Source organism: Roseibium sp. AWQ4_290 (genome assembly GCF_056160985.1).
On record NZ_JBSWYG010000033.1, the window covers coordinates 1 to 45,317 of the forward strand.

The 45,317-nt window shown below is 58.4% G+C and carries 45 protein-coding genes, 1 tRNA gene and 5 pseudogenes; 31 read left to right on the forward strand and 20 right to left on the reverse strand.

Annotated elements, in window-relative coordinates; translation table 11 throughout:
- Positions 1–107: 107 nt before the first annotated feature.
- The 4 genes and pseudogenes from ACXAH0_RS23830 to ACXAH0_RS23845 all read right to left on the reverse strand — a co-directional run.
- Positions 108–269, reverse strand: a pseudogene (locus ACXAH0_RS23830) (zincin-like metallopeptidase domain-containing protein); the annotation flags it as partial.
- A 554-nt stretch (positions 270–823) separates the two neighbouring features.
- Entirely contained in the window at positions 824–1,756 is a 933-nt protein-coding gene (locus ACXAH0_RS23835; RefSeq protein WP_475195588.1) for a serine hydrolase domain-containing protein, read from the reverse strand.
- On the reverse strand, positions 1,753–2,385 hold the full coding sequence (locus ACXAH0_RS23840; RefSeq protein WP_475195589.1) for a DUF1700 domain-containing protein: 633 nt from the start codon (positions 2,383–2,385) through the stop codon (positions 1,753–1,755). Before ACXAH0_RS23840 ends, ACXAH0_RS23835 begins: the two co-directional genes overlap by 4 nt.
- The gene (locus ACXAH0_RS23845; RefSeq protein ID WP_475195590.1) at positions 2,382–2,726 is read right to left on the reverse strand and encodes a PadR family transcriptional regulator; all 345 of its coding nucleotides are present in this window, start codon (positions 2,724–2,726) and stop codon (positions 2,382–2,384) included. Before ACXAH0_RS23845 ends, ACXAH0_RS23840 begins: the two co-directional genes overlap by 4 nt.
- A gap of 255 nt (positions 2,727–2,981) precedes the next feature.
- Here ACXAH0_RS23845 and ACXAH0_RS23850 point away from each other — a divergent pair, with 255 nt between their 5' ends.
- The 3 genes and pseudogenes from ACXAH0_RS23850 (at position 2,982) to ACXAH0_RS23860 (ending at position 6,112) form a co-directional block, all read left to right on the forward strand.
- Positions 2,982–4,202, forward strand: coding sequence for a site-specific integrase (locus tag ACXAH0_RS23850; protein WP_475195593.1), 1,221 nt, complete (start codon positions 2,982–2,984; stop codon positions 4,200–4,202).
- Complete coding sequence (locus ACXAH0_RS23855) at positions 4,199–5,143, forward strand: tyrosine-type recombinase/integrase (protein WP_475195594.1); 945 nt, start codon at positions 4,199–4,201, stop codon at positions 5,141–5,143. Before ACXAH0_RS23850 ends, ACXAH0_RS23855 begins: the two co-directional genes overlap by 4 nt.
- Positions 5,140–6,112, forward strand: a pseudogene (locus tag ACXAH0_RS23860) (tyrosine-type recombinase/integrase). The gene ACXAH0_RS23855 and the pseudogene ACXAH0_RS23860 overlap by 4 nt, the downstream one beginning before the upstream one ends.
- Here the strand turns inward: ACXAH0_RS23860 and ACXAH0_RS23865 are convergent.
- Complete coding sequence (locus ACXAH0_RS23865) at positions 6,042–6,848, reverse strand: ArdC family protein (protein ID WP_475176375.1); 807 nt, start codon at positions 6,846–6,848, stop codon at positions 6,042–6,044. The pseudogene ACXAH0_RS23860 and the gene ACXAH0_RS23865 sit on opposite strands and share 71 nt — an antisense overlap.
- Positions 6,849–7,556: 708 nt before the next feature.
- On the opposite strand from ACXAH0_RS23865, the gene ACXAH0_RS23870 reads away from it, so the two are divergent.
- Both ACXAH0_RS23870 and ACXAH0_RS23875 read left to right on the forward strand, forming a co-directional pair.
- The gene (locus ACXAH0_RS23870) at positions 7,557–8,015 is read left to right on the forward strand and encodes a mobile mystery protein A (protein WP_475195595.1); all 459 of its coding nucleotides are present in this window, start codon (positions 7,557–7,559) and stop codon (positions 8,013–8,015) included.
- Entirely contained in the window at positions 8,012–8,599 is a 588-nt protein-coding gene (locus ACXAH0_RS23875; RefSeq protein ID WP_475195597.1) for a mobile mystery protein B, read from the forward strand. Before ACXAH0_RS23870 ends, ACXAH0_RS23875 begins: the two co-directional genes overlap by 4 nt.
- 255 nt (positions 8,600–8,854) lie before the next feature.
- On the opposite strand, the pseudogene ACXAH0_RS23880 reads toward ACXAH0_RS23875, so the two are convergent.
- Together ACXAH0_RS23880 and ACXAH0_RS23885 are read right to left on the reverse strand one after the other, a co-directional pair.
- Positions 8,855–9,274: pseudogene (locus tag ACXAH0_RS23880) on the reverse strand (IS91 family transposase); the annotation flags it as partial.
- 9 nt (positions 9,275–9,283) lie between these two features.
- Positions 9,284–9,787, reverse strand: a pseudogene (locus tag ACXAH0_RS23885) (tyrosine-type recombinase/integrase); the annotation flags it as partial.
- Positions 9,788–10,105: 318 nt separating this feature from the next.
- Between ACXAH0_RS23885 and ACXAH0_RS23890 the strand changes: the two are divergent.
- From ACXAH0_RS23890 to ACXAH0_RS23950, 13 genes are all read left to right on the forward strand, one after another.
- On the forward strand, positions 10,106–10,969 hold the full coding sequence (locus ACXAH0_RS23890) for a TauD/TfdA family dioxygenase (protein WP_475195598.1): 864 nt from the start codon (positions 10,106–10,108) through the stop codon (positions 10,967–10,969).
- 36 nt (positions 10,970–11,005) lie between these two features.
- The gene (locus ACXAH0_RS23895) at positions 11,006–13,219 is read left to right on the forward strand and encodes an FAD/NAD(P)-binding protein (protein WP_475195599.1); all 2,214 of its coding nucleotides are present in this window, start codon (positions 11,006–11,008) and stop codon (positions 13,217–13,219) included.
- Positions 13,216–13,656, forward strand: a complete 441-nt coding sequence (locus ACXAH0_RS23900) for an HIT family protein (RefSeq protein WP_475176361.1) — start codon at positions 13,216–13,218, stop codon at positions 13,654–13,656. Before ACXAH0_RS23895 ends, ACXAH0_RS23900 begins: the two co-directional genes overlap by 4 nt.
- Positions 13,657–13,664: 8 nt before the next feature.
- Entirely contained in the window at positions 13,665–14,357 is a 693-nt protein-coding gene (locus tag ACXAH0_RS23905; RefSeq protein WP_475176356.1) for a dTMP kinase, read from the forward strand.
- A complete protein-coding gene (locus ACXAH0_RS23910; protein ID WP_475195601.1) occupies positions 14,344–15,372 on the forward strand; it encodes a hypothetical protein in 1,029 nt (342 codons plus the stop codon). Before ACXAH0_RS23905 ends, ACXAH0_RS23910 begins: the two co-directional genes overlap by 14 nt.
- A complete protein-coding gene (locus ACXAH0_RS23915; RefSeq protein WP_475176347.1) occupies positions 15,369–16,196 on the forward strand; it encodes a gamma-glutamyl-gamma-aminobutyrate hydrolase family protein in 828 nt (275 codons plus the stop codon). The genes ACXAH0_RS23910 and ACXAH0_RS23915 overlap by 4 nt, the downstream gene beginning before the upstream one ends.
- A gap of 92 nt (positions 16,197–16,288) precedes the next feature.
- The gene (locus ACXAH0_RS23920; RefSeq protein WP_475195602.1) at positions 16,289–17,671 is read left to right on the forward strand and encodes a M17 family metallopeptidase; all 1,383 of its coding nucleotides are present in this window, start codon (positions 16,289–16,291) and stop codon (positions 17,669–17,671) included.
- Entirely contained in the window at positions 17,668–18,525 is an 858-nt protein-coding gene (locus ACXAH0_RS23925; RefSeq protein WP_475176339.1) for an amino acid kinase family protein, read from the forward strand. The genes ACXAH0_RS23920 and ACXAH0_RS23925 overlap by 4 nt, the downstream gene beginning before the upstream one ends.
- Complete coding sequence (locus tag ACXAH0_RS23930; RefSeq protein WP_475176337.1) at positions 18,522–19,160, forward strand: LysE family translocator; 639 nt, start codon at positions 18,522–18,524, stop codon at positions 19,158–19,160. Before ACXAH0_RS23925 ends, ACXAH0_RS23930 begins: the two co-directional genes overlap by 4 nt.
- Positions 19,161–19,175: 15 nt before the next feature.
- Positions 19,176–19,580, forward strand: coding sequence for a VOC family protein (locus ACXAH0_RS23935; protein ID WP_475176336.1), 405 nt, complete (start codon positions 19,176–19,178; stop codon positions 19,578–19,580).
- A gap of 30 nt (positions 19,581–19,610) precedes the next feature.
- Entirely contained in the window at positions 19,611–20,492 is an 882-nt protein-coding gene (gene aepX / locus ACXAH0_RS23940) for a phosphoenolpyruvate mutase (RefSeq protein ID WP_475195603.1), read from the forward strand.
- A 10-nt stretch (positions 20,493–20,502) separates the two neighbouring features.
- Complete coding sequence (gene aepY / locus ACXAH0_RS23945) at positions 20,503–21,675, forward strand: phosphonopyruvate decarboxylase (RefSeq protein WP_475195606.1); 1,173 nt, start codon at positions 20,503–20,505, stop codon at positions 21,673–21,675.
- A gap of 24 nt (positions 21,676–21,699) precedes the next feature.
- Positions 21,700–22,818 carry a 2-aminoethylphosphonate--pyruvate transaminase gene (locus tag ACXAH0_RS23950; protein ID WP_475176328.1) on the forward strand — a complete coding sequence of 373 codons (1,119 nt, stop codon included), beginning with the start codon at positions 21,700–21,702 and terminating at the stop codon, positions 22,816–22,818.
- Positions 22,819–23,109: 291 nt separating this feature from the next.
- Here ACXAH0_RS23950 and ACXAH0_RS23955 read toward each other — a convergent pair whose 3' ends face one another.
- From ACXAH0_RS23955 to ACXAH0_RS23970, 4 genes and pseudogenes are all read right to left on the reverse strand, one after another.
- Positions 23,110–23,367, reverse strand: a complete 258-nt coding sequence (locus ACXAH0_RS23955; protein WP_475176424.1) for a helix-turn-helix domain-containing protein — start codon at positions 23,365–23,367, stop codon at positions 23,110–23,112.
- Positions 23,359–23,819: pseudogene (locus ACXAH0_RS23960) on the reverse strand (DUF932 domain-containing protein); the annotation flags it as partial. The pseudogene ACXAH0_RS23960 and the gene ACXAH0_RS23955, both read right to left, overlap by 9 nt.
- Before the next feature lie 193 nt (positions 23,820–24,012).
- Entirely contained in the window at positions 24,013–25,194 is a 1,182-nt protein-coding gene (locus tag ACXAH0_RS23965; protein ID WP_475195607.1) for a Fic family protein, read from the reverse strand.
- 361 nt (positions 25,195–25,555) lie between these two features.
- Positions 25,556–25,630 (reverse strand) — tRNA-Gly (locus ACXAH0_RS23970).
- A gap of 243 nt (positions 25,631–25,873) precedes the next feature.
- Here ACXAH0_RS23970 and ACXAH0_RS23975 point away from each other — a divergent pair.
- The 5 genes from ACXAH0_RS23975 to ACXAH0_RS23995 all read left to right on the forward strand — a co-directional run bounded on the left by ACXAH0_RS23975 (position 25,874) and on the right by ACXAH0_RS23995 (position 30,003).
- Positions 25,874–26,395 (forward strand): prolyl-tRNA synthetase associated domain-containing protein, encoded by a 522-nt coding sequence (locus ACXAH0_RS23975; RefSeq protein WP_475195609.1) that lies wholly within the window; start codon positions 25,874–25,876, stop codon positions 26,393–26,395.
- A 232-nt stretch (positions 26,396–26,627) separates the two neighbouring features.
- Positions 26,628–27,638, forward strand: a complete 1,011-nt coding sequence (trxA, locus tag ACXAH0_RS23980; RefSeq protein WP_475195611.1) for a thioredoxin — start codon at positions 26,628–26,630, stop codon at positions 27,636–27,638.
- Between the two features lie 82 nt (positions 27,639–27,720).
- Positions 27,721–28,434 (forward strand): LON peptidase substrate-binding domain-containing protein, encoded by a 714-nt coding sequence (locus ACXAH0_RS23985; RefSeq protein WP_475176315.1) that lies wholly within the window; start codon positions 27,721–27,723, stop codon positions 28,432–28,434.
- A gap of 63 nt (positions 28,435–28,497) precedes the next feature.
- Positions 28,498–28,707, forward strand: coding sequence for a Trm112 family protein (locus ACXAH0_RS23990; protein WP_475176310.1), 210 nt, complete (start codon positions 28,498–28,500; stop codon positions 28,705–28,707).
- An 834-nt stretch (positions 28,708–29,541) separates the two neighbouring features.
- Complete coding sequence (locus tag ACXAH0_RS23995; RefSeq protein WP_475195612.1) at positions 29,542–30,003, forward strand: Lrp/AsnC family transcriptional regulator; 462 nt, start codon at positions 29,542–29,544, stop codon at positions 30,001–30,003.
- A 134-nt stretch (positions 30,004–30,137) separates the two neighbouring features.
- Here the strand turns inward: ACXAH0_RS23995 and ACXAH0_RS24000 are convergent, their stop codons facing one another.
- Positions 30,138–30,434 (reverse strand): YggT family protein, encoded by a 297-nt coding sequence (locus ACXAH0_RS24000; RefSeq protein ID WP_475176302.1) that lies wholly within the window; start codon positions 30,432–30,434, stop codon positions 30,138–30,140.
- Positions 30,435–30,676: 242 nt separating this feature from the next.
- Here ACXAH0_RS24000 and ACXAH0_RS24005 point away from each other — a divergent pair, with 242 nt between their 5' ends.
- Positions 30,677–31,495, forward strand: coding sequence for a MipA/OmpV family protein (locus tag ACXAH0_RS24005; protein WP_475176298.1), 819 nt, complete (start codon positions 30,677–30,679; stop codon positions 31,493–31,495).
- 136 nt (positions 31,496–31,631) lie between these two features.
- On the opposite strand, the gene ACXAH0_RS24010 is transcribed toward ACXAH0_RS24005, so the two are convergent.
- The 6 genes from ACXAH0_RS24010 to ACXAH0_RS24035 all read right to left on the reverse strand — a co-directional run bounded on the left by ACXAH0_RS24010 (position 31,632) and on the right by ACXAH0_RS24035 (position 36,831).
- On the reverse strand, positions 31,632–32,462 hold the full coding sequence (locus ACXAH0_RS24010; protein ID WP_475195613.1) for a pentapeptide repeat-containing protein: 831 nt from the start codon (positions 32,460–32,462) through the stop codon (positions 31,632–31,634).
- A gap of 465 nt (positions 32,463–32,927) precedes the next feature.
- Positions 32,928–33,941 carry a patatin-like phospholipase family protein gene (locus ACXAH0_RS24015; protein ID WP_475195615.1) on the reverse strand — a complete coding sequence of 338 codons (1,014 nt, stop codon included), beginning with the start codon at positions 33,939–33,941 and terminating at the stop codon, positions 32,928–32,930.
- Positions 33,942–33,989: 48 nt separating this feature from the next.
- Positions 33,990–34,772: a 3-hydroxybutyrate dehydrogenase gene (locus ACXAH0_RS24020; RefSeq protein ID WP_475195616.1), complete on the reverse strand. Its 783-nt coding sequence runs from the start codon at positions 34,770–34,772 to the stop codon at positions 33,990–33,992.
- 167 nt (positions 34,773–34,939) lie between these two features.
- The gene (locus tag ACXAH0_RS24025; protein ID WP_475176278.1) at positions 34,940–35,827 is read right to left on the reverse strand and encodes a 4-hydroxy-3-methylbut-2-en-1-yl diphosphate synthase; all 888 of its coding nucleotides are present in this window, start codon (positions 35,825–35,827) and stop codon (positions 34,940–34,942) included.
- 126 nt (positions 35,828–35,953) lie between these two features.
- Entirely contained in the window at positions 35,954–36,139 is a 186-nt protein-coding gene (locus ACXAH0_RS24030) for a hypothetical protein (RefSeq protein WP_475195618.1), read from the reverse strand.
- Positions 36,139–36,831, reverse strand: a complete 693-nt coding sequence (locus tag ACXAH0_RS24035; protein WP_475195619.1) for a hypothetical protein — start codon at positions 36,829–36,831, stop codon at positions 36,139–36,141. Before ACXAH0_RS24035 ends, ACXAH0_RS24030 begins: the two co-directional genes overlap by 1 nt.
- A 216-nt stretch (positions 36,832–37,047) precedes the next feature.
- Between ACXAH0_RS24035 and ispG the strand changes: the two genes are divergently transcribed.
- The 7 genes from ispG to queF all read left to right on the forward strand — a co-directional run bounded on the left by ispG (position 37,048) and on the right by queF (position 42,768).
- Positions 37,048–38,307 (forward strand): flavodoxin-dependent (E)-4-hydroxy-3-methylbut-2-enyl-diphosphate synthase, encoded by a 1,260-nt coding sequence (gene ispG / locus ACXAH0_RS24040; RefSeq protein ID WP_475176263.1) that lies wholly within the window; start codon positions 37,048–37,050, stop codon positions 38,305–38,307.
- 23 nt (positions 38,308–38,330) lie between these two features.
- Complete coding sequence (pdxY, locus tag ACXAH0_RS24045; protein ID WP_475195630.1) at positions 38,331–39,230, forward strand: pyridoxal kinase; 900 nt, start codon at positions 38,331–38,333, stop codon at positions 39,228–39,230.
- Positions 39,223–39,960, forward strand: coding sequence for a DUF429 domain-containing protein (locus ACXAH0_RS24050; RefSeq protein ID WP_475195620.1), 738 nt, complete (start codon positions 39,223–39,225; stop codon positions 39,958–39,960). Before pdxY ends, ACXAH0_RS24050 begins: the two co-directional genes overlap by 8 nt.
- A gap of 217 nt (positions 39,961–40,177) precedes the next feature.
- Complete coding sequence (queC, locus tag ACXAH0_RS24055) at positions 40,178–40,867, forward strand: 7-cyano-7-deazaguanine synthase QueC (RefSeq protein WP_475195622.1); 690 nt, start codon at positions 40,178–40,180, stop codon at positions 40,865–40,867.
- Positions 40,860–41,246 (forward strand): 6-carboxytetrahydropterin synthase QueD, encoded by a 387-nt coding sequence (queD, locus tag ACXAH0_RS24060; RefSeq protein ID WP_475195623.1) that lies wholly within the window; start codon positions 40,860–40,862, stop codon positions 41,244–41,246. Before queC ends, queD begins: the two co-directional genes overlap by 8 nt.
- Positions 41,243–41,971 (forward strand): 7-carboxy-7-deazaguanine synthase QueE, encoded by a 729-nt coding sequence (gene queE, locus ACXAH0_RS24065; protein WP_475195625.1) that lies wholly within the window; start codon positions 41,243–41,245, stop codon positions 41,969–41,971. Before queD ends, queE begins: the two co-directional genes overlap by 4 nt.
- A gap of 329 nt (positions 41,972–42,300) precedes the next feature.
- A complete protein-coding gene (queF, locus tag ACXAH0_RS24070; protein WP_475176229.1) occupies positions 42,301–42,768 on the forward strand; it encodes a preQ(1) synthase in 468 nt (155 codons plus the stop codon).
- Between the two features lie 69 nt (positions 42,769–42,837).
- Here queF and ACXAH0_RS24075 read toward each other — a convergent pair whose 3' ends face one another.
- Complete coding sequence (locus tag ACXAH0_RS24075; protein WP_475176224.1) at positions 42,838–43,821, reverse strand: hypothetical protein; 984 nt, start codon at positions 43,819–43,821, stop codon at positions 42,838–42,840.
- A 96-nt stretch (positions 43,822–43,917) separates the two neighbouring features.
- Positions 43,918–45,045: an endonuclease/exonuclease/phosphatase family protein gene (locus tag ACXAH0_RS24080; RefSeq protein ID WP_475195628.1), complete on the reverse strand. Its 1,128-nt coding sequence runs from the start codon at positions 45,043–45,045 to the stop codon at positions 43,918–43,920.
- Between the last annotated feature and the right edge of the window lie 272 nt (positions 45,046–45,317).

The following is a 45,317-nucleotide window of genomic DNA, read 5'->3' on the forward strand; positions in this document are numbered from 1 at the left end:
TATCCGGACTGCTTCTGCGCGAAACTCCGCGCCGTGACGTGATGCCATGAACATTCTCCTTTGTGGCAAAATACCAAGTCAAAGGAGCGGTACAAATCCGGGACAGGTCCAATGTAATCCGCGTGACGAACGGTCGGGACGATGCCAAACGAGGCGCAGCAGAAAGCCGAGATCTGTTCAGCGATTATCTCCTCGAAGGCGTATTTCTTGGTACCGAACGAGCCGGAAAGATCGCGATTGAGCCGGCTGTGATGCCCGCTGGCGTGGCCCTTATGCCGATATCGGCATAATGTTCATTATGCCGTAAACCGGATTATGCCGCATGGCCGAGCCCGTCGGCTTTTGTGCCTGGGTTCGGCCATGCGGCGGTTCGGCATAATCAGAGCGCTTCGAGGAACAACGTGATTTTAGTGATACTCCGTCGTTCTTGAAATCAGGGCATGGTCGGCAGGTATCCGGACTTTTGAGACCTTGGCTCCGTGTCGCCGTTGAGCCAATTTTCTCGGTTTATTGGTGTGTTTCGGAAGCGCTTGTGATCACCCTGTCAGAGACGGGCGCCCCGAACGTTGGCGATGAGCTTCTCAAACTCGCTACGGGTCGTGAAACGATGTTCCACGCAATATTCGCTTTCTCGAGCGTTTCGATCGATGCACGAAAGGATCATCTCTTCGAGAACCGATTCTGCGGTTTTCTCACCTCCGGTGATCCTTGGAAGAAAGCGTTTGATGAACTCCGTGGTGTCCGACTGTACCACAACCACCGTGTCCCACGCAGGGATCACAAACAGCGCTTGATAGCCGAGCCCCCATGCCCAAAAGGTTCCTTAAGGTAAGCCATCTTTCGGGTTGGGAAGCCACCAAAGATCAGAATGCCCCCATCTAAGATCGTTTCTACCGGTTTCTGTGTATCCGGCAGCAATGCGTTCGATCCACGATGCAGGCAGGATCTGCCCGTTCTTCAACCGGCCCCCGTTGAGGTAAATTTGCCCAAAAATCGCGAGATCGTGTGCTGACATTCGGAAGGCCGCCGCTCTGTGTAGCGACCGCGTCGGGTCGCTGACATAGGAGACATCAGCCGTTTCGAAGTCTCTCATACCGGCCGGTCCTGCAATTCCTTTCGAAAACGCGTCCGCCACAGACAAGCCGGTGTGTTTTTCAAAAATTGTTGTTAGGGCGTTGTAGTCCCAGTTGTTGTAGGCCCAGATTGTTCCTGGCTTGTTTTCGCCGTCGCCCAGACGGCTGTTTTTCTCTGCGGTCAATCCAGCTTCCGCAGCAGCCGGGTGATTTATTCCTGAAGTGCTTTTGAGGAGTTGATTGACTGTTGCCGACCTTTGTATGTCGGACAAGGGTGCCGGAGTATCGTCGATACCCAACTGCTGTAGGGTCGCATTCAGAGGCACCTGATTGACACCGTCGCCGGCGTGCTGACCGACGAGTGCACTGAGAAATGACTTTCGTACCGAGTGGACATTGTATGGGATCGAAAGATCGCCGAACGAGCCCACAACTTGACCGTTTGTGACGATCATAAGGGAGTCGGTACTCAATGTGGCAGCGTAGTCAAATACGGCGTCCAGTCCATTGGGCTCCCAGCCCAGGCTTCTGCTCTCATCGGCATCAAGCCGTGTCACCTCGATTGCTCGGGCGGGCCGCGCACGGCCTCCCAACCCGCGTTCTCCAGTCTGAATGAGATAAATCAGTACTGAACCGGCGATCAATGTCAGGGCCAGACCGAGCAACAGAAGCCGATTTTTCATTTAATTCTTTTCTTCACTGTGCCAGCCATTTGAACCTGGTCCTTCCGCTTTGGATAACCGGCGCCAAGTACTCCGGGCCGCAACAATCGATAGTGGAGCCGTGCATAGCGGGCCAGTTGGGCAAATGCTCTGCGGAGTGCGAAAACCAATAAAAAGCCGCCGCCGATGCTGGCAGCCATAAACCCAATGCTGCGCAGCAGAAGATAGATCACTGAGCCCTCAGCCGGATGGTGGCTGGATGATACAAGGTCGAGCAAAGTGCCGATGCCGATCACTCCAAAGAGCGAAAACACAAAGAATAGGATCAAGGTAACCAATCCGAATACAAGCAAGGCTGGAAGCAGGACCACGATGTCGGCCGCGGCCAGACCGAGTAAAGCGAGCGCTGCCTTCCAGAGGTTTTGAGGGGTGTGATGTTCCTCCCACCTGCGCAAACCCATCTCAGCACGAAGTTCCTGCGCCAACCGCCGAGGGTTGCCGTGAGCCGCGACAACATCTTCAATAGCTCTGCCTGCAGCAAGGGCTTCATCGAAATAGGATCGGTAGTCCTCGATGATTTCGTCAACATCGCGGTCCGGCATATCTCCCAATTCGCTGCGAACGCATTCGAGAAACTCTTCCTGGTTCATGGGTTATCTCCGAGAATCTCGTTGACGGCCGTCATGAAAGCCCACCAACCAGTTTTCTGTTTTTCAAATTCCCGCTCTCCAGCGTCTGTAAGCCGATAATATTTTCGGGATGGACCGCTGCTGGTTTCGACAAGATGCGACATCACCAGCCCATCCTTCTGCATCCGTCGCATCAGCGGGTAGATTGTGCTCTCACCCATCCCCACCGCTTCCGCAAGTGTGCTCGAAATCTCGTATGCGTAGCTCTCCTTGCGGGACAGCATTGCCAGCACGCACAGCTGTAAAACCCCTTTTTTTAGCTGGGTTTGGTCAGTGTCAGAGGGCATTGCGTTTTCAGTCATCGGATAGCATATAATACACAGTACCTTGTATTGCTAGATACTGTGGTGATCATCATCAACGGACCAAATGCGGTGCAACCTGATCTGGCAAATTGTGGTACTAATCTCGAATGCTTCGATCAGTATGGGCTCAAAGTCGGCAGCCTCATTAATTGCCGCCACCACCGGTGGTCTGGCCGAAATCTACCGCAAGGCTGGTCAAACATTCCGGATATGCCGTGAAGATTGTTGCTCCAACAACATGGAGCACAAGAAATGGAAATATCCAACGATACTACCTGCCTCGATTGCTATCTTGAATCGTTCGAGAAAAGTCTCGCGTCAAAGAACTACAAGCCAGCCACATTGAACAACTATCGTTGCCTGCTTCGGCGGTTCGGTCGCTTGCTCGACGCCGAGGGCATCACTCCGTTGGCGTTGACGCCGGACCTTGCCGTCAAGTTGGGGCAGAGATTGCCGGCCACGCCGAAGAGCCAGGTGAAGATCCCCAATCTCGCAAAGCTGTTCGTCACGCACCTGATTGACATAGGCGTCGCGACGCGACCGCCTCTGACGCCCGCGCAGGCTGAACGCGCCGAACTGTTGGGCAACTTCGAAACCTATCTGGTCCGGCAGCGAGATCTCAGCCCACGCACGATCTATCATGTGCTCCGGTTCGCGGATCGCTTCCTCGATCATCGCTTCGGCGACGATATGCTCGACCTGCCGGCGCTGAACGCCAAGGATATCGTGGCGTTCATGGAATATCTTGTGACGCGCAAGCGTCCGTTCCGCGACAAGACGCCGGCCACGCATCTGCGCAGCTTCTTCCAGTATCTGTTCGCTCAGGGCCTCACGATGACCAACCTGTCGCTCTGCGTCCCTCGGGCGCACAAACCCTGGGGCGCAAGACTGCCCCGTTATCTGTCGCCTGAGGAGGTAGAGGCCGTCGTTGCCTCGGTGCGCAGCAATCCGCGGCGCGGTGCCCGGGACTACGCCATGCTGTTGCTGATGGCCCGTCTCGGCCTGCGTGCGCCGGAGATCATCGCGATCCAGTTGGAAGACATAGACTGGCGCGCCGGCGAACTGATGGTTCGCGGAAAAGGCCAGCATCATGATCGGCTTTCTATACCGCCAGACGTCGGAGAAGCGATCAGCGAATACCTGCGCGAGGACCGCTCCTCCGCAACCACGCGCGCGCTGTTCGTGACGCATCGGGCACCCAATCGCCCGTTCAAGGACAGCCAGGTCATCAACACGATTTTGAAGGAGGCGTTCGCTGCGACAGGCGTTAAGCCGCTAACACCCTACGTCGGATCGCATGTTCTGCGCCACAGCCTGGCAACGAACATGGTTCGCGCTGGTGCCTCGCTGGAGGAGATCGGCGATCTGCTGCGACATCGGTCGCGGGCGACGACGATGATCTACGCGAAGCTCGACACGGATGGTCTGCGTTCCATTGCCCAGCCCTGGCCGGTCGCGGAGGTAGCACGATGAGCTTCCTCGATGAGATGGACCGCTACCTCACCATCAGAAGGCAACTCGGCGCCGATCTGAGTACCGAAGAACGGATACTACGCCGCTTCGTAGCATTTGCCGACCGAGATGGAGCGCAACACATCAGCACAAACCTTGTCATGAGCTGGCTCGAAAGCCTGCCTTCCGCCAGCGCCGGAACCAGGGCGACACGCTTCAGGGTCGCCCGCCAGTTTGCCGAATGGTTGCACGGCATGGACCCAAGGCACGAGGCTCCGCCACGGGGATTGGTGCCGGGCCGTGTTCAGCGTTCTCACCCCTATATCTACAGCGACGCCGAGATCGTTGCGATCATCGAGCATGCGCGATTGCTGCCTTCGGTCTATGGCACGCGCGGCCTGACCTCCTCAACGCTGTTCGGCCTGATCGCTGTAACCGGGCTCCGGATCAGTGAGGCTCTCGGGCTCAACCCCGCCGATCTCGATACCGAAGCCGGCGTGCTTCATGTCCGGCAGGGCAAGCTCGGTAAGGAGCGGTTGCTCCCGTTGGACCCAAGTGTGGTGCAACGGCTGCAAAGCTACACCAGCGAGCGCGACCGGCTGCTTGGCCGCCAGCCGGAAGCATTCTTCGTGACCTGTGAAGGGCGCCGTCTTGGCGACTGCAGTGCGCGCTACAACTTCGCGCATGTCTGCCAGCAGATCGGATTGCGAGAACCGCAGCTTTATCTCAGGCACGGCCGTGGCCCGCGCATCCACGATCTTCGCCACACCTTCGCGGTGCGCACCATGCTGAGTTGGTACCGATCGGGCAAGGACGTCGGCCGCGAAATGATCAAGCTCACGACATGGCTTGGTCATGCGAACCCCGCCCACACATACTGGTATCTGGCAGCGGTCCCGGAACTGCTGGAACTGGCCTCTGCCCGAATAACCGGTTCAGCAGTGGAGGTGGAAACTCGATGAAGACGAGCAACTTCCCTGCGCTGATCCAGCGCTTCTTCACCGATCGGCTCTGTACCCAGATGGAGGCAAGTCGTCATACCATCGCCGGTTATCGCGATACGTTCCGGCTGCTGATCCAGTACGCGAGCGCGCGCTATGGAAAGCCACCAACGAAACTGACGATCGAGGATCTCGATGCCGATCTCGTCGCCGACTTCCTGACCTATGTCGAAACGGTGCGTGGGAACACGGCTCGCACCCGCAATACAAGGCTCGCCGCCATCCGTTCATTCTTCCGCTATGTCGCATTGACCGATCCGAGCTGGCTTCTTCATGCCGAACAAGCGGTATGTGAAACGTAGCGTCACGTTCCTCGATACTGACGAGATCGCGGCTCTGCTGGCCGCGCCGGATCGAACGACGTGGGCGGGGCGGCGCGATCATGTCTTGCTGGTACTTGCACTTCAAACAGGTTTACGCGCTTCCGAGTTGGTCAACCTGCGCTGCAAGGATGTTGTGCTTGGCACCGGCGCCCACATCCGTTGCATCGGCAAAGGACGAAAAGAACGCAGCACGCCTCTTCGTCGTGATACCGCCAAACTGATCCAGACCTGGATCGGCGAACGCCGCGAGAGCGACGGACCGCTGTTCCCGTCGATCCGGGGTGAGAAGCTCAGCCGGGATGCATTGGAGCACCTGGTGCGCAAGCATTGCCTGACGGCATCGCGAGATTGCCCCAGCATTGTAGGCAAGCGCGTCACGCCGCACACGCTGCGCCACAGCACGGCGATGGAATTGCTTCATCATGGCGTCGACCAATCGGTGATCGCATTGTGGCTCGGGCATGAATCCGTGGAAACAACCCAGATCTATATCCACGCCGATATGCGACTGAAGGAAAAGGCGCTAGCTCAGGTCATCAGCCCGGAAACACACCCTGGACGGTATCGTCCCAACGATGAACTGCTCGCCTTCCTCGAGGCGCTCTGATTATGCCGAACCGCCGCATGGCCGAACCCAGGCACAAAAGCCGACGGGCTCGGTCATGCGGCATAATCCGGTTTACGGCATAATGACCGATTTCGTGCAGGGCGGTTCTGTGCCAGTTAATCGGCTCGAAGTAGGCCTGTGGCGGCGGCACGACCACAAAGTCGTGGGCCGAATCGTAGAACGCCTTGTCACCGCCGATGCGGAAATCTATGCCGGTCGCCTTGATGAGCGCCTCGACCTTCAGTTCGATCAGGCCGGGTGGAGGCGGCGGGATGGTAACGGCGATATCCTCGGGCAGCCCCTCGCACTGCGCCGTGTTGAATACGGTGAACCGCTTGAGGAACGGGATGGCCTGCGCCTCCTCTCCGGTTTCGCGGGCACGCGTCTTCTCGTCCTCGGGAACGAAGCGGTCGGCATAGACGACGGTCGTACCGCGTTCGCCCTTGCGTACGTTTCCGCCAAGGGAAAGGGTCTGCCGGAACGTGAGCCAGCCCTGACCGGGGAAGCCATGCTGCACTACGGCGCCCCAGAGAAGCAGGATGTTGATGCCGCTATAGCTTCGACCCGTGCTGGCATTCTTCGGCAAGCCGAGCGGGGCTTTCGCAGCGGACGTTCCCCAGGGCCGCACCCAGGGCACGCGGCCCTCTTCCAGCTCGGCGATGATCTTGTTGGTGATTTCGTCGTAGAGGTTCGCCCTCGCCGAGCCGGCGCGTCGGGTGCGATCATATCTGGACATCGCGGTTCTCCGCGACGGGCGCCGGAGACCACTTCTCCAGCTTCCAACCCGTCACGGCAAACCCCGTCCGCACTCTCACTCTCAGGGGGCGTTGCGGGGCCTCCCCGCAAAAGGGGGTGGCCGGCAACGCAGTGCCGACCAGGGGGAAGGCCTTCCCCCGCATAGTCGTAAAGCCGTATAGGCGGAACGCAGGATTTCAGAACGCGAACACCACCTGTGCATTCGGCTTGCGCAACCGCGAAACGGGCCTGGAAACGCGCGGGCAAGGGTCGAAGCAGATCTTCTTCCTCTCCACATCACATCCAGCCAAGCCACGCGCTGCTTACGTCCCGACCCGGACCAACTGACGCTCAAAATAGCGTTCAACATCCTGGTTCACCTCAATTGCCAAGGTCGCAAAGGCCTCAGGCCTCCCCGTGACGCAGAGTGCCAGATCCCGGTAACATGGAACCATTTATCCCTGGCATGTAAGATGATGGTTTCGCATTGCTTGAGCGATATGACGATCACACTCCTCAGAAGAATGACGCTTTATGCGTTGGCGGTTTTAAGGCACCGACACGCATTCCTTCGACCCAAGTGTAACTGCTAATTATAAAGCTATGGCTTTCAAATATGGTCGCTTAATAAATTCCTGGCTTTATCAATTGAATTAATATATCAAGTCATAACTTGATAAATACTCATCTTTAATAAAGTCACAAGTTTATGAAATCCGCGATTCGGAACAGAGCCCGGGATCGGCTCGACAGCAAACTGGCGTCGATCAAACCAATCGACAGGTTCGCCAGGCCATCAAAAGGATGGGTCCGCGCCATTCGCGACGCGATCGGCATGACGGGCGCCCAGCTCGGAAAAAGGCTTGGCATGACCGCCCAGGGCATTGTCAGCCTCGAGCGCTCTGAGGCGGGTGGCACGATCCAGCTCAACACGCTACGTCGCGCTGCTGAGGCGATGGACTGCGTGCTTGTCTATGCGCTCGTGCCCAAGACAAGCCTCACCGAGATGGTCGATCACAGGGCGCGCGAAATTGCCTTGCAAGCACTCGGCCGCGTCTCGCATTCCATGGCGCTCGAGGATCAGCAGGTCGATCGCGACCTGGAGAAGCGCATCCAGACCTATATCGAGACGGCGTTGCGCGATCGCGATCTCTGGGAGACCACATGAGCGACGTCTTTGCACAGCCCGACGATGCAACGCCCCTTGATGCAGAAGAGCGAGAGGGACTGCTGCAGACGTGGATCACGACCCGTGCCGACCTCAATGAAGCTGAGCAGGCGAATATAGATGATGCGGTCGCCTGGATCGATCGCCGCCGCAGTGCGGATCTATTGACCGAAGGTTTCGTTTTCGAGCTGCACAAGAGGATGTTTGGAGATGTCTGGTCGTGGGCTGGCTCGGTCCGGAAAACCGGAAAGAATATCGGCATCGACCCGCAACAAATCCATCTGCAACTCGGCGGCTTGCTGCGCGACGTCCAGTACTGGATTGGGCACGGCTCCTTCTCGCCCGATGAAATCGCAGTTCGGCTTCATCACGGGGTCGTTGCCATCCACCCCTTTCCCAATGGAAATGGCCGTCACGCTCGACTCATGGCGGATCTTCTCATCGCCCGGCTCGGAGGCGAGCCTTTCAGTTGGGGCCGCGGAACTCTGCGTGACATCGGAACTCTTCGCGCCGAATATATCGCCGCGCTGCGCGCTGCCGACAATCACGATTTCGCTCCGCTGCTGGCGTTTGCGAGAAGCTGATGATCGCGGTTACGTCCCAGTTTGGCGATGCCAGCTTCCGACCGTTGCTGAGCTTCGTACGTGAGCATCGCGCAACGATCCTCGAGCAGTTCACGCCGACCGACTTTTGCCTGGCGTTGATCGACGGTCGAAATCAACCCGATCTTGTTACGGAGGCGCTAGCGCTCTTGGCCCCGCCTGAGCCCGATGTTCAAGACTATGCGATATCGAGCGCCTACGCTCGTCTGATTGGGGAAGATGTGCGCAAGGCACTCTCAGAACCGCGACGAGGCCGATCTCGGCACCGAGATGCCTGGGATCGGCGGCTTTCTTGAAAAGGATGGTGTAGACGACCGCCTTGTTTTGGAAGGCAACCGCTGCGATCTCGGCGGGCAGCGTGAACACCACGTGGAAATAGGGCACCGGCAGAAGTTCGCTCGCACGCGCGGCCAGCCAGTCCCGCGCCACCGCGGCCTGGCACTTCGGGCAGTGCCGGTTGCGGCAGGAATTGTAGGCCACACGCACCGCTCCGCAGGCCCGGCACCCCTCGATATGGCCACCAAGCACGGCGGTGCGGCACAGCTCGATCGCGCTCATCACGCGCCGCTCGACGCGGCCCAGATGACCGTGATGGGCTTGCCGATAGGCTTCGCCATGGTGGTGGAAGATATCCGCCACCTCCAGTCTCGCCGACATGGGACTGCGTCAGTTCGGCGGCACCACTTCGATCTTGAGCCGGTCGAGCGGGCTTTGCGTGCGCCGAATGAGACCGCTGGAAACTTCGGTGTAGCGCCGTGCTTGACAGGTTGTTGTGGCCGAGCAGAACCTGGATGATGCGGATGACGATGCCGTTCTCAAGCAGATGTGTTGCGAAGGAGTGCCTAAGCGTGTGCACCGTCACGCGCTTGCCTATGCCGGCGGCGGCCCGCGCCGACCTGCAGGCGGCATGAAGAACCGTAATGCTGATCGGGCCGGACCCGTCGCGGCGGGGAAACAGCCAATCGGGAGGCCGCGCCAGCCACCAGTAGATTCGCAGGATATGCAGGAGTGCGCGGACAGCATCACTTAGCGGTCCATGCCGCCCTTACTGTGGCGGACCCGAATGACACCGCGCTGGCGGTCGATGTCGGCCACCTTAAGGCTGACTACTTCGGAAACACGTAGACCCGCCAGATAGGCCGCAGTCAGTGCCGTGCGCGCTTTAAGCGTTCGGTCCACGCAAAAATGTCCTCGAAATCCAATACCAAAATCCTCCAAAGAAACGCAAATTCAGCCACTTCCAGGAGGAGGTCAACAAATCAAACGATTGCCCTTGGCTCCGCGTAACGCCCAGATGCTAACGCACGATCATCCGGCTGCCGATCAAGCGGCCACGGTCATGTATGGAGAGTATGAACCAACCAACCCCCAGCAACAATGGATTGCTGCTGTGAAAATTTCCCGCCTAAATCGATTTTTTCCACTTTTAATTTAGTCGAAGATTAGATAGCAAATAAACAGACTAGCAATTTTTACGAGGGTCTAGGTATGATTTTGACGGGTGAAGCCGAAAAAGTAAGACCATTTATTGGCGTTCAGACTGTCAACGACACACTTAAAACGCGTATATCGAACTTCCTGAAAGGAAGCGCCGCTGAATCTAACAGCAACTTGCGGGAAGACATTGTCAGATGGATTTTCGACGAGGATTTTCTGGTCGTCAACATCGCGAATTTTTGCTCAAATCTACAAAGTTTTCGCGAATTCTGCATTCAACTTTCGGAACTTCTTGGGACGTTGATGATCCAAAATGATGCCGGCGATACCGTCATTGAAGTGTTTAACCGGAATGTCGGCAGGATTGAGCAAGGAGCCCGATATCACCAGACACGGCAAGGCGGGGACATTCACACCGATTCCGTCAACCGTATCGAGCCGATGGATTACCTGGTGCTGGGGTGCGCGGCACCGGCCTTGATCGGCGGCGAAACGATCCTGCTTCGGGCACAAGATGTCGTGAACGAACTCGCGCATCTGCCGGACGTGCTGAATATCCTGCGTTCCAAATTCTATTTCGAGGGACGGGGAATGTCTTCGGACGTTCAACTCTTCGAACTCCCCGTTCTCTCCGAAAAGGATGGAAAGCCCAGATTCCGGTATCTCCGTTCCTATATTGCATCTGCTCACGAAAGGGCGGGTGAACCCCTGACGGCTGATCAGGAGTATGCCTTCGACGTTCTGGACTCCGCGCTGGAGACTTCCAGCCTGCAGTACCGCGTAACACTTCGCGCGGGCGACATCCTGATCGCCGAAGACACGTCGGTTTTTCATGGACGGACCAGTTTTGTCGACGGTCCCGTTCCGGGAGGCTGGGCGCCGCGAAGGCACATGCTTCGCTGCTGGATTTCCTGACCTCCTCTCATCGATCCCGTTGTGAGTTCATCAACAATGTCAAAGTTTTCCTTGGCCATCGTCGGTGGCGGCCCAAATGCACTTTATTGTATCGAGCGTTTGCTTGCGCGCACCGAAAAGAGCCCGGCACTCGCGAAGCTTCTGTCAATCCATGTCTATGACGCGCAGGGAAATTTCGGAGCTGGGTGTCACTACCCGGACCAGCCGGTCACCAACCACCTGAACAGGATAGCGTCGCAGATTTCCTTCGGTGCGGACGAAAGCAACCGGGATCAGGTTTCGGCATTGTTGCCGGAACATCGGCGGGAAACGCTTTTTTCCTGGTGCATGAAACAATACGCAGAGACCAGGAATGAGCGTTACAACGTTTCTGAAAGAGAGTGGGTGGACAGGGGACTGTTCGGCGAAGCGTCCTGTGACGTCTTCAAACAGTACGTTGCCGCTCTAAAGGCGCATGGTGTGAAGGTCGAGCTTGTCCGGGACAAGGTCACCGGGGTTCAAAAGAAGGGCGAAGAGTACCTTCTGAGCCTGGAAAAAGGTGGCCTCCCAGCCCGGCATGCGGCAATCATGCTGTGTACGGGTCATCCCATTTCTGAACAAAGCCAGGCATCCCGCAAAGATTCGGCAAATGGTGAGGCGAACTACGTTCACAGCGTCTACCCGATCGAGCGTATTGACGCAGATGTCATCAAGCCGGGTGAAACGGCGATATGCAAGGGAATGGGATTGGCCGCGATCGACGTCATCCTGAGGTTGACGGAGGGGCGCGGCGGATATTTCGTTCCGACCGGCGATACCGTCCGGCCTCTCAGATATGTGCGCAGCGGTTTCGAGCCGAAACAAATCTTTGCTTACAGCTCGACCGGAGTGTTTCTGTTCGCACGGGCCTATAACGAAAAGCTCAACGATCCCGATCTTTTCGAGACGGGTCATTATTTCACGCCAGGCTTGATCGACCGTTTGCGCCAGTCCGTCGGGATCGCAGCTCACGACCCGCGCGGAAACGAAATACGTCAGCTGGACTTCGGGCGCTTCGTTCTTCCGGTCATGGTGCTGGAAATGCAGCGGATCTACTATCAGACCCTATTCGGAAAGCCGGAATTCGAAAAGTTCCGAAGCGAAGTTGATACTCTCGTCGACTGGTTTGCCGACGGTGGCGCGCAGAGCTTCGATAGCATCAATGCGGCGCTGCACGGATTGTCCGAACCCGTGGAAAGATATTTCACGGAGCTCGCCGGGCGCCTGTCCCGCGCACTGGACGGAAGCGAAGGCCTGGCCGAAACGGATGTTCCGGCACTGTGCGCGTTTGTCAGGGTCTATGCGGGTCGACGCGTGCAAGAAGGCGAACCTTTGGCCGTGCTGGCCGAGGCGCGGACAATTCTGGCCGAGCCTTCGCCGTTCCTCCATGAGCCGTGCCCCATCCGGCATTTGTTCAAGTGGACCGCGTTGATTGAACCGCTGAAGACTTTCCGGGACGCACCCCGGGAAGCCCTGCGGCAGTCTGCCTATTCTGCCTTTCTCAAGGACCTGGCGGAGGCGACGCAGGGGAACATATCCAATCCCCGGAAAGCCGCGATCGACGGCGTTTGGCGCGATATGCGCGATACGGTCAGATATTGTGTCGAATTTGGCGCGCTGCTGCCGGATTCCCAGAAGTTTTTCATGAACACGGTGCACCGGATCACCAACCGGGTCGCCGTCGGCACTTCGCTGAAAATGATGACCAAGATCATGGCGCTGGTCGATGCTGGCATTCTGGATCTGTCCTTTGGACTTGCACCTGATCTCGAGGAAACGTCCGGCGGATTTCAACTGTCCAGAAATGGAGGGGCGGAACGCGTCCGCGGGCAGGTCCTGTTCAATGCCTCTGTTCACAAGTTCGACCTTTCGCGCACACAAGACCCGCTTTACCGCTCGCTTGCCGAGAACGGACTGATCCGCGAATGGGTCGTTTCGTCGACTGACGGCGGGCGGTTTGCAACGGGTGGCGTCGAAGTCGATCGCCAGACCAATCTGGTGGTTGGCGCTGATGGTCTTGTGAATCCCCGCATCGGGCTGCTCGGCACGCCAAGCGAAGGACCGCTGTATTTCCACCTCGCTGCGGTTCGACCCTACTGCGCCGATCCCGTGATCGCAGACGCCGACAAGGCAATCTCCGCATTGCTGCAAAACCTTCAGGAGGATCTCCCGGAATACGGAGACCTCTGCTTCACGGGTGTTTCCGCAAAAGACAAGGAGTTGCGACCATGACGACGACGCTGGAGGAATTCCGGGACGCTTTCCAGACCTCCGAGCTGCTCGTTTACGCGAACGAGAGCTGGACCTGGTCCGTCCGTCCACAGCAGTCGACCTTAGGCGCATCCGTTCTTTCGCTGAACCGTTTTGCCGCACGCATGTCGGATTTGACGGAGCGGGAGGCGCTGGATTTGCGCGATGCGCTCACGAAGATGGAAGCCGGACTACGCAGTGCCTTCGGGTTTGAAAAATTCAATTACCTGATGCTGATGATGGTGGACGACCATCTCCATTATCACTGCATTCCCCGCTACTCCCAACCCAAGGACTTTGGCGGACGAGCGTTTCCGGACACGGGCTGGCCGAAGTTTCCGGCACTGGGTGACGATGCCGCAAGCGGTGACCAGGCGGTTCTCAAGGCAATCGCCGAACACCTGAAAAAGACGCTCTAGGGGAACCGATGTTTTTTTGTCCTTTGAATAATCCCGATGCGCCATTTGCGATTGCTTTCGTCGGTAATGACGGCGCGGGAAAAAGCACGCTGTCGAAGGCAATTCGTTCAGAACTCGAAAATCGGGTTTCGGTGAAGCGCATCGACAAGTGGGATGTTATCCGAGAGGATATTTATCCCGAATATTCCTTTATGGGCAACGATCTGCCGCTGCTGCGCCGGTGCACGTCACAGATGCAGGAGGTGACGCGGACGCTGTTTTTGTTCTGGACCCTTCACGGCACCTTGAAACCGGAAGTCCTCCAGGGCTGCGATGTCGTGGTGCTTGACGGCTACTGGCCGAAACATGCCGCCTCCGAAATCCGCTATTCGGGACAGACCGCATTGGTCGAAGCCGCCGTTCAGGCGATGCCGGTTCCCAATATCACTTTCTTTCTGGATATCGAGCCGGCCGAGTCCTATCGCCGCCGGTCAGAGGATGGCGATATTCCGCTGGTTCCCTACGAGTGCGGTCTGGATCAGGACCTGTCGGAAACTTCGTTCCTGCGCCATCAGGGCGCGGTGCGGGACCAGCTCATCGACTGGAGCGAAAAATTCAACTGGCACCGTATCGATGCCGCGCGTCCCTGCGACGAGATACGTGCCGAAATACTGGACCTGATATCCATGGCTCTACAGGAGAAAGCAGATGCTGCAGCATAAGATTGCGCTGCCGGTCAACGCGACAGAGAGCAGTGTCTACGACCTGTGCAACATTTCGGCTGACGCATATCTCCGGGAAACCGATGTTGCCTTTGCCGGCGGTTCGATCGTCGAGGGTCTCGGAAACCGGTTTTCGGACGTCGATGTTCACGTGATCACGGATCGGTACCGCCTGTCGGAAGAGATCGACGTCGCCCGTCACTATCGTGTGCTTACGCCGTCGCGAAGCATCGTCAAGGAGGGCGATACCGGCCAAGAGATTTTTCTCATTCACACCCTGATCCCGGGCACGCAAATCAAGGTCGATATTGAATATCGCACATATGAAGGTCTCGATGCGCTTGTCGACCGTCTGCACGAGGTATTCGACTACGCAGTCAACTCGCCCCTGCTCTTGACCAAGGACATCGACCACCGGGAAAAAGCCTTCCTGAACCGGCTGTTCACCGGGATCACACTCCACAACGAAGACAGACTGGCCGATATTCGCAAGGCTATTGGCAAAGACCGGTTTCTGTATCTTCTCTACCGCTGGAAAGCCTCGGATTTTTCGGTCCTTATCGACTTGATCGGCGCCTATGAACAGGACGAACTCGAGCGGGCCTGCGATCTGGCGCGCGAACGGCTCATTGCCGAGTTCCAGGCATTCGTTCATCTGGCTGGCTGCACGAATTTCAATCGAAAGTGGCTGCTGTCCTACGCCCGTAAAGTCTCGATCGATCCGGGCCTGCTTGCGCGCTTCGAGCGGTTGTTTCTGCTGGACGGATATGACCTTCGGCAGAACCCGCGAAAATATGTGCGCGACACCGTGGATTTTGTCGACGACGTGATGTTCGCGTCGGAAGCCTATCTTACCGGATCGCAGATCTATCCACGAAAGGAGGCGGTGCTGAGCGCCATAGACGCCACTCTCGAAGGTGTCGACGAAGCGTATGCACACAGTGAAGCGGAATACAGGAAGAAGGCCTATGGCGTCGCAGGCAAACCGACATGGAGGCAGTTTGAGCAGCCATGAGCAGCCGCGTCCCCGTCATCGGAATCTCCTGCTGTTTTCGCACGATTGACGTCGCGAATATCGGAGCGGTCCGCCATCACACGGTCTACGAGATGTATGCCGACTATGTGCGGGATATTCTTGGTGCAGCGCCGGTTCTGATACCGGCCCTTTACAAAAACGCCGGTCCTGAGGTTCTCGGCGCGCTTCTGGACACACTGGACGGCCTCCTGCTTACGGGCAGCCCCTCCAATGTCCGCTTGAGGCCCGATCCGTCCAGCAAGGACGGGTTCAGTGAGACCGAAGACTTTGTGGGCGGAGAGGATACGCGCCGAGACTGGACGACGCTGCCGCTGTTGAAACGCGCCCTGGAGCGTGGACTGCCGGTTCTCGGGATCTGCCGTGGCATGCAGGAAATGAATGTTCTGCGCGGGGGCAGCATGATCAATGAATTGCATCTCAGGCAAGGCAGGATTGATCATCGCTCCGACAAGACAGTGCCTTATTGGGAGCGGTATGGCCCGGCGCATCCCGTGATACCGCAACCCGATAGCTGGATCGCGGACCAGTTGGCCAAAGCCGGTAACGGCAATGCGCCGGTAGTGGTCAATTCACTCCATACGCAAGCCGTCGACAAACCTGGAGCGGGCATCTCGGTCGAACTCCTGGCCGAGGACGGAACGGTCGAAGCCATTCGTATCGCCGACGCCGGCAATTTCGCATACGGCGTTCAATGGCACATCGAATGGCACCACGACGATGCAGCCGTCAACAGGATCATTTCGTCGGCGTATCTTGAGGCGTGCCGGTCGCACGCCGCTTTGCGAGGCAAGGCCCCGATATGAACCTGGTTGCGACAACCTCAGAGGGACGGCCTTCACGGATTGCTTCTTCCTGCACCGGTGGCTTCGCCGACGATGTTAAAATCTGGAAAGGGATGCCCGATCCGGGAAAGATCTTTGTCAGCGACAAGCGGGCAAGTTCGGGTTCTCTGTGTCTGCCCCTGGGCCTTGACTGCAGCTCCTATGTGGCAAGCGTCGCCTTTCCCCGCACTCAAGGGTTCCAGCCCGATGCGGAACTTGTTGCGCGGACCTATGGACAACTGGTGGCACTCGCCGTCGAGGCAGGATGCGGGCGTCTGACGCTCGTGCCTCCGGATGCTGCCGAACACGTCCTGCCCTGCCTGGTCGAGGCCCTCGTCCGTCAGGACATGGCTGGAGCAGGCACGCTCGAGCTCAATCTGTCGGCCTTTCCGGAGAACATTCGCCGGCAAGCTGAACGAGTGGCGCAGGGAAAGTCGCTGGCGCGGCAGATCACGGAAGCGACGCCTGACCTTCCGGTCTTTGAGTTGGCCGAACTGGCAGCTCACACACTGGCGACGGCCGGTGTAAAGGTTGAAGCGGTCTCCGAGAAAGCCATTTCCGAAGAGTACCCCCTGCTTTCCGCTGTGGCAGCCGCAACTTCCGCCAATCCGGATCGCCGTCCCAGCGTCTTGCGGATACAGCTTGGCTCCCCGAGTGCCCGGCGTGCTCTCTTTTGCGCCGGCAAGGGTGTTGTCATGGATACCGGCGGGGTGGACCTAAAGCCTGCAGGCCAGTTCGGTATGTCGCGCGACAAGGGAGGAGCCGGAGCGCTTGCCGGCTTCCTTCTGGCGGCAGCCGGGGCAATGCCGGAAGATCTCTTTATCCGTGCGGAACTGGCTTTCACCTGGAACGGTCTCGGCGGTAACGCCATAACGCCGGACCATTGCCTGACATCTGCAAGTGGATTGCGGGTACAGGTCGGCAACACCGATGCCGAGGGCCGCCTTCTTCTGTCCGATGTTGTCGCCTCCCTCTTGTCGGCCCGGGCGGCCGCTTCGGCCCAGTCAGCCGATTTCATAGCGCTCGCGACGCTGACCGGCCACGCCGGGAGAGCATTCGGCAAACGAAGTGTTCTCGTCGGCGATGACACAGCACAGCAGCGCGGGCTTGACCGAATGCTCTTCGATGCGGCATACCGTATGGGCGAACGGGCGGCAGTCTCTCCGTTGTGTCCGGAAGACTTTGACGTGATGCGGTCTGCAAGACCGGGGATCGATCTTGTTGCCGCAACTCCGGCCAATTCGGTCGCGACACCGCGCGGCCACCAGTATCCCTGTGCTGTCATCAAAAAATTGTCCGGCTGGTTTTCGAAACCTGTGCCGGAAGCCGATTGCTTTCTTCTTGCTGACATAGCCGGGGCGAATACGCGTTCCGACGTTGTGGGCCAACGTGCGGGTGCGCCGATGGTCGGGGCTCTGGCCGCCCATTACCTGTTCACCGAGGAGGCAGCAGCATGAAAGCCGTGTCTCCCAAGCGCAGCGTTGTCATCAAACTGGGCGGTGCATTTTTCTCGGACAAGAACAAGCCCGGAGTCGTTCACCACGAAAAACTGTCCAGGTTCTGCACCGATCTCGCCCACGTGTTGGAGAATGACACCAGATCGGCCGGGGTGTCCGTACTTCTTGTATCGGGAGGCGGCAGCATCGGTCACCACGCAGCAAGCCGCTACAAGGTTACGGAAGGGGCCCTTGGCTGCGACCTTCGGAACGTCTACCGGATGTCCAGGGCCATGTTCGAGATGAAGTCGGACCTGTGCGAACGCTTCGCCGAGCTTGGCGTCGCTGCGTTTCCGCTGCAGGAAGCCGCCCTTTTGTCGGTGAACAGCCGAGGGACGCTCGATCTGGATATTTCCCAGCTCGGACTGATCATCTCGCTTGGCATGATGCCCGTCATGTCAGGGGGCTTTGTCTTCAGCCAGTCCACAGGTGTTACCGCGTTGAACGGTGACCGTCTTGTTATGCAACTGGGACTGGAGCGGGACCTGGGCGTCGAAAGAGCGCTCTTCCTGTCTGGAGAGGACGGGTTGCTGGATGGCGATTTGAACCCTGTCGCCGTTCTTTATCCGGACCAGCAAGCGTTCGCGATGCAGCTCGTGCGTGATTTTCCACGCGCTGGATTGGATGTCACCGGCGGTATGCGCACGAAACTCGAAAGTTGCTTTGCTCTTGCGCGGGCCGGCGTTGAAACAAGGATCTTCTCCGGAAACTCCTGCGTTCGTGAAACGCTTGCATCCGCCCTCTTTGGCCAATCGGACGCCGGAACTCTGTTCCACCCGGAAAAAACAAAACAATATGAGTGTCTTCAGCCATGATCATTCCCGCTGAAATCTGGTCGTTTGTCGTTCTGCTCAGTGCCGTCACGCTTGTTCCAGGGCCGAACGTCATCATCGTTGTTCAAAACGCCCTGCAGGGGGGACTCTCTGAAGGCATCAAGACGATATTCGGCAATCTAACGGCGCTGTTGGCAATGGCTGCCGTGGCCGCGTTCGGTCTGGGGAGTCTATTCCTGATATATCCGCAGTCGTTGACGGTGTTGAGGCTGCTCGGTTCGGCCTACCTATTGTATGTCGCCTGGAATCTCAGCCGCAGCGCCCTGAAATCGCTGGGCGATTCGGTAACCGTCAGTCTGGACGCCGGAATTGCCGGGAAGCGGAACAGCTATCGGGACGGCTTGCTGATCTCGTTTTCCAATCCAAAGGCCATCATCTTCCTGATGTCGGTCTTTCCTCAGTACATTGACCCCTCACAGAGCCGCTTCGGCCAATTTGTTGCCTTGTTCGGCGCTCTGATCGCGGTCGTGTTCGCAATCCATTTCGGCTTCGCAAGCCTTGGTGCGCAACTCCGGCGCACCGGTCGCATGAAAGCCGTTCTGATCGCAACCAAACTTGTCGCAGCGGTGCTTCTCGCCGTGTTTTCCATCGCAACCTGGAAATCCATCTTCTTCTAGACAGGAGACGTCAAAATGTCTGAACCGAGCACTCTTGGTATCGATCATTTGGGCCTGAGCGTCAGGGACCTCGATGCCAGCAGGACCTTCTTTGAAAAAGCGCTGGGGTGGACCCAGTTCGGTGGCAACCCGGATTATCCTTCAGCCTATATGACTGACGGCACTTCCAAAATCACATTGTGGCAGTGCAAGGGCGACGCGATCAACGGATTCAACCGGCACAGCAATGTTGGTCTCCACCATCTCGCCCTCAAGGTGCCGACGGCCAATGCATTGCGCGAGACCTTCGAATCCGTGCGCGCCTGGCCGGGCGTGGAAGTCGAGTTTGCTCCAGAGTTTTCCGGAACGGGGCCGAAAGAACATTTCATGATTTACGAGCCCGGCGGAACGCGGCTCGAAGTTTCCTACGATCCACGCTGAATTTTCAAGGTCTCCCGAGGGGAAAGAAAGATGATTGAAGACGTTTCTTCCAAAAGCAAAAAACTGAAAGACACGTTGACGAGCAACTCGCTCGAATTTCTTATGGAAGCTCATAACGGGCTCACCGCAAAGATCGTGGAACGGACGGGTTTCAAGGCCATTTGGGCTTCAGGATTGTCGATTTCTACCGCCTTCGGTGTTCGCGACAGGAATGAAGCCTCCTGGACCCAGGTCCTCGACACGGTAGAGTTCATGTCGGACTCCACGGAGATTCCGATCCTTGTCGATGGAGACACCGGGTACGGCGACTTCAACAACACTGCCCGGCTCGTGAAAAAGCTGAGCCAGCGGGGCATCGGCGGCGTTTGCATCGAAGACAAACTGTTTCCGAAGCAGAATTCGTTTGTCGGCGAAAAACAGCCCCTGCTTTCAATTGACGACTTCACGGCAAAAATCAAAGCGGGCAAGGACGCGCAGCGGGATAACAATTTCTGCTTTGTTGCCCGTATCGAAGCGCTGATTTCGGGATACTCGATGCAGGAGGCCCTGGACAGGGCGGATGCCTACAGATCCGCTGGTGCCGATGCCATTCTAATCCATTCAAAAAAGTCCAACGCTGACGAAATTGCCGAATTCTGCACCCGGTGGAACAACGCGTGTCCCGTGGTGATCGTCCCCACCAAATATTATCAGACGCCGGTTCAGGTTTTCCGCGACCTCAATGTTTCGGCCGTCATCTGGGCAAATCACAACATGCGCGCGGCGGTATCCGCGATGTCCCTGATTTCTCAGCAGATCTTCGAGCGCCAGTCTATCGACGGCGTTGAAGGCACGATTGCAACGTTGTCCGAGATATTCGAACTGACCGGCGAGCATGAGTTCGAGAGCTATGCAAACAAGTACCTGACCTGAGGAGCGCGTCGTGATTACAACGGTAAACTGGGCGTCCGCATTGATTGCTGCCGGTTACAGGTTCGCCGCAGGTGTTCCCTGTTCCAGCCTCGCGCCGTTGCAGAATTTTTGTCAGAACATGCCAGAGGTAACCTACGTTACCGCCCCGAATGAAGGTATGGCCGTGGCTGTTGCCGCCGGCGCTGCAATGACGGGTCAAAAGTCCCTCGTTCTCATGCAGAACTCAGGACTGGGAAACGCAGTCAATCCACTCACGTCGCTGGTGGAACCTTTCAAGGTGCCGACACTTCTGGTTACAAGCTGGAGAGGAAAGCCCGACACCAAGGACGAACCGCAACATGCCCGGATGGGACTTTCGACGCACGCGCTCCTCGACGCCTTGAATATTCCCTGGTTCGAATTGCCGGAAGACGAGGCGGCTGCTCTCGCACAGCTGCGCAAAGCCATAAGAACCGCAGAAACCGGACGCAGGTGTGCAGCGATAATCGTTCCCGACGGACGTTTTACCAAGGTTATGGACCAGAGCTCACAGTTGCCGTCTCCACGGCGCGGACATTTTACGGATCTTCGCGAAGGTGGGGAAGCTCCCACTCGCTTCGAAGTCCTGGAAAAGCTCACAAAGGACGTTTCCGGCGGCACTCTGAAAATCGCCACCACCGGCAAAACGGGAAGGGAGCTGTTCGTCGCGAATGACGGCCCGCAGAATCTCTACGTTGTCGGATCCATGGGACTGGCATCCTCCATCGGTCTTGGCATGTCCATGGCGTCGGACAATCCGATAATGATCCTGGACGGCGACGGTGCGGCGTTGATGCATCTCGGAGCACTGCCGATGATCGCGGCTTATGCGCCGCGCTCTTTCGTACATCTGCTTCTTGACAACGGTTGTTACGATTCCACCGGAGCTCAACGAACCTTGTCCGGAAGTGTGCCATTTGCCGAGATGGCAGCCGGCTGCGGCTACTCCGCAAGCTGTTGCGTGGATTCCCTGAACGGGCTTTCAGAAGCGCTCGCCGCGAACCCAGGCGAAGGACCGGTGTTTGTCCATGCCAGGATCCGTCCTGGCTCATTGGCCAACCTGCCCAGGCCGGACAAGACACCGGCCGAAGTGCTGCAACGCCTGCAACGCCATTTCGGTTTCGATGCTCTCACTGAGCCGAAACTGATGAGTACGGATGCCTGATCGAAATCACTGAAAAGACCAGATATGCAATCATATTTGTTTACACCCGGACCGCTGACAACCACCGAGACTGTTCGCAATGCGCAATTGCGGGACTGGGGATCGCGGGACACGGAATTTATCGCGTTGACAAAACGTGTCAGCGAACGTCTGGCCTTCATTTCCAATGCCGGTGACAGTCACGTGCCGGTTCTCCTGCAGGGACCGGGCACCTACGCCGTGGAAGCAACGATTGCGACACTGGTGGCCCCGGCGGACAGGCTCCTGGTCCTGGTGAACGGCGCCTATGGGCACCGGATCGCGGAGATCGCCCGCCGGCTCAAGCTGAATGTCGAAATAATGGAACAGGACGAATTCCATTCTATCGACCGGGAAGCTGTGGCAACGTACCTGGAAGACAGGGGCCCTTTTGATTTCATGGCAGTCGTTCATCTCGAAACGACAACAGGGTTGCTCAACCCAATCCATGAGCTGTCCGATCTGGCGACCCGTTTCGATGCTGGTTTGATCGTCGATGCCATGAGCAGTTTTGGCGCTTATCCAATCGACTTGCAAATGCTGAGATGCAGCGCTCTCGTCGCTTCGTCGAACAAATGCCTGCATGGGGTTCCAGGCTTGTCCTTTGCGATATGCAACAGGAAGACCCTCCACCAGAAAGACCACAGCGCCCCGTCGCTCAGCCTTGATCTCAAGCATCAGGCCGACGGCTTCGACCGGAGCGGAGAGTGGCGCTTCACGCCCCCGACACACTGTCTGGCCGCATTTGATCAGGCGCTGGATGAATTTCTCGCAGACGGTGGAGTGCCTGCCCGGCGAACCCGGTATGCGCGCAATGCAAATATTGTAAGTACGCGGCTGAGAACTCTCGGCTTCAACTTGGTTCTCAAGGAAAGCTGCAGGTCGGATGTCATTCTGACATTTGCCTACCCGGAGGGAGACTGGTTCGACTTCGATCGGCTGTACGACACGCTGGCAAGTCAGTCCTTTTACATCTACCGGGGAAAACTCACCCGAACGGAATCGTTCAGGATCGGCTGTATCGGCGCCCTCGACAGCGGGCACTTCAATGCAATGCTTGATCTGTTCGCCTCGGTTGTCGAGGAGATGAAGACCGGCCCGAAAACGGTGGTGTGCGTAGGTTAAGGAGCCGGAGGCTGGTTCAGAGGCACCTGTTTCCCATTTTTGATCCGAGAGAGAGGACAGGCTCCAAGCACGGGTATTTTTATTGCCAACACCAAAATTCTCCGATGATGGCGCGATTGCTGGCGAATCCATGATGAGATTAACAATTAAAACGATCACTCTCTGTTCCCCGAGATGCGCAAATGTGCACGCTCGGGCCCCTTGTCTTCATTATCACCCACTTCGCCGTCGTGCTTAGGGTGTCATTTCGACCTCTGCGGAACCGAACCGTAAATGTCAGCTTCTGACAGTTCAGCTTTGGCGCAATGCGCGCCGGGCAGACGGCGTAACACCAAATTTAGCCTGAAAGGCCCGGCCGAAGGCTTCCTTAGACGCATAGCCAACACGTTCGGCGATGGCGTCAATTGGGAGGTTCGAGTGCAGAAGCGCTTCATCTGCCTGCTCAAGCTGTAAAAAGGCAAGGGGGCCTGGCGCCGATCGGCATCGCAAGCCGTTGAAGTCACATATGCTGACGGGGTCATTCGGTGGAGCCGCTCCACACCGCTGCACGGCTTCGGCGAGTTCATAGTCATGGATCCGGCCGTAGTCCGGACGGTGACGGCGCGCAGGTCGACCCGACCGTTGTCGGTCTCTAACGTCTTGATCTGTTCGGTCCGGTTCGAGGCCAGACCGTATTGCAGGTTGATGCCGGCAAGTGCTGCAGGAAGCTGTCGGCGATAGGCTCCCGGCGCGCCCACCAAGCTGGCCAACTGGCCGAAGGACTAGTGCGTCGGAGCGACGGGTGCTTCCGCACCGGGCAAATGCAGTGCCATCCGCTCGGGATTGTCCCGGGTCGCTTCGACTTGGATCACCGCACTCTCCACCACACGAGACCGGCTGCGCTCGGAGCGCACACGAACCGACTGGGTCAGGTCGTCCAGAGGCAGATAGCGTTCGTCGTCGGGCCGCGAAAACCACTCCGACGACACGCGGTCGATCCGTTCGCCGCGCGAGACGTCCACCTTGTAGCCGCCGCGCGCTTCACTGCGGCCATCGAGAAACTCAACCTAAGTCATTGGAAAATATCTCCACGACGGGCACCGAAGGCGCTCCTCCAGCTTTCAACCCGTCGCGGAGGTCACTCCCGCACTCTCACTCTAATTCCTCAAAGTACATCGAACGTTGTTGCGACCCTCTCTTCGTTTTAAAATCAGATTACAACTCGGTTAAAGGATCAGTTCCTTCACTGAGAATCAGGAGATATCGCCGATAGCCAAACACACGTCCCCGCTTGCGACCAGTCACCTCTTCGACGATACCCAGCCGCTCCAGGTCCGCGAGTGCCGCATTTACGGTTGGCATGGTGAGCCCTGTTTGCTCGACGAGTTGCCCAGCAGTCAAAAAGGGATGTTGTTGAAGAAGGTCATGAAGACGCAAGGCCGAGCCTGCCCGATCGCTCTGAGCAGTTATTATTTCCCGATCATCTTTGAACAACTCGACAATGCGGGTTGAAGCGTCGAACGCCTGGTTCGCCGTTTCTGCAATGCCTTGAAGGAAAAATTCGAGCCAGGCCTCCCAGGCTCCTTGCTCTCGCACCTCCTGCAGAAGACGATAGTAGTCGGACCTGTTCGATTTCAGATACAGACTGAGGTAGAGAAGCGGCCTTTTCAGCACCCCGTGGACGCATAGGTAAAGCGTTACCAATAGCCGACCGATACGGCCATTACCGTCCAGAAAGGGGTGAATAGTCTCGAATTGAACATGGAGCAAGCCAGCCTTGATCAGCGCAGGCAGCTGAGATCGATCCTCATGCATAAAAACTTCAAGCGCTTCGAGACAATTGTCGAGTTCATTGACGGGCGGAGGGACAAACAGTGCATTGCCCGGACGATTGCCGCCGATCCAGTTCTGAGAGCGCCGGAATTCTCCCGGGTTCTTGGTTCCTCCGCGTCCGCTTTCGAGCAGGCGGGCATGCATCTCCCGGATGAGCCGAAGCGAAAGCGGTAGTTCATTCAACCGCTCCAGGCCATATATCATCGCATCGACGTAATTCGAGACTTCGCGAACGTCATCCACCGGCTGCCCGGCCTGTGCCTCCGCCTCGAAGCGCAAAAGGTCAGTCAAGGTCGATTGCGTTCCCTCAATCTGAGATGAAAGCACGGCCTCTTTTCGGACGTACATGTACAGGAACAATTCCTGACGTGGCAGAATGGTCGTGATGCCATCGAGCCGGCCGAGAGCCCTTTCGGCGCTGGTCAAGTGCGGAAGGAGCGGTAGAATATCAATCGGAGGGGTTGGCGGCAGCGGCGGAGGCACAAAGGCTCGTACCGGCTCCCCCCCGACGCTTGTCTCTACAAATCGGCCCAGCCGCGAATCTGTTGCGTGTGTCTCTGCCATCTGTTCAATATGGACGGCGCGTCTTATTTAAGCAATTGTCACTTGGCTTAATTAGAGATCATGCTAAGGTAAGTCGGCTTAATTAGCGATACGAAGGTGAGAAGGGAGCTACACACGTAAGCACGACAATGGCTTCACGAGAGCCATTTAAAATGAAGCAAGTGTGTTCAAGGAATGCGTTTGGCGGACCTGAATCAAAGGGCTGCAAGGTGCCTGCAGGTCAAAAAATTGCTGCGCCGCACACAAGGCAAAATGCCTTCAGTTGCTTCCCCCCTGCTTCCCCGCTTACGAGAAAGGGGCCGGGGAAGCAAAAAACGCCCCGAAAGGCGTTTTCTAAGCCTCAGAAATCACTGAGGAAATTTGGAGCGGGCGAAGGGATTCGAACCCTCGACCCCAACCTTGGCAAGGTTGTGCTCTACCCCTGAGCTACACCCGCATATGTGACCGGAGCGCTTTGGCGGGACCGCCTCTGCGTCGGTGGCGCAGTATATGAACTAAGCCGGAAAGGATTGCAACAAGGAATTTGAAGAATTTTTTTTAGCTGTCTTTGCTGTGGACGGACTGTGCATTCCAATCACCAAGCCGTTGGAAAATTGCCGCTTTTCAAGGCGTTTTCTCCTTGTCCCGGCAGCTTGAAACAGGCTAGACAGCCCGGAGCTGAGACAACACCGGGAAAATCATGCCAGCAACACGCGCCGAATTGATGGCCTTTTTGAAGGACCTGAACATCGAAGTGACCACGGTCGACCACGCCCCGGTGTTCACCGTGGCCGAGTCCGGCGATCTGCATGAAACGATCCCGGGCGGGCATACCAAGAACCTGTTCGTGAAGGACAAGAAGGGCCGGCTGTTTTTGATCGTCGCTCTTCATGACGCGGAAATAGACCTGAAAAAAGTGCACCAGATCATCGGCGCCCAGGGCCGTGTGTCCTTTGGCAATGCGGATCTTCTGGGCGCCGTTCTGGGCGTCGAGCCCGGCTCTGTCACCCCGTTTGCCCTGATCAATGACCGCGCGGCGCAAAAGGTGACGCCGGTTTTTGACGCGGCCATGATGCAGCACCAGATTGTCAATTATCATCCTTTGAAGAATGACGCGACCACGACCATCCGCGCCGGGGACTTGATCACCTTTGCCAAGGCGTGTGGCCATGAGCCGAAGGTGCTGGCGGTCAGTGCCGAGGCGCAGGAGGCCGGGCTCTGAAAGCCCGCGGGAAAAAGACGGTTTTGGCCGGATGTGGCCAGTTCTTGGCAGGAATGGCCTTGAGCCCTGGAGGAAAGCCTCTTCCCATGGGTGAATAGTAAACAAGGCTTGAGAAAAGCGCCGGGTTTGTATTTCCGGGCGCAGCGCTCCATGTTAGGAGCACCTTTATGGATGTAAGCATGACGACAGGCCGGGGGCACCCGAACCGGCCGGACAAACACGAGGCGGGCAGATGAGCAATGGCAACTACAGCGTCGGCGGCCAGGTGAGCGGCGGCTTCGGCGCCAGCATGGGCGGCGGCGGATATGGCGGCCAGGGACATGGTTTCAGCGGCGGTGGCGGCGGCAATGACGGCGGCAGCAGCGCGCCGGGCGGCGACCTGATCTTCGACGTGACCACCCAGACCTTTCTAGCAGATGTTCTGGAAGCCTCCCGCACCCAGCCGGTTCTTGTTGATTTCTGGGCGCCCTGGTGCGGCCCGTGCAAGCAGTTGACGCCGATCATCGAAGACGCCGTGCGCGCTGCTGGCGGCACCGTCAAGCTGGCCAAGATGAATATCGACGATCATCCGGAAATCGCCGGGCAGATGGGCATCCAGTCCATTCCTGCCGTGGTGGCCTTCAAGGACGGCCAGCCGGTGGATGGCTTCATGGGCGCCCAGCAGGAAAGCCAGGTGAAAGCCTTTATCGAGAAGCTTGGCGGTCCGGCCCCGGCCAATCAGGCCGACGCCTTTCTGGAGCAGGCAGCGGAGCTGTTGAGTGCCAAGGATTTTGGCCAGGCCGCTCAGCTTTTCGGCGCGGTGATGCAGATGGAACCGGACAATGTGGCCGCCATTTCAGGCCTTGCCCAGTGCTATCTCGGCGCCGATGAACTGGAGCGGGCCCGGCAGGCGCTGGAGCTGGTGCCGGAGGACAAGCAGACGGACGAGGCCTATGTGGCGGCCAAGGCGGCGCTGGACCTTGCCGAACAGGCAGCCTCCCTCGGCGACCTTGCCGAATTCCAGGACCGGATTGCCAAGGACCCACTGGATCATCAGGCCCGGTTTGACCTGGCCCTCGGCCTTAACGGCAAGGGCGACAAGGAAGGCGCGGTGGATCAGCTGATCGAGATCGTGCGCCGGGACCGGGAGTGGAACGAGGACGCCGCCCGTAAGCAGCTTCTGCAATTCTTTGAGGCCTGGGGCTTCAAGGATCCGGCAAGTAATTATGGCCGCCGCAAGCTTTCCGCCGTTCTGTTTTCTTGACGGCTGCCGGTTCTGACACATCTAAAGGCAACGGGCCGGAGAACGTTCCCCGGTCCCGGGAGAACAACAAGAAGGCGTGAAAATGCAGGCGGGAAATGCCATCTACGACACCATCGCGGACCTCCCCCCGGTTCTGCCTGTGTTTCCCCTGCCGGGCGCGCTGCTTCTTCCCCGGACCCAGCTGCCGCTGAACATTTTTGAGCAGCGCTATCTGGACATGATCGACACCGCCCTTGCTGGCAACCGGCTGATCGGCATGGTGCAGCCTGCCAGCGCGAATGGCAGGACCGCCGGCGGAACCGGCTCCAACGCAGACCTTGACGCAGGCTCCGACCGGCCGGTTCTGTCCAGCGTTGGCTGTGTCGGCCGCCTGACCAGCTTTCAGGAAACCGGGGATGGCCGCTATCTGGTCACGCTGCAGGGCATCACCCGCTTTGCCCTTGGCAAGGAAGTGACCGCCTACAGCACCTTCCGCCAGGTGGAATGCGACTTCGCCCCCTTTGCCCGGGACCTGACCTGCGGTGATGGCGAAGAGGATGTCGACCGCACCGGGCTTTTAAAGACCTTGCGCAACTATCTGGACGCCAACAATCTGGAGGCGGACTGGCAAAGCGTGTCGGAAGCCGAAACCGAGGTACTGGTCAATGCCCTTTGCATGATGTGCCCCTATGGCCCCCAGGAAAAACAGGCTCTCCTGGAAGCCCGCGACCTGAAGACGCGGGCGGAAACCCTGATTGCCATCACCGAAATGGATCTGGCAAAGTCCCAGAACGAGGGCGGCTCAACGCTGCAATAGCTTTGCAGAGGCCTGCCGTTCCGAACCACGTCATGACCTGATTTCCTGAAGAAAGACACGCCAATGACCGACCCGAAGGATGCCGAGGACCCGGCTGACCGGCCCGTTGACCGCAAACTGCTGGAATTGCTGGTCTGCCCGGTGACCAAATCCTCTCTGGACTATGATGCGCAGGCCAGGGAACTGATCTCCCGTGCGGCCAAGCTCGCCTACCCGATCCGGAACGGCATCCCGATCATGCTGCCGGACGAGGCCCGTAAGCTCGACGACTGATACCAACCTGAATAGATAGGAACCGATCTGACCGTTTTTGGGGACTGTTCGGCAAGGAGCAGGTTGCAGGGCGATATGGTTTATCGTTCAAAACCTGGGACGCAGCTGAACAGTCCTCAAACACGGCCTCGGTGGCCTGCTCCGGCCCGCCGGACTGCGTTGCGCCGCTTGAACGGCCATAAAGGCCGTCCTGCGCAACGCGCCTTGCCGGCCAATCCGGACCAGCGCCATCAGATGGGTTTCTATCTATTCAGGTTGGTATGAAGCACTCTAGCGGCCTCAAGAACAAACGGCAGGCTTCGCTTCTTCTTTCTTCAACAACGTCCCCTGAAGCCGTTTCCCGGCAGCCCGCCGGGATACGATGGGCCCTGACCAGGCCGGCCCCAATCAGGCCCCAGGCTCAAGGCCGCGGCGGCGGAAAGAACGGGAGTGAAAAACACGGCTCCCGCAGACCAGCCCTGTGCCGTTCTCAAGAACATCTCTCCAACCCGCATTTCTTTTACATGTCTTTTGCAAACTTTGCGGCTTAGAGCCTCGTGCGATCAGTCTGCACGATTTGACCGGATCTGCTTTGTCTGCTGAGGAGGCGGATCGCGCGCCTTGGTGTTTCCCACCACAAGTGCGACCCAACGATGTCAGCGGGCAAAGCAGACCGGCCCCTCGGGTGATGGAACGCAGCCCATCGGCGGCGTTGCGTCGCTTGACCGATACACCGCATCCCGCTGCGCAAAGTGCCTTGCCGAAGGATCTGCTTTCCAGCATCAAATGGTGCAGACTATTCGCACGATGCTCCTGACCTTTTTCTCAAGCCCCACAATCACGAAAGATCCTTTCATGGCAGATCTGGACAGAGCCGACCGGAAGATCCTGCGGCTCCTGCAGCTCGATGGGCGGCTGACCAATGCGGAGATTGCAAAGGCCGTCAATGTCAGCCCCGCCACCTGCCACCGGCGCCTCCAGCGGCTTTTTGACGAAGGCATTGTGTCCGGCATCACGGCACGGGTTCAGCCCGACGCGGTGGATTTGAGCGTCCAGGTGCTGGTGGGAGCGGTTCTGGAGAAATCCACGCCCGAAAGCTTTGAGGCCTTCGAGGCGGCAATTCTCAAATTTCCCTTCGTTCTGGAATGCCAGTGCGTCGCGGGAGATTTTGACTATTTCCTGAAAGTGCGCGTGAAGGACATTGCCGATTTCAACACCCGTCACCGTGCCCAGTTGCTCACCCTGCCCGGCGTGCGCCAGCTGCGCAGTTTTTTTGTCTTGAAAGAGGTCATCGAAAACGCGCCGCTGGACTTTTGAGACAGAGCACCTTGCCGCAAAAAGGCGCCACCGGCCCGAAAGACACCGCCTAAGCAGCAAAAAGCCCGGACCACCACCCGGCCCGGGCTGGCTTGATCAGCCGGATCTCTATCAAGTGTGGTTGGTCTTCAGACTCAGTATCCGCTTACAAGGGGCAGAATGTTGATGACGATAATCTGCCGGAGGAAGATGATGCCGAGCAGCAGAACAACAGGAGAAATGTCGATCCCGCCCAGATCCGGCATGAACCTGCGGATCGGCCGCAAGGCGGGCTCGGTCAGATTGTAGAGCACCCGCCCGATCGAATTGATCAGCTGATTGCTGGAATTCACGATGTTGAAGGCGTAGAGCCAGGAAAAGATCGCACTGGCAATGATCACGTAGGTATAAAGCTCCAGCGCGATAAGGATAACATTGAATAATGCGGTCATGGTCTGGTCCGTTGCCGTTATGAGTTCTTTGCACCTTCATGTAGCTCCCGGACCGCATACCTGCAAGATCGCCGGGACAAGAAGACCCAATTGTTTGCCGTCCTGACCCCGCCCGGACCACCAGCTCCGATGTGTGCGGTGCCAATATGCAACACTTGTTCAAAACCCGGTTTCCTTAGGGTTTGAGTAAGGCGGCTTCGTGTTATCTTTGCGGCCAATGTTTTCCAATTGGATGTGGCCGAATGTTCAAACTCTTGTCGCACGCCGCGCTTGCCCTGTCGCTTGGCGCCCTTTCCCTTGGGGCTGTGTCCGGCACAGCTCAGGCCCAAAGCGGTGAAGTGTCCGCTCAAGATGCTACACGGCAATTTGTGATCGATCTGGGCATTGGCGCCATTGTGAAGCCAAAATATGAATCGGCCGATTCCTATCTGGTCTATCCGATGCCGCTCGTCTCGGTCGGCCGGTTCTACCTGCCGGGCCTCGGCCAGGTGGTCGACGGACGCCGGCGCACCGGTGTGTTCTTCTTTCCATCCTTCAACTATATCGGCGAGCGCAAGGCAAGCGACAGCTCGGACCTGACCGGAACCGACAAAGTCGACTGGGCTCTGGAACTCGGTCTGGGCGGTGGATTCCGTACGGAGCATTTCCGCGCCTTTGCTGAATTGCGCCAGGGCATTAACGGCCACCACGGCCAGGTCGGCCAGCTCGGTCTCGACGGCATCATTTATCCGGCCGAGAAATGGGAACTCAGCATCGGCCCGCGCGCCGCGTTCGCGTCTGAGGACTACATGGAGACCTATTTCGGCGTGAGCGCCCGGGAAGCCGCCAACAGCGGCGGCCGCTTGAGCGAATATGATCCGGGCGCCGGCTTCAAGAGCATCGGTGTGGCAGCCCGCGCGAGCTATGACTGGAACGATGATGTGCGCCTGCACCTGCGCGGCGGCTATGACCGGCTGGTGGGCGATGCCGCCGACAGCCCGATTGCCGATGCCGGCAGCAAGGACCAGTTCAGCATCGGTCTCGGCGTGACCTACCGCTTCGCTTTTGACGTCTTCAATTAAGCGCGGTCAACCGCACTTCCAAAGGAGCCCGGCCTTCGAAAGAAGCGCCGGGCTTTTTTGAGCGTGCCGAGCAGCCTGCGCACCGCTGCCCTGCCCGTCTCGCTAACGCCCGTAAATAAAACAAGCAGGCCGAGCGTCAGTAAGAACAGTCGGGCAGCGTGATGCCCTTGGGCAGTTTGGTCGTCTTATCGCCGCACGCGCCCAGAATGCGGCCCGGATCCAGATTGGAGGCCCCGGTCAGGTCGGCACCCACAAGACGGGTCCGGCGCAAAAGAGCACCGTCAAAATTCACCCCGGTCAGATTGGCGCCGGTGAGATCCGCGCTCACCAAACGCACCCCGGAAAAATCCGCATTTGAAAAATTCGCGCCGACTGCCTTGATCCGGTCAAGCTTGGCATGGCGCAAACGGGCGTTGCTGAGATTGGCGCCGGATATGTCACCGCGCTCAAAATTGATCTGATCCATCTTCGCCCCCTTGAAGGAGGCCCCTGGCGCCATGGTGCGGATAAAGCCCGAACCGCGTAGATCCGCCTCGTCAAATATGGCCCCGTTAGCCGTGCTCTCATTCAGGTCCGCATCCCTGAGGTCAACATCCGTCAGATTGGCCCCGGAGAGATCGGCCTTTTCCAGGTCAGCGGAGCGCATGCTCGCCCCGGAAAAATTGGCCCCGGAAAGATCGGCCCGTTCCGCTTCGGTCCGGCGCAGATCCGCCCAGCGGAAATCCGCTCCTTGCAGAACCGCTTCCTTCAGATCCGTTTCCCTCAAATTGGCCCGCGAGAAATCAGCCTGCTCTACGTTGAGATAACGCAATTCGGTCAGCTGCAGATCACATCTGGAGCAGCCCGCATTTTCCTTGATTTCCGCCATCTTCTTCTCGTCGCTGCCCGCGAGGGCCGCATTTGAAAAGGACCAAAGGGCAACAACGCCCATGAAGCCGGCCAGAAAATGCGTAAACCTGTCGCTCATGCTGACACCTTTGTCTCCGGTATTCCCAGAAAATGGGAAACAATCCCGGCAGTTTAAAGACCAGGTCTTTTCAGAAAATTGAGATGTGACAAATAGAGCAAAAAAGCCTTTGGGGAACCTGCCAAACCGCCAGAAACAGTCTTTAGAACAGCAACGGAAGAACTCGTTTCGCCGGCCCCGCCCCCGGATAGAAAGGGTTGGAAGAAACGGGCGGGGTCGCAGGTGCCCGCTTCTTCCAACCACATAAGGCGCTGACGACGCACAACCTGACAATCAGCGTGACCAGTCAAACGCAAAAGCCTTGCCAATTCGTTTTGATCTCGCCTTTTCCAGATCTTGGGGCATCGCCTCAGAAGAATCACAAGATATTGACGCCGTTAAGGAAGAATTCACGATACCCGCATTGCATTCTGCAAGGCCGCTTGCGAACAGGGCTAAGAAAAGGTTAACGGACGGAGAGCCGCCCTAGCCGAATTCTTCCCTGAGATCCACGGTCGACCGGTTGCCAATGTCGTCGTAATGCACATCCAGCCAGTCTTTTGCCGTCTGGCGCCCCAGATCGCGCAGCTCGGTCAGAAAGGCCCATTCGGCATTCATCTTGGAAGACGCCTGCAAGGGCTTGAGCTCATGCGCGGAGATCCGGTGCATATGCACCTTCATATAGTCTTCCGACGACAGTTTTCCTTCTTCGATCAGACGGGTGACAAAATCAATCGCCCGCAATTCCCGCAGCAGAGTGGAATTGAAGGTGATCTCGTTGAGCCGGTTGACGATTTCCCGGGCAGACCGGGGCACCTCGCGCCGTTCCGTCGGATTGATCTGGATAAGGACCACATCGGGCGTGTCGGAGTTGTAAAAGAGCGGGTAGAGCGGCGGATTGCCCATATAGCCCCCGTCCCAATAGGGCTCGCCGTCAATTTCAACGGCTTGGTAAAGCTGAGGCAGACAGGCCGAAGCCATGACCGCGTCGAGCGTGATGTCCTCTTCGCTGAACACCCGGATCTTGCCCGTAAAGACGTTGGTGGCGGCCAGATAGAGCTTCAGGCCCACGCAGGCGCGCACCTTCTCAAAATCAACCATCTTCTCAACCACATCCCGCAAGGGATTTAGATTGAGCGGATTGAATTCATAAGGCGAGGCGAAGCGGGACAGGACGTCGAAATAAAGATAGCTCGGCGAATAATCCAGGCTCCAATTGCCGAGCAGCACGTCAAAGGGCGAACGGCGGATCGGGCTGAACCGGGCTTCTCCGCTGACCTCGCGCCAGAAGGCTTCCAGGCTGGCTCGGGCCCCGTCTTCGCCCCCGGCCTCCAGCCCGCTGGCCAGAACAACCGCGTTCATGGCCCCCGCAGACGTGCCGCTGATCGCTTCGATCGACAGACGGCTGTCTTCCAGAAACCAGTCAAGCACACCCCAGGTGAAGGCGCCATGGGCGCCTCCCCCCTGCAGGGCCAGATTGATTGTCTTTGTGGAGGCCATGACAGGGTCCTTTCGCTCCGGAACACCGGACAGGGTCAGTGGGCAGGGTCAGTGGGCAGTCCAGCCGCCGTCAATCGGCAGAACAGCGCCGGTGATGGAGGCGGCCGTCTGCGAGCACAGGAACACGGTGTAGCCGGCCACCTGCTCGATGGTCACGAATTCCTTCGTGGGCTGGGCCTTCAGGAGCACTTCCTTCTTGACCTCCTCCTCGGTCATGTTGCGCGCCTTCATCGTGTCGGGGATCTGCGCTTCCACAAGCGGCGTCCAGACATAACCCGGGCAGACTGCATTCACCGTGATGCCCTGCTCGGCCACTTCCAGCGCAACCGTCTTGGTCAGTCCGGCAATGCCGTGTTTGGCGGCCACATAAGCGGATTTATAGGGCGAGGCGACCAGCGCATGGGCCGACGCCGTGTTGATGATCCGGCCCCAGCCGCGCTGTTTCATGCCCGGCAGCGCCGCGCGGATCGCATGAAAGGCGGAGGACAGGTTGATTGCAATGATCGCGTCCCACTTCTCGATGGGAAACTCGTCGACCGGTGCCACGTGCTGGATGCCCGCGTTGTTGACCAGAATGTCGACCGAGCCGAACTCCTTTTCCGCATCGGCAATCATACCGGCAATCTCATCGCCCTTGAGCATGTTGGCCGGTGAATAGGCGCAGCGCACCCCAAAATCCGCCTCGATGGCGGCACGGGTCTTCTCGATCTCGGCGCCGTCCCCCAGGCCGTTAATGACCACATTGGCGCCCTGCTCAGCAAAGGCACGGGCGCAGCCAAGCCCGATCCCGGAAGTGGATCCGGTGACTACAGCGGTTTTGTTGGAAAGCATGTGAGAACTCCCGGGAATTGAAAACTGACGAGGGGCACACCCCTCCGCATCATGTAACCACTAACCGCTGCGCTGCAACATCCCAATGACGAATTGCGCTGAATAGCGCCAGACTGCCGCAGAGGAAGGCCCGCTGTGGAACAAAATCATCGTCGCCCTTCTTGTGATCAGTCCCGCTTCAGCGTGCGGGCCCCTGCAAGCGCTTTGCGCGCCCGGCTGCGGGCCGCATCCCGCTGAGCTTCTGCCTGTGCCACATCCGACGGGCGCAGCCCCAGGCGTGCTGCGAACCGCTCCCGGATCAAACCGTAAAAGGTCGCGTGCAGGCTGGCGAACACCCAGACGATGATCAGCATGGAGCCCATCGGAAAGACCGCTGAGCGGATCTGCTGCCAGATCTGGCTGGCGGGCAAAAGGCCATCGCTGACACTCAGCACGAATCCCCAGACAAACACCAGAAACCCGGCCAGCAAACTCATGACCAGAGCCGCAAAGGCCATAGCCCAGCCGAGCCCGGATGTCGCCCGCCAGCTCTCCTTGAGGGTCAGGGGATCGTCAACCGCCGCCGCCGGCAGAACCACGGAAAGCCGCTGCACCACCATCAGGGCAATGAAGGGGGCAAAGACCATCAGCAGCCCGCCGATGCCCGCTGTGACGGCGGCCAGAAGGGCGGATGCGATCATCAGGGGGATCAGGGACACAAAGCCGATCAGGCCCAGCACGATCTGGTAGACAATCACACTGATGGTGCGGCGGCCAAAAGAAACCGGAAAATCCTTCACCCCGATCAAAATCCGGCGGACATAGGCAATGGCAATGGCAAACCCGATCAGGATGTTGGCACACGCGGCCAGCGCCCGCAGCGCTCCTTCATCCGCCTTCATAACCGGCTCGGTCATGTAGGAGACGGTCGAAAAGCCTGCAGCCGGCATCAAAGATGCGCCAATGGCGAAATTCAGGGCCAGAAGCAACAGCATATAGGCCCAGCCTGTCTTGAACAGCGTGCCTGTATTGTGCTGCGCCAGGGAGACAGCCCGTTCCAGAACAGTGATGAACATTCGCGCCCCGCTTCTGATCTTTTTCCATCAGGGCCAGTCCATACGCCCCTGCCCGTATAGCAATCTCAACTGATAGAAACCGATCTGATAAAACTGGTATCAAGTCAGAATTTAGGGGAGATCACCTCAGACTTGAAGGGGCAGCGCGGCCGTGGGCTCGGCCCCCGGGTTCAGGGCCACAGATCGATTGAACGCCGCGGCGATCACCGCAAGCACAAAGACAAACCCAAGCGACAGCAACAGGGATTTGAGGGCAAACCAGACCAGAGCAACCCGGGCAACAGCCTCTTCCTCCAGCAGCCCGTTGACCATCAGCGGCAGCTGATATGAGTTGAAATATAAAACGGCCCACCAGACAGGCAGGAGAAGGCCGCCTGCCGTAAGCGCCATCGGCCATCCAAATCCTCTAGCCTGCCGGAAAGCTGACAAGCCCCCCAGGGCTGACCGGAGACCGCGGCTGGCAACACGAAGGCGACCCGCATCAAAGCAGGCAGCAGAAGGAGAAGCAGCAACCCGGCCAGCACAGACGGAACAAGAGTGATCATAAAAACGTAGTCGCCCAGGCCGTAATAAACCTCCAGAAAAGCGGGCACCCAAGTGTTTTCCGCCAAATATCCGTGCAACGAAAGCCACTGATAGACGAGGACCACGTTGCCTGCCGTTACGTTCTGGACCAGCCAGAGCATCGCTCCTGCACAGCAAGCACCACACAGACAGGTCAGTGCACCGGAAAGCGATACCGGAGCCCTCCGTTCCGCAACGGACGAAAACCAGAGAGCGGCTGCCACGCCCCAACACAAGAACCCTGCGGCGGTGTAGACGATCGGGACCACCCCTTGAAAGCCGGGATCCAGAAAAAACACGATGTAAAACCCCAGGAAGACGAAAACCGTCTCATGAAAATTGAAAAAGAACAGTAAGATCAGCAAGCTGGACGCAAGACCTGCATTCGTGACCATCAAAGAAAAGCTGTCTTTGATCAGACGTCCCATCACCTTGAACAAAATTCACTCCATCTGCCGGCAGCCCCACGCCGACGCACTTGAGCACGGATTTAGGCAAAGATTGTCAAAATTTGCAATTGAAAAGACCCCTTCCGCCAGCTTTCAACCGCATGCCCTTGCGGCCCTTTTCGCAGCAAAAGCAAATCCGATACTGGAAACTTTGTCCGATTTCCCTCATATGGTGGGCAAAAGCGACAAAACCGGTTGGCTGCCTTGATGATTGATGATTTTGCAAAACCACTGCCCCGCCGCAGTTCCGTGGGTGTCATGGTCGGCAATGTGAAGGTCGGCGGCGATGCCCCCATCGTGGTCCAGTCCATGACCAACACGGACACTGCCGACGCGGATTCAACAGTGGCCCAGGTTTCGGCGCTGGCCCGGGCGGGTTCTGAAATTGTCCGCATCACCGTTGACCGGCCCGAAGCTGCGGCACAGGTTCCGCATATCAAGGAACGGCTGCAGCGGATCGGCATTGATGTGCCCCTTGTGGGCGACTTCCACTATATCGGCCACAAGCTGCTGACGGACTATCCGGACTGCGCCGCCGCGCTCGACAAATACAGGATCAATCCGGGCAATGTCGGTTTCAAGGCCAAGCGGGATACCCAGTTTTCCCAGATCATCGACATTGCCCTCAAACACGGCAAACCCGTCCGCATTGGCGTCAACTGGGGTTCACTTGATCAGGAACTCCTGACCCATCTGATGGACGAGAACAACAAGAAGGACGCACCGGTTTCCGCTGCCGCTGTTCTGCGGGAAGCCATCATCCAGTCTGGCCTGATGTCGGCAGAACGCGCCGAAGCGCTCGGCATGGGCCGGGACAAGATCATCCTGTCTGCCAAGGTCAGCCAGGTTCAGGATCTGATTGCCGTTTATGCGGATCTGGCACGGCGCTGCGACTATGCGCTGCATCTCGGCCTCACCGAGGCCGGCATGGGCACCAAGGGCATTGTATCGTCCGCCGCCTCCATGGGCATCCTGCTGCAGCAGGGGATCGGCGACACGATCCGCGTGTCCCTGACCCCTGAACCGGGCGGCGACCGCACCCGGGAAGTGCAGGTGGCCCAGGAGCTGCTTCAGGTCATGGGGTTCCGTGCCTTCGTGCCTGTTGTGGCCGCTTGCCCCGGCTGCGGCCGGACGACCTCAACCGTCTTCCAGGAACTGGCAAGCGAGATCCAGGACCATATCCGCGACTCCATGCCCATCTGGCGCGAGCAATATCCGGGCGTTGAAAGCCTGAATGTCGCGGTGATGGGCTGCATCGTGAACGGGCCGGGCGAATCCAAACACGCCGATATCGGGATTTCCCTTCCCGGCACCGGCGAAACTCCGTCTGCGCCGGTCTTTGTCGACGGCGAAAAGGTCACCACCTTGCGCGGGGCCGGCATTGCCGACGAATTCAAGCAAATGGTTCTGGACTATATCGAAAAGCGGTATGGCACCAGTCCCACGTCCTCCTCCGACGCGGCCTGACCGGGCCCAGGGACCCAAACATGATGCAGCAGCCGGGCGTGCCCGAGCCACAGAAAAAGCCGCTCCTCGTCATCACCTCCCAGGTGGTGCGCGGCGGCATCAGCGGCCGCGGCCTGACTTTCGCGCTGGAACGGACCGGCCACGATGTCTGGTTCCTGCCCACCGTGCTGCTGCCCTGGCATCCGGGCCATGGCAAGGGCACACGGATCGTCCCACCGGCGGACAGCTTCGCGGATCTTGTGGAGGATCTGGCCGGCTCTGCAAAATTGTCCGAGCTCGGCGGCGTCATGACCGGCTATCTGGGATCTGCCGATCAGGCAGAGCCCATTGCCCGCCTCGTGAAGGCGGTCAAAAAAGCCAATCCGGATGCGCCATACCTGTGTGATCCGGTAATCGGCGACCATGGCAGCGCCTCCGGCGGCGGCCTTTACGTGCCCAAAGCCACAGCCGAGGCCATCCGCGACGCGCTGCTGCCGCTTGCCGATATCGCCACCCCGAACGCCTTTGAGCTGGGCTGGCTCACAGGCCGGGATGTGACCAGCGAGCTCCAGGCGCTTTCCGCCGCGCGCTCCCTCGGCCTTGACCGGGTTCTGATCACCTCGTCCCCGGCCCTGCGCCGCAACGCAATCGCCAATCTTCTGGCCGGTCCGCGCGGCGCAGTTGCGGCGGAACACGCGGCAATTGACGCCCCGCCCAACGGCACCGGCGATCTGATGGCCGGACTGTTTCTGGCCAATCATCTGGCCAGGTACGACGACGAAGAGGCCCTGAAACGGGCCTCCGCCTCCGTTTTCGAGCTGGTTGCGCGCAGCGTGAAGAAAGGCGCCGACGAATTGCTGTTTGCCGAAGAACAGCAATCGGTGGTCCGGGCCATGGCCCTGGTCACCTCCCGGCGTGTGCTTGAAACGAAAGCCCGTGCCTGAATACCAAGACATCCGGGTGGCCGGGGTCGATGGCTGCAAGGCCGGCTGGGTGGCCATTTCGAAAAGCCTCTCTGGCCCGGCGGATCCGAGCCTTGAGATTTATCCTTCGTTTGACGCCCTTTTGCTGGCTGAACCGTTCCTGACGGTCATAGCAACAGACATGCCGATTGGCCTGCCGGACAGGATCGGTCCCGGCGGGCGGGGGCCTGAAAAAGCCGCCCGCGCCCATCTGGGCCTGCGCCAGTCCTCCGTCTTCACCGTGCCTTCCCGGTCCGCCGTTTATGAAGAAGACTACCGGGAAGCCTGCAATACGGCCCTGAAAACCTCAGACCCGCCAAAAAAGGTCTCCAAACAGTGCTTCTATCTCTTTCCCAAGATCCGGGAAATCGACGCCGTGATGACGCCTGCACTGGAGGCCCGTGTCTTTGAGGTTCACCCCGAGCTTGCCTTCTGGCGGCTGAATGGCGGACAAGAAATGAGCCTGCCCAAAAAGATCAAAAGCCGCGCCAATCCGGCCGGGCTTGACCAGCGCAAGGATCTTCTGGCCACCCACGGCCTGCCGCAAACCTTCCTTGACCAGCCTCCGCCCAAAGGCTGCGGCCGGGACGATCTGCTGGACGCAGCCGCCAATTGCCTGATTGCGGAACGGATCTTTCACGGCACGGCCGAACCGTTTCCAAGAGACTTCCAGCGCGATGGCAAGGGCCTCAGAATGGCGATCTGGGCGTGAGCTTCGAAGACAATGGACACCGGGTGTCAACAGGACAGGAGTGCCCGGACTTTCAACCCCTTGAGGCCAAGGACCGGCGCGGTCCGGCCGCTCGAAGCAGAAAACCGCAGCTTTTTCCTTTCCTTTTCGCTCAAACCTGCTAAAAGGCGCGCCGCCCATGGATATGGGCCACCGGTCGCAGCCTACCCGGTGCCAGCGAAAACAAGGGACCACATCGTTGAAAGCACTTGTCATCTGTTCCGGCGGAATGGATTCCGTCACCCTTGCGCATAAAATGGCGCAAGACCATCAGCTTGTCGGCCTTGTCTCTTTTGACTATGGCCAGCGCCACAAGAAAGAACTGGCCTTTGCGAAGGCCTGCGCCGAGAGGCTGAACACCGAACATATCCTGATGGATATCACCACGATCGGCCGCCAGCTGACCGGCTCGGCGCTGACCGACAGCGTGGATGTGCCGGATGGGCACTATGCCGAAGACACCATGAAAATCACCGTGGTGCCCAACCGCAATGCCATCATGCTGACCATTGCCTATGGCATTGCCGCCGCAAGAGGCGCCGATGCCGTGGCGACGGCCGTTCATGGCGGCGACCACTTCATCTATCCCGATTGCCGGCCCGCCTTTACCGAAAGCTTTGAGACCATGCAGCGCAATGCGCTGGACGGCTATGCGCAGATCCGCCTGTTCACGCCCTATGTCAATCGCAGCAAGGCAGATATTGCCGCCGAAGGGCTCGCGCTTGGCCTCGACTACCGGACCACCTGGTCCTGCTACAAAGGCGGGGACAAACATTGCGGGCGCTGCGGCACCTGCGTGGAACGGCGCGAGGCCTTTCACCTGGCCGGCGGCATCGACCCGACCGACTATGCCGACCCAGAGTTCTGGAAAGCGGCCTGCCATGTATAGGATCACCAAGGAGTTTCACTTTTCCGCCTCCCACCAATTGAAGGGGCTTGGAGACGAACATCCATGCGCGCGCTTCCATGGCCACAATTATGTGGTCGAGGTGGAACTTGCCGCCAATGAACTCAACGCCGTTGGCTTTGTGCGCGACTATAACGAGCTGAAGGCTTTGAAAGACTATATCGACAGCACCCTGGACCACCGCCATCTGAACGACGTGCTGGGGGATGAATGGGTGACCGCCGAGCGGCTTGCCCGCCACCTGCACGACTGGTGCAAGGCCCTGTGGCCGGAAACCATGGCCGTGCGGGTGAAAGAAACCCCGAAGACCTGCGCCGAATACCGGCCGCTGGTCTATATGCCCGTGGAGGCCCGACCATGATCGGCAGCACCATTCGCGTCAACGAGATTTTTGGCCCGACCATCCAGGGCGAAGGCGCCCTGATCGGCCAGCCGACCGTCTTCGTGCGCACCGGCGGCTGCGACTACCGCTGCGCCTGGTGCGACACCCTGCATGCGGTGGACGGCCGGTTCAGGGAAGAGTGGGTCCCCATGACCCCCGCCGCCATTTTGATGCAGGTGGAGATCCTGTCCGGCGGCACCCCGCTGATGGTGTCCCTGTCCGGCGGCAATCCGGCGATCCAGCCCCTGGGCGACCTGATCGCCCTTGGCCGCGCACAAGGCTACCGCTTTGCCCTGGAAACCCAGGGCAGCATCGCAAAGGACTGGTTCAACACGCTGGATGTTCTGACCCTCAGCCCCAAGCCACCTTCAAGCGGAATGGAGACTGACTGGCAGAAGCTGGCGGAATGTGTGGACGCGGCCGGGTCCGCCCCCCGGATTGCGCTCAAGATCGTGGTCTTTGATGAGGCCGACTATGCCTATGCCAGAGACACGGCTGCGCGCTACCCGGACCTGCCTCTTTATCTGCAGCCCGGCAATCACACGCCGCCATGCCCGAACGGGGAGACGGGCGCCATCGATATGGGCGGCATATTGGAGCGCATGCGCTGGCTGGTCGACAAGGTCACGTCCGACCGGCTTTATTCAGCCACCGTCCTGCCCCAGTTGCACACGCTGTTATGGGGCAATCTGCGCGGAGTGTAAAAGAGTGAGGGAGCTGCCGCTCATACTCCCTCCTCTTGAGGAGGATGCGGCAGCAGCAATGGCAGCTGAGACATGCAGACAGCCAACTCTCTTCAGGCTGTTCCGGCCTTTGAGCCGGGACCTGCCGCAGGTTGGGGGTGGGGCTTTGGAGAGCAGAGGCCCTGCACCAGGTGCGGGACCGCGCCGGGCCAGGAAGGCTGACGCAGCAAAGACGTTCCGGGGGCTGCGAAGCAGGGGCAACAGTGCCCGTTTCCCCGGCAGGCAGATACACGACGCCAGAAATATCATCATGTTCCAACCTCACCATAAGGCCCGTCCGGGAGACACCCATGTCCGACAAGAGCATTTATGAAAACCTGACCCAGCTCGGGTCCTCCACAGACCTGCCGGATGATCCGGACAAGGCGGTTCTGGAAAAGGTGCCGAACCCGCAAGCCGGCACGCTCTACATGGTCCGGTTCGTTGCCCCGGAATTCACCTCGCTGTGCCCGATCACAAGTGCGCCCGATTTTGCCCATCTGGTGATCGACTATGTGCCAAGGGCGTTTCTGGTGGAGAGCAAGTCGCTGAAGCTCTTTCTCGGCGCCTTCCGCAATCACGGCGCCTTTCATGAAGACTGCACAGTCTCCATCGGCAAGCGCCTCGTGGATCTTTTGGACCCGGAATGGCTCAGGATTGGTGGCTACTGGTATCCGCGCGGCGGCATTCCCATCGATGTCTTCTATCAGACCGGCCCGGCCCCGGAGGACGTCTGGATCCCGGACCAAGGCGTAGCCCCCTATCGCGGGCGCGGCTGAAAGACACCCGCTTTCAAGACTCGCTGCCGTCCCGGACCAAAGGCCCGGGCGGCGAAGTCCTGCGTCCGCTCAGGCGGCCGGGGCGGGCGCCGGGCCGGGACCGCTTGTCCGGTCTCCGGCAAGCGCCTTGTCCTTGATTTCCTGAAACTTTCCGGACAGGCCCGACAAGTGCTGATCCCAGTCGGGGCTCGGCCTCTGACCGGCAGTGACCTTGAAGAACACCTGCATCATCAGCGTGACCGCCAGCGGCTCAAGCACTGCCGCCTTGACCGCCCAGGCAAAGATGACGGCAAAGACGAGACCGCCCGCCCCCCAAGAGCCGGGCATGACATAGGCAAGACCGGCGGCCGGGACCAGCATCACGAAAAACACCACAAAGGCCAGGAAATAGGTCAGGAGCGCGATAAAGGCCGCGTTTTTCAGCATGACCTTGTAGTTCTGGCCATAAAGCACAAGGGCCTCGCGGGCCGACGCCCAGGCATTGTCTGAACGGGTCCGGATCGCGTGCGCCAGAATAACCTCATCCACGAAGCCAACGGCCACCTTCAAGAAGGCCCGCAGCAGCGACGCCAGGCCATTCAGCCCGGGAATGGGCAGGAGGGAGGCAATGCCCTCGATCAATCCGCTGATAGCCCGCACCACGCCCTTGATCAACTGGTCCAGCGCAAACAGAGCGCTGGACTGGACAAACCGCTCCTTCACCACCGAGGCGCCATAGACAATCTGTCCCTGGCCACCAGGCAAATCCTTGCCCTTCAGAAGCTCAACGAGCACGGCAATATGCCCGGCCTTAACCGTGTAAAGCAGGTATTCGCGCAGGAAATAAATCACGGTGGAGGTGAGACCAAGCCCGGCAACCCCACCCCAGACTGCAAAACTGGCCTGGCTATCTGGACCGCCCAGCCAGCCGATCCCGTAGCCAATCCCGGCTCCCAGGCCGGTGACAACCACATAGGCCACGGCGAAACCGCCATAAATCAACGCTCTGAAAATCAAATAAGGATGGGTCCGCACCATCAGCCCAATGGCGCGGCTCAACTCAAATTCCCACATAAACCCGTCCTGTTTGCCTCTTGCTCCCGCAACAATCGGCGGACTGTAGAGACGGACGCTGGCCGCATTAAGGCAAAGACACTGCTGAAATAGCGCTCACCCGCCAATGATGTCTTTCAGGTAATGCTCGGAAAAATCCGTCTCGATCTCGATCCACAGCGGCGGATGATCCGACATCTGCCAGGTGCGCCATTTCCGGTAGCGGGCTTGCGACGTGGTGGCGGCGAATTTCGGATTTTTCTCCTTGTCCTTTTTGGGCACATATTTGCTGTAGAGCTTCCGGTCTTCCGCCGTATCGGTGAACACATCCTCGAACATGTCGATCATGCCACCAGCCGTCACCTTGAACCGGTCATCCTTCACCCGAGTGGCGATCTGATCGTAATAGTGATCATCCTCGGTGCGGACCTTGTCGCCGTCGATCTGTTCAGGAACCACAAAGTCATTGCTTTTCAACGCTTCCATGGTCTGGTGTTCCGGACTGACCACGTTGAAGTCGCCCAGCAGAATGTAATTTTCCACATTGCCGAGCGTGTCCCGGGTCTGCCTGTTGTCCTTGTCCTGCCGGTCGGCAAAGAACTTCACCAGCCGCTTGATTTCCTCAATGCGCCGCTTCAGTTTGGCGCCGGATTCGCTGCCGAAATAGATATGCACGGTGCACAGGCTGAACTTGAACCAGCCGGACTGGAACGCCACCAGAAACGGCGTTCGGGCCAGCTGATTTTTCACGCTCACCGTCTCGACACTGCCATCTTCGTTCTTCTTGGTCTTCTCGCTCACCACCAGCTGGCCACCCGGCAGAACGACTTCACCGGCGATCTTCCGGAACCAGACTTTTTCCGTGTTGTAGAGATAGGCCATGCGCTCATTGTTGCCGCCCGGTCCCTCGGTGGCATCGGTGACGATATAGTCCCATTCCCGGCCCAGAATATCCATCAGCGTACGCAGCGGTTCCAGATCCCGGTTGACCTCCTGCAGCGCCACCAGATCGAAATGGGAAATCATCTCGGCAAGATAGTAGAACGTTTCCGGGAGCCGGGGCCCCCATTTGAATTTGTTGGAATCGAAATCGCGAATGTTCCAGGTTGCCAGAAGCAGCGTCTCATCCCGCTTGCGCTCGCGCAGCGGTTTCAATCTCTTGCGGATCGCCAGCAGCCGCTCGGCACAGCGCTTGGCCTCGGCCTTGTTTTTAATACGGCGGAGACCTGTATAGTTCAAAGACATATTGAGAACTCCCACTGTAAAAACAAACAATAAAAAGATGCATCTTGCCCAAAGCAAGAAAAGCACCTGAAATCAATGCCAGAAGTCTCTCAAATTTAAACCGGGAGAGGAAGGAAAAAAGTCCACACGTCAGATTGCATTTTCTGGCTGTATTTTTATTCAGCTGGACACCCGCAAAAACCTCGCCATTGGAGGTGATTTCTGATTCACTTCGATCATGGAGGTGTTTTCATGGATCCGAGCAGTCTTTTCAGTTTGTCCGATCATCTTGA

Bases quoted from the DNA above. Each gene is read 5' to 3' on its own strand.
- ACXAH0_RS23835 (WP_475195588.1), bottom strand. From the start codon at position 1,756: ATGAAAAATCGGCTTCTGTTGCTCGGTCTGGCCCTGACATTGATCGCC.
- ACXAH0_RS23840 (WP_475195589.1), bottom strand. From the start codon at position 2,385: ATGAACCAGGAAGAGTTTCTCGAATGCGTTCGCAGCGAATTGGGAGAT.
- ACXAH0_RS23845 (WP_475195590.1), bottom strand. From the start codon at position 2,726: ATGACTGAAAACGCAATGCCCTCTGACACTGACCAAACCCAGCTAAAA.
- ACXAH0_RS23850 (WP_475195593.1), top strand. From the start codon at position 2,982: ATGGAAATATCCAACGATACTACCTGCCTCGATTGCTATCTTGAATCG.
- ACXAH0_RS23855 (WP_475195594.1), top strand. From the start codon at position 4,199: ATGAGCTTCCTCGATGAGATGGACCGCTACCTCACCATCAGAAGGCAA.
- ACXAH0_RS23865 (WP_475176375.1), bottom strand. From the start codon at position 6,848: ATGTCCAGATATGATCGCACCCGACGCGCCGGCTCGGCGAGGGCGAAC.
- ACXAH0_RS23870 (WP_475195595.1), top strand. From the start codon at position 7,557: ATGAAATCCGCGATTCGGAACAGAGCCCGGGATCGGCTCGACAGCAAA.
- ACXAH0_RS23875 (WP_475195597.1), top strand. From the start codon at position 8,012: ATGAGCGACGTCTTTGCACAGCCCGACGATGCAACGCCCCTTGATGCA.
- ACXAH0_RS23890 (WP_475195598.1), top strand. From the start codon at position 10,106: ATGATTTTGACGGGTGAAGCCGAAAAAGTAAGACCATTTATTGGCGTT.
- ACXAH0_RS23895 (WP_475195599.1), top strand. From the start codon at position 11,006: ATGTCAAAGTTTTCCTTGGCCATCGTCGGTGGCGGCCCAAATGCACTT.
- ACXAH0_RS23900 (WP_475176361.1), top strand. From the start codon at position 13,216: ATGACGACGACGCTGGAGGAATTCCGGGACGCTTTCCAGACCTCCGAG.
- ACXAH0_RS23905 (WP_475176356.1), top strand. From the start codon at position 13,665: ATGTTTTTTTGTCCTTTGAATAATCCCGATGCGCCATTTGCGATTGCT.
- ACXAH0_RS23910 (WP_475195601.1), top strand. From the start codon at position 14,344: ATGCTGCAGCATAAGATTGCGCTGCCGGTCAACGCGACAGAGAGCAGT.
- ACXAH0_RS23915 (WP_475176347.1), top strand. From the start codon at position 15,369: ATGAGCAGCCGCGTCCCCGTCATCGGAATCTCCTGCTGTTTTCGCACG.
- ACXAH0_RS23920 (WP_475195602.1), top strand. From the start codon at position 16,289: ATGCCCGATCCGGGAAAGATCTTTGTCAGCGACAAGCGGGCAAGTTCG.
- ACXAH0_RS23925 (WP_475176339.1), top strand. From the start codon at position 17,668: ATGAAAGCCGTGTCTCCCAAGCGCAGCGTTGTCATCAAACTGGGCGGT.
- ACXAH0_RS23930 (WP_475176337.1), top strand. From the start codon at position 18,522: ATGATCATTCCCGCTGAAATCTGGTCGTTTGTCGTTCTGCTCAGTGCC.
- ACXAH0_RS23935 (WP_475176336.1), top strand. From the start codon at position 19,176: ATGTCTGAACCGAGCACTCTTGGTATCGATCATTTGGGCCTGAGCGTC.
- aepX (WP_475195603.1), top strand. From the start codon at position 19,611: ATGATTGAAGACGTTTCTTCCAAAAGCAAAAAACTGAAAGACACGTTG.
- ACXAH0_RS23950 (WP_475176328.1), top strand. From the start codon at position 21,700: ATGCAATCATATTTGTTTACACCCGGACCGCTGACAACCACCGAGACT.
- ACXAH0_RS23965 (WP_475195607.1), bottom strand. From the start codon at position 25,194: ATGGCAGAGACACACGCAACAGATTCGCGGCTGGGCCGATTTGTAGAG.
- ACXAH0_RS23975 (WP_475195609.1), top strand. From the start codon at position 25,874: ATGCCAGCAACACGCGCCGAATTGATGGCCTTTTTGAAGGACCTGAAC.
- trxA (WP_475195611.1), top strand. From the start codon at position 26,628: ATGAGCAATGGCAACTACAGCGTCGGCGGCCAGGTGAGCGGCGGCTTC.
- ACXAH0_RS23985 (WP_475176315.1), top strand. From the start codon at position 27,721: ATGCAGGCGGGAAATGCCATCTACGACACCATCGCGGACCTCCCCCCG.
- ACXAH0_RS23990 (WP_475176310.1), top strand. From the start codon at position 28,498: ATGACCGACCCGAAGGATGCCGAGGACCCGGCTGACCGGCCCGTTGAC.
- ACXAH0_RS23995 (WP_475195612.1), top strand. From the start codon at position 29,542: ATGGCAGATCTGGACAGAGCCGACCGGAAGATCCTGCGGCTCCTGCAG.
- ACXAH0_RS24000 (WP_475176302.1), bottom strand. From the start codon at position 30,434: ATGACCGCATTATTCAATGTTATCCTTATCGCGCTGGAGCTTTATACC.
- ACXAH0_RS24005 (WP_475176298.1), top strand. From the start codon at position 30,677: ATGTTCAAACTCTTGTCGCACGCCGCGCTTGCCCTGTCGCTTGGCGCC.
- ACXAH0_RS24010 (WP_475195613.1), bottom strand. From the start codon at position 32,462: ATGAGCGACAGGTTTACGCATTTTCTGGCCGGCTTCATGGGCGTTGTT.
- ACXAH0_RS24015 (WP_475195615.1), bottom strand. From the start codon at position 33,941: ATGGCCTCCACAAAGACAATCAATCTGGCCCTGCAGGGGGGAGGCGCC.
- ACXAH0_RS24020 (WP_475195616.1), bottom strand. From the start codon at position 34,772: ATGCTTTCCAACAAAACCGCTGTAGTCACCGGATCCACTTCCGGGATC.
- ACXAH0_RS24025 (WP_475176278.1), bottom strand. From the start codon at position 35,827: ATGTTCATCACTGTTCTGGAACGGGCTGTCTCCCTGGCGCAGCACAAT.
- ACXAH0_RS24030 (WP_475195618.1), bottom strand. From the start codon at position 36,139: ATGGTCAACGGGCTGCTGGAGGAAGAGGCTGTTGCCCGGGTTGCTCTG.
- ispG (WP_475176263.1), top strand. From the start codon at position 37,048: ATGATTGATGATTTTGCAAAACCACTGCCCCGCCGCAGTTCCGTGGGT.
- pdxY (WP_475195630.1), top strand. From the start codon at position 38,331: ATGCAGCAGCCGGGCGTGCCCGAGCCACAGAAAAAGCCGCTCCTCGTC.
- queD (WP_475195623.1), top strand. From the start codon at position 40,860: ATGTATAGGATCACCAAGGAGTTTCACTTTTCCGCCTCCCACCAATTG.
- queE (WP_475195625.1), top strand. From the start codon at position 41,243: ATGATCGGCAGCACCATTCGCGTCAACGAGATTTTTGGCCCGACCATC.
- queF (WP_475176229.1), top strand. From the start codon at position 42,301: ATGTCCGACAAGAGCATTTATGAAAACCTGACCCAGCTCGGGTCCTCC.
- ACXAH0_RS24075 (WP_475176224.1), bottom strand. From the start codon at position 43,821: ATGTGGGAATTTGAGTTGAGCCGCGCCATTGGGCTGATGGTGCGGACC.
- ACXAH0_RS24080 (WP_475195628.1), bottom strand. From the start codon at position 45,045: ATGTCTTTGAACTATACAGGTCTCCGCCGTATTAAAAACAAGGCCGAG.